Source organism: Bacillus sp. AG4(2022) (assembly GCF_031844465.1).
Lineage (GTDB): Bacteria > Bacillota > Bacilli > Bacillales > Cytobacillaceae > Bacillus_AB > Bacillus_AB infantis.
Map to the genome: position 1 here is coordinate 55,860 of NZ_JAUZVH010000007.1, position 55,562 is coordinate 111,421.

General features: G+C 44.3%; 59 protein-coding genes, 2 pseudogenes and 1 riboswitch (2 of these 62 cut by a window edge). Of the genes and pseudogenes, 17 read left to right on the forward strand and 44 right to left on the reverse strand.

Translation table 11 applies throughout. The annotated features are described in order from the left end of the window. Together Q9R36_RS18530 and Q9R36_RS18535 are read left to right on the forward strand one after the other, a co-directional pair. Nucleotides 1–39, forward strand: the final stretch of a protein-coding gene (locus Q9R36_RS18530) for a permease (RefSeq protein WP_311225689.1). It extends 957 nt beyond the left edge of the window; the window shows 39 of its 996 coding nt (coding positions 958–996); its start codon lies beyond the left edge, outside the window; its stop codon occupies nucleotides 37–39. A gap of 14 nt (nucleotides 40–53) precedes the next feature. Next, the gene (locus Q9R36_RS18535; RefSeq protein ID WP_311225690.1) at nucleotides 54–1,046 is read left to right on the forward strand and encodes a TIGR03943 family putative permease subunit; all 993 of its coding nucleotides are present in this window, start codon (nucleotides 54–56) and stop codon (nucleotides 1,044–1,046) included. Nucleotides 1,047–1,072: 26 nt separating this feature from the next. Here the strand turns inward: Q9R36_RS18535 and Q9R36_RS18540 are convergent. Both Q9R36_RS18540 and Q9R36_RS18545 read right to left on the reverse strand, forming a co-directional pair. Next, a pseudogene (locus Q9R36_RS18540) lies at nucleotides 1,073–1,592 on the reverse strand (DinB family protein). 153 nt (nucleotides 1,593–1,745) lie between these two features. After that, nucleotides 1,746–2,324 (reverse strand): O-methyltransferase, encoded by a 579-nt coding sequence (locus tag Q9R36_RS18545; RefSeq protein ID WP_165352596.1) that lies wholly within the window; start codon nucleotides 2,322–2,324, stop codon nucleotides 1,746–1,748. A 139-nt stretch (nucleotides 2,325–2,463) separates the two neighbouring features. On the opposite strand from Q9R36_RS18545, the gene Q9R36_RS18550 reads away from it, so the two are divergent. Next, the gene (locus tag Q9R36_RS18550) at nucleotides 2,464–2,637 is read left to right on the forward strand and encodes a DUF4083 domain-containing protein (protein ID WP_240684106.1); all 174 of its coding nucleotides are present in this window, start codon (nucleotides 2,464–2,466) and stop codon (nucleotides 2,635–2,637) included. A gap of 36 nt (nucleotides 2,638–2,673) precedes the next feature. Here Q9R36_RS18550 and Q9R36_RS18555 read toward each other — a convergent pair whose 3' ends face one another. Then, on the reverse strand, nucleotides 2,674–3,243 hold the full coding sequence (locus tag Q9R36_RS18555; protein ID WP_311225691.1) for a DUF6434 domain-containing protein: 570 nt from the start codon (nucleotides 3,241–3,243) through the stop codon (nucleotides 2,674–2,676). A 151-nt stretch (nucleotides 3,244–3,394) separates the two neighbouring features. On the opposite strand from Q9R36_RS18555, the gene Q9R36_RS18560 reads away from it, so the two are divergent. After that, entirely contained in the window at nucleotides 3,395–3,898 is a 504-nt protein-coding gene (locus Q9R36_RS18560; protein WP_129612655.1) for a DUF2243 domain-containing protein, read from the forward strand. Then, nucleotides 3,885–4,685: a cytochrome c oxidase assembly protein gene (locus tag Q9R36_RS18565; protein WP_240684104.1), complete on the forward strand. Its 801-nt coding sequence runs from the start codon at nucleotides 3,885–3,887 to the stop codon at nucleotides 4,683–4,685. The genes Q9R36_RS18560 and Q9R36_RS18565 overlap by 14 nt, the downstream gene beginning before the upstream one ends. Before the next feature lie 57 nt (nucleotides 4,686–4,742). Here the strand turns inward: Q9R36_RS18565 and Q9R36_RS18570 are convergent, their stop codons facing one another. From Q9R36_RS18570 to Q9R36_RS18585, 4 genes are all read right to left on the reverse strand, one after another. Next, on the reverse strand, nucleotides 4,743–5,591 hold the full coding sequence (locus Q9R36_RS18570) for an STAS domain-containing protein (RefSeq protein ID WP_262382955.1): 849 nt from the start codon (nucleotides 5,589–5,591) through the stop codon (nucleotides 4,743–4,745). Nucleotides 5,592–5,820: 229 nt separating this feature from the next. After that, nucleotides 5,821–6,654, reverse strand: a complete 834-nt coding sequence (locus Q9R36_RS18575) for an STAS domain-containing protein (RefSeq protein ID WP_009793355.1) — start codon at nucleotides 6,652–6,654, stop codon at nucleotides 5,821–5,823. A gap of 104 nt (nucleotides 6,655–6,758) precedes the next feature. Then, the gene (locus tag Q9R36_RS18580; protein ID WP_311225692.1) at nucleotides 6,759–7,670 is read right to left on the reverse strand and encodes an aminoglycoside phosphotransferase family protein; all 912 of its coding nucleotides are present in this window, start codon (nucleotides 7,668–7,670) and stop codon (nucleotides 6,759–6,761) included. Continuing rightward, a complete protein-coding gene (locus tag Q9R36_RS18585; RefSeq protein WP_311225693.1) occupies nucleotides 7,670–8,566 on the reverse strand; it encodes an alpha/beta fold hydrolase in 897 nt (298 codons plus the stop codon). The genes Q9R36_RS18580 and Q9R36_RS18585 overlap by 1 nt, the downstream gene beginning before the upstream one ends. Before the next feature lie 363 nt (nucleotides 8,567–8,929). Between Q9R36_RS18585 and Q9R36_RS18590 the strand changes: the two genes are divergently transcribed. From Q9R36_RS18590 to Q9R36_RS18605, 4 genes are all read left to right on the forward strand, one after another. After that, nucleotides 8,930–10,180, forward strand: coding sequence for an MFS transporter (locus tag Q9R36_RS18590; protein WP_022543980.1), 1,251 nt, complete (start codon nucleotides 8,930–8,932; stop codon nucleotides 10,178–10,180). 139 nt (nucleotides 10,181–10,319) lie between these two features. Further along, nucleotides 10,320–10,832 carry a DUF3231 family protein gene (locus Q9R36_RS18595; RefSeq protein WP_094767687.1) on the forward strand — a complete coding sequence of 171 codons (513 nt, stop codon included), beginning with the start codon at nucleotides 10,320–10,322 and terminating at the stop codon, nucleotides 10,830–10,832. A 617-nt stretch (nucleotides 10,833–11,449) separates the two neighbouring features. Beyond that, entirely contained in the window at nucleotides 11,450–12,199 is a 750-nt protein-coding gene (locus tag Q9R36_RS18600) for a class I SAM-dependent methyltransferase (RefSeq protein ID WP_129612651.1), read from the forward strand. Between the two features lie 97 nt (nucleotides 12,200–12,296). After that, a complete protein-coding gene (locus tag Q9R36_RS18605) occupies nucleotides 12,297–12,458 on the forward strand; it encodes a hypothetical protein (RefSeq protein WP_165352594.1) in 162 nt (53 codons plus the stop codon). 159 nt (nucleotides 12,459–12,617) lie between these two features. Here the strand turns inward: Q9R36_RS18605 and Q9R36_RS18610 are convergent, their stop codons facing one another. Then, entirely contained in the window at nucleotides 12,618–13,061 is a 444-nt protein-coding gene (locus Q9R36_RS18610) for a CBS domain-containing protein (protein ID WP_009793348.1), read from the reverse strand. 255 nt (nucleotides 13,062–13,316) lie between these two features. After that, nucleotides 13,317–13,455: riboswitch (cyclic di-AMP (ydaO/yuaA leader) on the reverse strand. A gap of 358 nt (nucleotides 13,456–13,813) precedes the next feature. Here Q9R36_RS18610 and Q9R36_RS18615 point away from each other — a divergent pair. Then, nucleotides 13,814–13,999: a hypothetical protein gene (locus Q9R36_RS18615; protein WP_035402415.1), complete on the forward strand. Its 186-nt coding sequence runs from the start codon at nucleotides 13,814–13,816 to the stop codon at nucleotides 13,997–13,999. A 165-nt stretch (nucleotides 14,000–14,164) separates the two neighbouring features. Here the strand turns inward: Q9R36_RS18615 and Q9R36_RS18620 are convergent, their stop codons facing one another. After that, on the reverse strand, nucleotides 14,165–14,941 hold the full coding sequence (locus Q9R36_RS18620; protein ID WP_129612650.1) for a LysM peptidoglycan-binding domain-containing protein: 777 nt from the start codon (nucleotides 14,939–14,941) through the stop codon (nucleotides 14,165–14,167). A gap of 400 nt (nucleotides 14,942–15,341) precedes the next feature. On the opposite strand from Q9R36_RS18620, the gene Q9R36_RS18625 reads away from it, so the two are divergent. Continuing rightward, nucleotides 15,342–15,533: a hypothetical protein gene (locus tag Q9R36_RS18625; RefSeq protein ID WP_022543984.1), complete on the forward strand. Its 192-nt coding sequence runs from the start codon at nucleotides 15,342–15,344 to the stop codon at nucleotides 15,531–15,533. A gap of 33 nt (nucleotides 15,534–15,566) precedes the next feature. On the opposite strand, the gene Q9R36_RS18630 is transcribed toward Q9R36_RS18625, so the two are convergent. Both Q9R36_RS18630 and Q9R36_RS18635 read right to left on the reverse strand, forming a co-directional pair. Further along, nucleotides 15,567–16,043 carry a hypothetical protein gene (locus Q9R36_RS18630; protein ID WP_311225694.1) on the reverse strand — a complete coding sequence of 159 codons (477 nt, stop codon included), beginning with the start codon at nucleotides 16,041–16,043 and terminating at the stop codon, nucleotides 15,567–15,569. 25 nt (nucleotides 16,044–16,068) lie between these two features. Continuing rightward, nucleotides 16,069–16,530 (reverse strand): hypothetical protein, encoded by a 462-nt coding sequence (locus Q9R36_RS18635; protein ID WP_129612649.1) that lies wholly within the window; start codon nucleotides 16,528–16,530, stop codon nucleotides 16,069–16,071. A 325-nt stretch (nucleotides 16,531–16,855) separates the two neighbouring features. Between Q9R36_RS18635 and spoIIP the strand changes: the two genes are divergently transcribed. Further along, a complete protein-coding gene (spoIIP, locus tag Q9R36_RS18640; RefSeq protein ID WP_050767291.1) occupies nucleotides 16,856–17,989 on the forward strand; it encodes a stage II sporulation protein P in 1,134 nt (377 codons plus the stop codon). A 49-nt stretch (nucleotides 17,990–18,038) separates the two neighbouring features. Here spoIIP and Q9R36_RS18645 read toward each other — a convergent pair whose 3' ends face one another. The 5 genes from Q9R36_RS18645 to Q9R36_RS18665 form a co-directional block, all read right to left on the reverse strand. Continuing rightward, on the reverse strand, nucleotides 18,039–18,899 hold the full coding sequence (locus tag Q9R36_RS18645; RefSeq protein WP_009793339.1) for a DMT family transporter: 861 nt from the start codon (nucleotides 18,897–18,899) through the stop codon (nucleotides 18,039–18,041). A 133-nt stretch (nucleotides 18,900–19,032) separates the two neighbouring features. Beyond that, nucleotides 19,033–20,913 (reverse strand): FtsX-like permease family protein, encoded by a 1,881-nt coding sequence (locus tag Q9R36_RS18650; RefSeq protein WP_311225695.1) that lies wholly within the window; start codon nucleotides 20,911–20,913, stop codon nucleotides 19,033–19,035. Next, nucleotides 20,888–21,652 (reverse strand): ABC transporter ATP-binding protein, encoded by a 765-nt coding sequence (locus Q9R36_RS18655; protein ID WP_035402406.1) that lies wholly within the window; start codon nucleotides 21,650–21,652, stop codon nucleotides 20,888–20,890. Before Q9R36_RS18655 ends, Q9R36_RS18650 begins: the two co-directional genes overlap by 26 nt. A 60-nt stretch (nucleotides 21,653–21,712) precedes the next feature. Continuing rightward, a complete protein-coding gene (locus Q9R36_RS18660; protein WP_396137126.1) occupies nucleotides 21,713–22,690 on the reverse strand; it encodes a sensor histidine kinase in 978 nt (325 codons plus the stop codon). Between the two features lie 57 nt (nucleotides 22,691–22,747). Beyond that, a complete protein-coding gene (locus Q9R36_RS18665) occupies nucleotides 22,748–23,446 on the reverse strand; it encodes a response regulator transcription factor (RefSeq protein ID WP_009793335.1) in 699 nt (232 codons plus the stop codon). A 220-nt stretch (nucleotides 23,447–23,666) separates the two neighbouring features. Here Q9R36_RS18665 and Q9R36_RS18670 point away from each other — a divergent pair, with 220 nt between their 5' ends. Then, nucleotides 23,667–24,143: a small multi-drug export protein gene (locus Q9R36_RS18670; RefSeq protein ID WP_311225778.1), complete on the forward strand. Its 477-nt coding sequence runs from the start codon at nucleotides 23,667–23,669 to the stop codon at nucleotides 24,141–24,143. Between the two features lie 7 nt (nucleotides 24,144–24,150). On the opposite strand, the gene Q9R36_RS18675 is transcribed toward Q9R36_RS18670, so the two are convergent. From Q9R36_RS18675 to msrA, 3 genes are all read right to left on the reverse strand, one after another. Next, the gene (locus Q9R36_RS18675) at nucleotides 24,151–25,266 is read right to left on the reverse strand and encodes a DUF1835 domain-containing protein (protein ID WP_311225697.1); all 1,116 of its coding nucleotides are present in this window, start codon (nucleotides 25,264–25,266) and stop codon (nucleotides 24,151–24,153) included. Then, a complete protein-coding gene (locus Q9R36_RS18680) occupies nucleotides 25,267–25,809 on the reverse strand; it encodes a GNAT family N-acetyltransferase (protein WP_311225698.1) in 543 nt (180 codons plus the stop codon). It lies immediately after the preceding gene. 264 nt (nucleotides 25,810–26,073) lie between these two features. Next, on the reverse strand, nucleotides 26,074–26,604 hold the full coding sequence (msrA, locus tag Q9R36_RS18685) for a peptide-methionine (S)-S-oxide reductase MsrA (RefSeq protein ID WP_009793331.1): 531 nt from the start codon (nucleotides 26,602–26,604) through the stop codon (nucleotides 26,074–26,076). A 265-nt stretch (nucleotides 26,605–26,869) separates the two neighbouring features. Here msrA and Q9R36_RS18690 point away from each other — a divergent pair. Beyond that, nucleotides 26,870–27,034, forward strand: a pseudogene (locus tag Q9R36_RS18690) (hypothetical protein); the annotation flags it as partial. 53 nt (nucleotides 27,035–27,087) lie between these two features. Here the strand turns inward: Q9R36_RS18690 and Q9R36_RS18695 are convergent. From Q9R36_RS18695 to Q9R36_RS18750, 12 genes are all read right to left on the reverse strand, one after another. Continuing rightward, on the reverse strand, nucleotides 27,088–28,380 hold the full coding sequence (locus Q9R36_RS18695; protein ID WP_311225699.1) for a histidine--tRNA ligase: 1,293 nt from the start codon (nucleotides 28,378–28,380) through the stop codon (nucleotides 27,088–27,090). A gap of 255 nt (nucleotides 28,381–28,635) precedes the next feature. Next, nucleotides 28,636–29,484 (reverse strand): halocarboxylic acid dehydrogenase DehI family protein, encoded by an 849-nt coding sequence (locus Q9R36_RS18700; RefSeq protein WP_224950626.1) that lies wholly within the window; start codon nucleotides 29,482–29,484, stop codon nucleotides 28,636–28,638. 167 nt (nucleotides 29,485–29,651) lie between these two features. Beyond that, entirely contained in the window at nucleotides 29,652–30,590 is a 939-nt protein-coding gene (locus tag Q9R36_RS18705) for a catalase family peroxidase (protein ID WP_009793327.1), read from the reverse strand. 79 nt (nucleotides 30,591–30,669) lie between these two features. After that, nucleotides 30,670–31,404: a membrane protein gene (locus tag Q9R36_RS18710; RefSeq protein WP_009793326.1), complete on the reverse strand. Its 735-nt coding sequence runs from the start codon at nucleotides 31,402–31,404 to the stop codon at nucleotides 30,670–30,672. A gap of 352 nt (nucleotides 31,405–31,756) precedes the next feature. Further along, complete coding sequence (locus Q9R36_RS18715) at nucleotides 31,757–32,608, reverse strand: effector binding domain-containing protein (protein ID WP_311225700.1); 852 nt, start codon at nucleotides 32,606–32,608, stop codon at nucleotides 31,757–31,759. 160 nt (nucleotides 32,609–32,768) lie between these two features. Continuing rightward, complete coding sequence (locus tag Q9R36_RS18720; protein ID WP_129612639.1) at nucleotides 32,769–33,881, reverse strand: ABC transporter substrate-binding protein; 1,113 nt, start codon at nucleotides 33,879–33,881, stop codon at nucleotides 32,769–32,771. Further along, the gene (locus tag Q9R36_RS18725; protein WP_009793323.1) at nucleotides 33,882–34,361 is read right to left on the reverse strand and encodes an ABC transporter substrate-binding protein; all 480 of its coding nucleotides are present in this window, start codon (nucleotides 34,359–34,361) and stop codon (nucleotides 33,882–33,884) included. A 124-nt stretch (nucleotides 34,362–34,485) separates the two neighbouring features. Beyond that, on the reverse strand, nucleotides 34,486–35,001 hold the full coding sequence (locus Q9R36_RS18730) for an RNA polymerase sigma factor (RefSeq protein ID WP_311225701.1): 516 nt from the start codon (nucleotides 34,999–35,001) through the stop codon (nucleotides 34,486–34,488). Nucleotides 35,002–35,012: 11 nt separating this feature from the next. Continuing rightward, nucleotides 35,013–37,223: a sensor histidine kinase gene (locus Q9R36_RS18735; protein ID WP_483861650.1), complete on the reverse strand. Its 2,211-nt coding sequence runs from the start codon at nucleotides 37,221–37,223 to the stop codon at nucleotides 35,013–35,015. A gap of 4 nt (nucleotides 37,224–37,227) precedes the next feature. Then, nucleotides 37,228–37,920 (reverse strand): response regulator transcription factor, encoded by a 693-nt coding sequence (locus Q9R36_RS18740; protein WP_148949303.1) that lies wholly within the window; start codon nucleotides 37,918–37,920, stop codon nucleotides 37,228–37,230. Nucleotides 37,921–38,499: 579 nt separating this feature from the next. Further along, entirely contained in the window at nucleotides 38,500–39,129 is a 630-nt protein-coding gene (locus tag Q9R36_RS18745) for a DUF2812 domain-containing protein (protein WP_009793318.1), read from the reverse strand. A gap of 12 nt (nucleotides 39,130–39,141) precedes the next feature. After that, entirely contained in the window at nucleotides 39,142–39,456 is a 315-nt protein-coding gene (locus Q9R36_RS18750) for a PadR family transcriptional regulator (RefSeq protein WP_022543992.1), read from the reverse strand. Between the two features lie 157 nt (nucleotides 39,457–39,613). Between Q9R36_RS18750 and Q9R36_RS18755 the strand changes: the two genes are divergently transcribed. Beyond that, a complete protein-coding gene (locus tag Q9R36_RS18755; RefSeq protein ID WP_311225703.1) occupies nucleotides 39,614–40,387 on the forward strand; it encodes a class I SAM-dependent methyltransferase in 774 nt (257 codons plus the stop codon). A 56-nt stretch (nucleotides 40,388–40,443) separates the two neighbouring features. Here the strand turns inward: Q9R36_RS18755 and Q9R36_RS18760 are convergent, their stop codons facing one another. From Q9R36_RS18760 to Q9R36_RS18775, 4 genes are read right to left on the reverse strand one after another with little or no spacing between them, the layout of a single operon-like run. Next, nucleotides 40,444–42,144: a M56 family metallopeptidase gene (locus tag Q9R36_RS18760; RefSeq protein ID WP_311225704.1), complete on the reverse strand. Its 1,701-nt coding sequence runs from the start codon at nucleotides 42,142–42,144 to the stop codon at nucleotides 40,444–40,446. A 12-nt stretch (nucleotides 42,145–42,156) separates the two neighbouring features. Beyond that, entirely contained in the window at nucleotides 42,157–43,218 is a 1,062-nt protein-coding gene (locus Q9R36_RS18765; RefSeq protein ID WP_311225705.1) for a LolA family protein, read from the reverse strand. Further along, nucleotides 43,208–44,683, reverse strand: a complete 1,476-nt coding sequence (locus Q9R36_RS18770) for a HAMP domain-containing sensor histidine kinase (RefSeq protein ID WP_129612634.1) — start codon at nucleotides 44,681–44,683, stop codon at nucleotides 43,208–43,210. Before Q9R36_RS18770 ends, Q9R36_RS18765 begins: the two co-directional genes overlap by 11 nt. Next, on the reverse strand, nucleotides 44,673–45,389 hold the full coding sequence (locus Q9R36_RS18775; protein ID WP_129612633.1) for a response regulator transcription factor: 717 nt from the start codon (nucleotides 45,387–45,389) through the stop codon (nucleotides 44,673–44,675). Before Q9R36_RS18775 ends, Q9R36_RS18770 begins: the two co-directional genes overlap by 11 nt. 850 nt (nucleotides 45,390–46,239) lie before the next feature. On the opposite strand from Q9R36_RS18775, the gene Q9R36_RS18780 reads away from it, so the two are divergent. Beyond that, nucleotides 46,240–46,575, forward strand: coding sequence for a hypothetical protein (locus tag Q9R36_RS18780; protein ID WP_009793310.1), 336 nt, complete (start codon nucleotides 46,240–46,242; stop codon nucleotides 46,573–46,575). Between the two features lie 37 nt (nucleotides 46,576–46,612). Here the strand turns inward: Q9R36_RS18780 and Q9R36_RS18785 are convergent, their stop codons facing one another. From Q9R36_RS18785 to Q9R36_RS18800, 4 genes are all read right to left on the reverse strand, one after another. Further along, entirely contained in the window at nucleotides 46,613–48,301 is a 1,689-nt protein-coding gene (locus Q9R36_RS18785) for a methyl-accepting chemotaxis protein (protein WP_129612630.1), read from the reverse strand. 156 nt (nucleotides 48,302–48,457) lie between these two features. Then, the gene (locus Q9R36_RS18790) at nucleotides 48,458–49,468 is read right to left on the reverse strand and encodes an SDR family oxidoreductase (RefSeq protein ID WP_129612629.1); all 1,011 of its coding nucleotides are present in this window, start codon (nucleotides 49,466–49,468) and stop codon (nucleotides 48,458–48,460) included. Between the two features lie 13 nt (nucleotides 49,469–49,481). Next, complete coding sequence (locus tag Q9R36_RS18795) at nucleotides 49,482–50,366, reverse strand: GNAT family N-acetyltransferase (RefSeq protein WP_311225706.1); 885 nt, start codon at nucleotides 50,364–50,366, stop codon at nucleotides 49,482–49,484. After that, nucleotides 50,366–51,199 carry an alpha/beta fold hydrolase gene (locus Q9R36_RS18800; RefSeq protein ID WP_022543995.1) on the reverse strand — a complete coding sequence of 278 codons (834 nt, stop codon included), beginning with the start codon at nucleotides 51,197–51,199 and terminating at the stop codon, nucleotides 50,366–50,368. The genes Q9R36_RS18795 and Q9R36_RS18800 overlap by 1 nt, the downstream gene beginning before the upstream one ends. Nucleotides 51,200–51,340: 141 nt before the next feature. On the opposite strand from Q9R36_RS18800, the gene Q9R36_RS18805 reads away from it, so the two are divergent. Then, nucleotides 51,341–51,685 (forward strand): YlbF/YmcA family competence regulator, encoded by a 345-nt coding sequence (locus Q9R36_RS18805; protein WP_009793305.1) that lies wholly within the window; start codon nucleotides 51,341–51,343, stop codon nucleotides 51,683–51,685. A 97-nt stretch (nucleotides 51,686–51,782) separates the two neighbouring features. Here the strand turns inward: Q9R36_RS18805 and Q9R36_RS18810 are convergent, their stop codons facing one another. The 5 genes from Q9R36_RS18810 to Q9R36_RS18830 form a co-directional block, all read right to left on the reverse strand. Then, nucleotides 51,783–52,028, reverse strand: a complete 246-nt coding sequence (locus Q9R36_RS18810) for a hypothetical protein (protein ID WP_248138765.1) — start codon at nucleotides 52,026–52,028, stop codon at nucleotides 51,783–51,785. A gap of 40 nt (nucleotides 52,029–52,068) precedes the next feature. Next, entirely contained in the window at nucleotides 52,069–52,542 is a 474-nt protein-coding gene (locus Q9R36_RS18815; protein ID WP_311225707.1) for a hypothetical protein, read from the reverse strand. Nucleotides 52,543–53,175: 633 nt separating this feature from the next. Beyond that, nucleotides 53,176–53,490 carry a hypothetical protein gene (locus Q9R36_RS18820; protein WP_311225708.1) on the reverse strand — a complete coding sequence of 105 codons (315 nt, stop codon included), beginning with the start codon at nucleotides 53,488–53,490 and terminating at the stop codon, nucleotides 53,176–53,178. Between the two features lie 23 nt (nucleotides 53,491–53,513). Further along, on the reverse strand, nucleotides 53,514–54,662 hold the full coding sequence (locus Q9R36_RS18825) for a hypothetical protein (RefSeq protein WP_311225709.1): 1,149 nt from the start codon (nucleotides 54,660–54,662) through the stop codon (nucleotides 53,514–53,516). A gap of 260 nt (nucleotides 54,663–54,922) precedes the next feature. Continuing rightward, nucleotides 54,923–55,562, reverse strand: partial view of a DUF4179 domain-containing protein gene (locus tag Q9R36_RS18830; RefSeq protein ID WP_311225710.1) — the end only. It continues 965 nt past the right edge of the window; only the last 640 of its 1,605 coding nucleotides appear in the window; its start codon lies beyond the right edge, outside the window; the stop codon is at nucleotides 54,923–54,925.

Genomic DNA, 55,562 nt, shown 5'->3' on the forward strand with positions numbered 1-55,562 from the left:
GTCTTTGCAACTTTGCTCATTGTACAGGGATTATGGTAAAGGAGGGAGAATAAATGGTCATACACTATCAGCAGGGCTTGAGGGCATTGATACTGCTTATCTTTTCTGCATTGATTTTCAAGCTGCATTATACAGGAGAGATCAGCAAATATATCAATCCCAAATATGAGAGCCTCAGCCAAATTGCATCTGTTATTTTTCTGGTCCTGTTTTTTATTCAAATCACACGTATACGGGGACAAAAGGAAAAAAAGCATCATCATCATCATCATGGTGAAATGGGATGCTGCCATCATGATGATGGAGGCCATGACTGCGGGCATCATCATGATCATGGCACCTCCCCTTTTACAGCAAGAAAGCTGCTATCCTATACGATCATCATCTTCCCCTTGATCACGGGCTTCCTCCTCCCGCCCAAGGTGCTGGACGCATCAATTGCGGATAAAAAAGGGGGAATGGCCATTTTATCGCATGGAAAGCAGAAGGCTGACCAGAGTAAAGCGGCAACAGAGGAGAATCAGACTGACCAGAATGAAGCAGCAAAGGACCAGCTTGAGGTTAAACAGGGTGACACTATAGACGAAAATAAACCTGATCCAAATCTGGAAGATCAGCCTGTTATGACAAATGACGAATACACCGCATACAAAAAAAGACTGGCAAAAAGCAATAGCATTCTTTTGAACGACGATGTATATGCCGCCTATTATGAGAGCATGCATGAAGATCTGGACAGCTATCTGGGGAAGGAAATAGAGCTGATGGGATTTGTCTATAAGGAAGAAGGCTTTAACGAGGACCAGCTTGTCATCTCCCGTTTCCTTGTTTCCCATTGCGTGGCAGATGCAAGCATCGTCGGCTTTTTATCACAATTTCAAGAAGCTTCAGGGCTGGAAGCTGACAGCTGGGTGAAAGCAAAAGGAATAATTGAGATGGCTGAATATAATGGTACAATGCTGCCGCTCCTTAAAGTGACAGAATGGGAATTGATCAGTGAGCCTGATCAGCCATATATTTATCCGATAACAATCAAGGTTATATAAGAGGGCGGACTATGATCCGCCCTTTTTCATGCCTGCCCGTCCGCAAGCCTTTTTATAAGCTTAATCTGACCTCTATGGCTGACTTCATCCTCGATGACGTGAAACCACATCCAATAGTGATTATACCAGCCCATTTTCCCAGTGATGATCCTTAAGGAGCCAGGCTTCATCTGCGTCCTTGAGTTTTTCCAATGTGTTTCTCCGGACTTCATCAAGTTCAGCCAAGTAAAATGCCAGATCATTGCCTCTATACTTTTCTCTGGCCTGGTTTCCCAGTTCCAATGCGGTTTCCCATTTTCCTCTTTCATCCTCATTTAAGTCCCTTTGCTCAAATGTTATGATGGTGTGGACAAATTCGATCGCAGCCATGTGCATCAGCAGGGCACCGATTGAATTAGAGGCCTCTTCGATCAAAAAATCGAGCCGGAATTGATCCAGGCCCTGGATTTCACTAAGTGTTACAGACCTGGAATGTTCAAGCATACTCACCACATCAGCAACTCTGCTGCGGTATCCTGCAGCAGGCTTTATCCGGTAATCAATCAATAGAACTCCCCCTTAAACATCGACTATTATCATCCTATCAGTCAAGCAGAAAATGATAGACTGACTATTGAAGAATTTACAAGGTATACTTAAATGGACCATATGATCCACTAGTACTGCACGGCATATTAAAAACGGATTCCTCGAGTGAATCTATCCTTTTTTAACCGCAATGATTGCTGCGGATTTGGATGTGAGTAAAATTTCGGCTGAAGCCATTAAAGGATGATGAAACCAGAATTCCCGCACTGTATCAGGCTTTCCCTTCCATTCCTCAGGAAAATGCTCTTCAGGCGTGAAATCATCCATGAACAGCACCCCATTTTGATCCAGCATTTTTATCAGATCTTCACCTTCTTTTTGTTTGGCTGAAGCAGCATCAGCAAAAATTAATTTGAATGGCCCGTGCACCGCTGCCTCCTTCCAGTCGCCATGAAGAAAAATTGCCTGTTTATGATGAATGCCGCCTCTGACTTTTTCTATCCTCTCAAATGAATTGTCTATTGATACCAATTCAGCTTCAGGTGACAATCCCGAAAGAATCCAGGCGCTTCCAACACCAAGCCCTGTTCCGATTTCCAGAATTCTTCCTTGGCCTGCCTGAGCAGCCATAACAGACAGAAGCCTCCCAGCTTCATCTGTGCATGATTGTTCAAAGCCTTCATTGAACGCTGCCTCTTTTCTTTGCCGTACTATGTCCGGAATACCACGATCTGTATATTCGTTTATCATGAAGTAATCCCCTTTTACAATTGTCATTACCTTACCAATCAAATTTTTAGTGCTGCCCTAAATCTTTCGTTTGTAAATTATATCCCAAAAATAAACAGGATAAATGCTATACTGGAAAAAAAGAAAGGTTGTGGAAAGAATGTTTAACAGTGGAGATCTTATATTCCAGATTCTTATGTTAGCCGTAATGGCTGGAATGGTTTTTGCTGTCTATTTCCTGGTCCGCTGGATGGTTATAGGAAAACCCGAATCCAAAATGGAGCAGAAACTGGACAGAATCATCGAGCTGCTTGAGGAGGACAAAAAAAGCTAGCCTCCCCTGCCGGCCGGCCCGGAAATATGGAGGAATCTATTTCGGGGACTTATATTCATTGCTTCCTGGCCTGCTTTTAATAAGCATCCACGCTGCAATAGCCTCAGCTCTGCTTTTCCCCTGGTTTTTTTGGTCTGCATAATAATCACGGATAAACCGGTTGTATTCGAACTGCCGGCCAATCTCACGCTTATAGGAAGGATCCTTTTTCCGGCTTTCTTCCTCGTGCCACGCTGATACAGCATCATTATAGGTCTTTCCGGGATTATGCTTAAAATAATCTTGTATGTAAGTAGAAAAGTGAAAATGTGAACCTATGACACTCTTGAAAAAAGCACGGACTTCCTGTGAGCAAGTATGATTTTCAGAAATGGCAGTATCAAGGCTTAATGGGGCTTTGGCTGCACGGAGCTTTGGCCTTCTTTTTATTATTGGACCTTTCTTCTCCCCTGTAGTCAGATATATCCCAATCCTTTCCGACAGCTCCGCCTTTCCGCCTGACGTACTCATCCCTTCTTTCCTGCAGAAAGCCTGAAGCTCTGTTTTCAGCCAATAATATTCACTGAATTCTTTATAGCTTATTTTACTGGTAAGTTCCGGCCTCATTTAACCCTCCACTATTTTTATTTACATTACCATTATAGAACAAACGTTCCTTTGAAACAAGGTTTAAGGAAAATAATTCCTCTGCTTAAATATGCGTTATTATGGGTAGATTGGTGAGAAAAGGACTTTCTAAAGGATAGGAGGCTGGCTGATGGCAAGAATGGACAAAACCCTTTCCCAGATCCAGGCCAAGTTTGCTGGCAGGAATCTGGGTTCTGGTGCATTGTTTGGCGTTGGTCTGGCAGCTTTCTTGGATGAAGCTGTTTTTCACCAGCTTTTACACTGGCACCATTTTTATGACCTTTCCACCACAGCCGCAGGACTGGTTTCTGACGGACTTTTTCATGCTTTCAGCTGGTTTGCTACGGTTGCAGCTTTATTTATGCTTGCAGACCTTCGCCGGCGGGCAGCCTGGTGGCGGAAGAGATGGATGAGCGGCGTCATGCTGGGTTCAGGCGGCTTTAATTTTTATGACGGGACTATCCAGCATAAGTTAATGAGAATTCATCAAATTCGCTATGAGGTTGAGATATTGCCTTATGATCTGGCTTGGAATGCTATTGCGCTCTTTTTCATTCTTTTGGGAACCATGCTTTTCCTGAAGACGAACAAACAGCTGCGAAGGGCAGGTGCTGCACCAGATGCACGGCAATAGCCATCTCCACCATGAAACAGTGGGTGGTGCTGGATTAGTCGCTGCCCAAAGTGCCCTTATTATGTTTTTTGTATCCCTGCTTCTCATGTACCTTGCAGTCCAATTTTTCGGGAAACGCGATTGGCCTTTATACAGGACAGTTCTCTGGGCTGCCGGAATCCTTTGCTGTATAGCGGCGGCAGGTCCAATAGCTTCCTGGTCCCACAATCAATTTTCGATGCACATGATGGGCCACCTGCTCCTCGGGATGCTCGGCCCCCTGCTGATGGTCCTTTCCGCACCTGTCACGTTATTTTTAAGGATGCTGCCTGCCCGATATGCGAGAAAGGGGGCCAGATTGCTAAAATCGCGCTTATTTAGGTTCGTTTCCCATCCGGCAATTGCGGCAATCTTAAATATTGGAGGGCTTTGGCTTTTATATATAACCGATTTGTTTACAAGGATGCATGCACAGCCTCTGCTTTACCTGCTGGTCCATTTGCATGTTTTTCTGGCAGGATATCTGTTTACGGCTTCGTTTGTCTCAATTGAACCCACTTCGCATAGAAAGAGCTTTATGCCGAGGGCAGCCATCCTGATTACAGCCCTGGCCGGCCATGGCATATTATCAAAATATCTATACGCCCATCCGCCGGCAGGTGTATCAGTTGATCAGGCTCAGAGCGGCGCAGTCCTCATGTATTATGGCGGCGATTTGATAGACCTGTTCATCATTATTTTTTTCTGCCTTGAATGGTATAAAGCGAGGCGCCCGAGGGAAGCCGGAATTGGCACCGCACCATCTTAGCATCGAGGCGCCGCAGAAAGAAAAGAGCACTGCCAGCTGGGCAGTGCTCTTCTCTTTCTATAGAACGTTTTGTTTATTCAGACGCGTCAGCGCCTTTTTCAGGCTGCCAAGGAAGACAAGCCCGTCCACCTCAAGTCCCAGATTAACCATAGTCTGTGCTATTTCAGGGCGGATGCCGGTAAAGATCACCTTGATGCCAAGAAGCTTGAGTGCATCAGTTACTTTAAAGAGCTCATTGGCCACCATTGTGTCCACGATCATCACACCTGATACATCCAGAATCAAATGTGAAATACCCAGTTCCCTAGACTTTTCAAGTGTTTCTTCCATTAGAAGCTGTGCCCTGTCAGTATCAATATCTCCAATCAACGGGAGGATGGCCACAGAGTCTGTAATCGGGACAACCGGTACAGAAAGCTCAAGGAACGCCTTTTTGGAATTATTCAATGTTTCTGAATATGATCTCACATATGCCAGGCTGAAGGCATGGACCGCCGTATCCAGCAGTGGATCGATTGTTTCTATAATTTCAAAAACGGTTTCTGCTGCCAGTTCATTTTTGAGAACTTCTCTTTTGATTACTTTCCATATGTATTTCCTGTATAAAGCCGTATCCATGAGGGCCTCATCAAGCGACACACCTTGAACACACAGATTTTTCCCTGTTTCGGCTCCCCAGTTTTCAAAAACTCCTGATACTTCTTCCCCTTTGGATGACTTGATAAGACTGTCTCCAAACATGCTGATAAAAGCAGCTCTTAAATTCAAAATCTCTGTTTCATATTTGCTGATTTCTTCTCTTTCTATATCTGTCAGATCAGCAAATCGCTCTGTTTGGACCTGTTTGGCAATCTGCATTTTTTCATGGTTAATTCTTTCCCCTATATGTGCAAGTTCTCTTGTCATAAGCTCCCCCAACATGAATATACAAAGAATCTTTTTGTTTTTTTTATATTATTATACCGGCACTATTCCAAATTTCCTAGCTTTTCAATCATTTATTCTGCTTTTTACCAATATACATTTAACCGTTTTTTGGGCAGATTAAACGCTTTTTGAAAAATTAATATTCTCCCGGATATCTGAGATTATATAGAAAAGGAAGCTGCAGAATGACAGCTTCCAGAGGGTGAATTTATTTAAGTGAATTGATGGCTCTCTCCAGGGTGGAAGTAACACTGATCCTGTCGAATGAGATTCCCAGCTGCACTGCCGTCTGGGCAATTTCTGGCCGGATGCCTGATAAAGTGCTCTTCACGCCAATCAGTGTAAGCGTCTCTATCAGCTGAAAAATCTGATGGGCAACCATAGTGTCAATCATGACCACCCCCGACAGGTCGATGAACAGATGGTTAACCTTTTTCTCATTGCATTCGAGCAGCGTGTGCTCAAGGATGAACTTGGCTCTTGCCGTATCGATATCGCCTACAAGCGGCAGCAAAGCTGCATTATTATTAAGCGAAATGACCGGCGAGCTGAGTTCATTGATCATTTCCTGGCTGGCCTTGAGTCTGGCCTCAGAAAATTTATGGTTTTCCTGTGTGAACCAGGTCATCACCTTGCTGAACGCCTTGATGATCAATCTGTTCCAGGTGTTGATCTGCTCCTGAGTATACTTGCCTTCATTTTCCCCGGTAAATTTTCCAACCAAATCAAGATACTGTTCCTGGGTGTTAAAGAACTCTCTTAAAATAAAGTGGACTGGAGTGCTCAAGTGCTCTTCATCCTGGGCTATAGAAAGGATCCACTGCTCAAATTCATGGAAAAACTGATCTTCATCCATGATAAAAATTTTGCAAAAATGCTCGTGGAAATCATGATTTTGCTGCTTGATTGTACGAATAACATTTGGATTGGTCGAGCTGTATACTCCTTTTGGATCACTTTTGTCCAAAGAAGCATACCAGTCTTCTGTTAGCTGCCATGTTTTATCTACTAAGTATTCATGTAAATCTTCATTTCTATGCATAGCTTCCCCTGAGACCTCTCTATTTAAGATATTTTTCCTTTACTATTGTAGCATTTCTGCTTACAAGGGTCATCTTTTAAACTGCATTGGAAAGTTAATTCCTTTCAGGCATTCCTGCTTTTGTTGAGCATCTCTTTAAATGCCCAAATACTGTTAAAAAAAGAGGGTTCGCAGCGGCCATTTTCTTCCCAGCTCCATGAAGCCGAGAGGATCGAATGGGCATATCCCCAGCTGATCAGCTTATCCCTTTCCAGGCCGGCTTTCTCAGCGAATAGGTTAATCCTTTTTGAGATGATAGATTCAGCATTTGTTTCAGGCAGCCGGTTGAGAAGGTACTGTATAACATCATATTCCTTTTCCCCGATCAGCCCTTTTGGATCGATGATGATCCAGCCATTTTTCCCGCCATTCAGGATATTATAGTGATGCAAATCTCCATGAAGAAGGAAATTGTCTGCTGTATTCCTTATGTTCTCAGCAAATATGCTGTTTGCTTCATTCAGCATTGAAGCTGTTATTGGTCCCAGCCCTTCCGGATTTTCACGGAGAATCCGCTGAAGACTTTGATGCCGCTCCTCCATCCCAGGCAAATCAGACGAATCCTGTGCAGGAACCCAAAGGTTCTTCATCAGATTTGCGGCAATCCCAGCGGCTTCTTCGTCGTCTACAACTCCAGCGAGTGTTGAACCTGGGGACACCTTTTCAAGGAGGAGAATGCCTTTTTCCACGTCAGCTTCAAATATTTTCACGACGCCCGGCCCTTTAAGCTGCTCCAGGGCATACGCCTCTCCTTTTGATTCCCCGCTGGGTACGGAGAGTTTCAGAACTGCCTCTGTTCCATTTGCCATGATAACGGGCGCCGCAAAATTATAGGAAAGCTTATAATACTCCCCTATTTTAAGCTTCCACCGCCGCTCGCATTCTTCTATTAAATCATCAAAGTTAGAAAGCCATTGTATGCCTTTCTCTTTATGTACATTTATAATGGTTCTTTTAAACGCTTCTGGCAAGTCCATTAAGAAGATAGCCTCCCTGATTTGAAGCTTTTATAAAAAGATTTGACGGCGTCTGCAGCCTGGAAGGGAAACTGCAGCCAAACATACGCATGCAGTGAGTCGGGGATATAGGTAATGTAATGTTCCCGGATAAGGGAAGAAAAATGCTGGATGCTTTTTTCCGCCAGTCTGTTTTCAGACTCCTCCTGGCTAGGCAGAAAAAGAACAGGACAGCTGATTTTACAGTAATAGTCTTCCAGCCTGATATCCCAGCATGACGAAATAAAGCCGGCTAGGACATTCTTTGTAAAGCGATTCGCGAAGTGTCCGTTTACTTTTTGTTCCATCGTGCTTCTTATAAATGTTTCTGTATGTCTGTTCCAGATTTTAGCTTCCTTGAATTCTCCTTTCATTGACGAAAGATACTCTTCAGCTGACGAGTAAACAAGCTCTTTTTCATTATAAATGCTTGCCAGGAGCTCTGTTCTTTCTATCTCTGCCTCTTCTTTTGTTTCTTCCAGCAAGCTGTATTCACCCCAGCGATCATATAAACCGCCTTCGCAAACAAGCGACTGGACCATTTCGGGATGGGAGGCTGCGATGCTGAGCCCCACTTCTGCCCCCATGGAGCTTCCAATGATATGGCAGCATTCAATGCCTAATTCATTTAAAAGCAGGATGATATCATCAGCCATTTCTTCAATATGGTAGCCGCTTTCAGGTTTTTCCGATTTACCATGTCCCCTCATATCCGGTGCAATCACACTATAGTCTGCAGAAAAATGCGGTAATATTCCATGCCATGCCTGCCATGTTCCTCCGCTGAAATGCAGGCACAGAATGACTGGTTTTTCAGAAAGACTATGAGCCACATTCAAACTTATACCATTTGGCAATTGAACTCTTCCTTCCTTCATGACAGTCCCCTTTCCCGTTCTATTCTCGAATTAGGGTAAATCCCCATTCAACCTTAATGATTATTTTAAACTTTCTGTAATCAATTTCAAATCAATAACCTCTGCTGAATATGTCGATTTATTATTCAATCCCTCCTCTTGCCTTCCCCTCTAGATTCCGGTAATATATGTATATTAATTTACCGGAAGGGTGACAAAAGGGCGATGAACAACTAATTCTTTTTAGAAAATGTTCGTAATTCATTTATACGATTCTTTTCTGGATAGGATTGGTGCATCCCTTTTGTTACAGTAAGCAGAATCCCTCTGCTCTGCTTTACACCCAAGGAGCCTCCTGACCAGAAAAAGCCAGGAGGTTTTTTTATGACAGAAAATATGCTTGCAGAAAAAGCAGGCTTCGGAGCGCTGTTTCAAAATCGCGTTATCAGAACCATCCTGCTGTCCGTCTTTTTCCTGCAAATCGGGATCTGGGTCCGTAATTACTCAATCCTTCTTTATGTAATTGAAAAAACAAATGAAAACCCGGTAGCCGTGTCTCTTATATCAGTCGCCGAATTTGCGCCGATCTTCCTGTTTTCTTTTATCGGAGGGACATTTGCAGACAGGTGGAGGCCGAAAAGGACTATGGTATGGTGCGATTTATTAAGTGCTTTGTCCATATTTGCGGTGCTGCTGACCTTGCTCTTCGGAAGCTGGAAAGTGATCTTCTTTGCGACGCTTGTTTCTTCGATCTTATCCCAATTTTCCCAGCCTGCCGGCATGAAGCTTTTCAAGCTGCATGTACCGGCAGAATTGGTTCAGATGGGAATGTCTATTTACCAGACTGTATTTGCGCTTTTCATGATTCTTGGACCGATTATCGGAACCTTTGTCTATCAGCGTTTCGGAATCATGACAGCCATTGCTGTTATGGGTATAGCTTTTATCCTCTCTGCCCTCATTCTGCTTATGCTGCCAGCTGACAGGGAATTGGATGAAACATCTGAAAGAAAATCACTGTTCCAGGAAATGAAGGATGGCTTCCGCTATGTCTGGAGCAGCAAGCCGCTTACCCTGCTCGGAGGCTGCTTTGCGGCTGCCGGCCTTGCTATCGGCCTTACCCAGCCGCTGGGCGTCTTTCTCATAACTGACAGGCTTGGCCTGCCAAAAGAGGAGCTGCAATGGCTGATGACTGCATTTGGAGCCGGCATGATACTTGGCGGAGGCATTACTATAGCTCTTTCCAAGAAGGCTCAGCCCCAGCTGCTTCTTGCGCTTGGAATGGCAGCCAGTGCACTCGGCTTTATAGGAATGGGGCTGTCCACCGCTTTCTGGCTCACACTTGCTGCACAATTTTTCTCCGGACTGTTTATGCCGTGCATCCATATCGGCATTAATACGATGATTCTTCAAAATACAGAAGAAAACTTTATCGGCAGGGTCAATGGCATCCTGAATCCCCTCTTTATGGGAGCAACCGTCATTACCATGTCGATGTCCGGCTGGCTGCTCAGCAAGCTTTCCATCGTACTGATTTATGAAGCTTCAGCTGTGCTTTTGGCGGTTGGAATTCTTATCCTCCTGCCAATCATGGGCAGAAGCTCCGTTAAATCCGGGGTGAGCGAAAAGATTTAATATCAGCTTGAGGCGATTTAGCCTCAAGTTTTTTTTCTTTTTAAAAAGATGAAATGAATTCCAGGCAGATTGGCAATACTACCCTTGTGCTTAACAGAAAGGCGGCACTCTGATGAGAGATAACTTAAGGAGGTTTATGATGGGAATTTTAAGCGGCAACCCGAAGGAAGAACCGCTGCATTATGGCGAAGTATTTAGTATCTGGTCCTCCCAGCTTGCAGGAAATGCAATGATTGCAGGTTATCAGACCATGATGAACCATGCAGGTGACGATGATCTTAAGAAGCTGTTGACTGAAGCGATTGAACTCGGCAAAGAAAATCGCAGGCAGGTAGAGGAATTGCTGAAAGAAAATGGAGTAGGCCTGCCGCCGGCACTGCCTGAACGGCCGGATGCCTGCCTGGATGACATCCCGGTTGGCGCAAGGGTTTCCGATATGGAGATAGCGGGAACACTTTCTGCTGATATTGCAGCAGGTCTTGTTGCCTGCAGCCAGGTTATAGGTATGTCAATCCGTGAAGATGTAGCTATGATGTTTGGACAGTTCCACATACAAAAAGCCCAGCTTGGCGCCAAGGTTTTGCGCCTGAATAAAGAAAAGGGCTGGCTGATCCCTCCTCCCCTGCATCTGTCTAAAGGGAAGGACTGCTAACTGCTAATCCAGTTCAGCTGTCCAGATTATGAGCTTTACTTTACTAATAAAATCAGTCTTGAGCCGTATAAAAATACAGCCGGGGCTGATTTTTGATTTCTGCAGAATTTCTTACACTAATAATAGAAAATGAGTGATAAGGAAAACTCTGATATGGCCGATAGTTAAAATACGCTTGTTTGCTCTGAATTGTATTTCCAGGGGTTATGCTTGATCGCGCTCTGGCTGCTGTTTTAATCATTGTTTCTGAGATGGAAATATTGTTTTTAGAGCTTCTTTAATAAACATCTGTTTTAGCATGATCAGCTGAGTGTCATTCAGGCGTTTCTTCCTTATTGCCGCCTTCACAAAAGCGAATACTTCCTTTTCTCCTGACTAGTCAGTCCGGCTGGCAGTCTTCTTGACATGGCATTATCCCAGGTTGCTTTCCTGGTTACATCTGCTGCTTTCCATTACTCGCCATCTCTATGACACTGCTGAAAATCTTGCTTAAACAAAGCGAATAGACTAATTTTCCCTTAGATTTAAAGGAGAATATTGGAAGTGCACCGAATATTGATAGAGGTTCCTCAGGTCAGCATGAGAGCCTTTTTATAATTGGATAAAGGATGATACTTATGAAAACAGAAATTCTAGAGAAAAACAAAGAAAGCTGGAACCTTTCAGCAGAGCGCTTTTTTGGCCGAAATCCGCTCCCTGAGTATGGTCCCCTGGCCCCTGTGGAAGATGAACTGAACCTGCTTGGCGACCCTGCCGGGAAAAAGGTGCTGGATATCGGCTGCGGCAGCGGGCATTCTCTTCTCTATATGGACGGGCGGGGTGCGGCCGAGCTTTGGGGCATTGATTTGTCGCCGAAGCAGATTCATACGGCACAGCAGGTGCTCGGCGGTGCTGCAGCGCCAGTAAGACTTTTTGAATCCCCTATGGAGAATGATCCGGGGCTCCCTGATCAATATTTTGATATTGTCTATTCCATCTATGCTCTCGGCTGGACAACGAGCCTCGAGGAAACGCTGGGTAATATCCACAGGTTTTTAAAGCCTGGCGGCACTTTCATTTTCAGCTGGGAACATCCATTTTTCAGCAGAATCAGGAGCAAAGATTCTTCCATTATTATCGATAAGCCTTATCACGAAGAAGGCATTTATAACCATGAGGGATGGAATACGCCTGCTTTTATGCAGCAGTATAAGGTAAGCACCTATATCAATGCGCTGGTCAGCCAAGGCTTTATAATCGAGAGAGTCATAGAAGAAGCATGTCTATCAGAGGAAGACAGGAAAAGGCACAGCAACCGCTGGTATTCCTATGAAAAAGCCCAATATCTTCCGACAACTATCATTATTAAGAGCACAAAAGCTATTTAAAGGATAAGAGCCGGGTACGCCCATAAATCTTACTGCTTCATATGCATCATCTTCACCGCTGCTTTGTATAGTCTTTTGTAACTATATGGGATTAGGAATGATTAATGCGGAAACCGGCATGAATTATGGCAGATATGGAAAGATTATTGCCGAAACAGGCCCGATTATAGGCATATCAGGAATGATTGTGAAGGTATCCGGAATGATCGTCCTTAATTTTGATGTAATCTCTTTAAAAGTCGGGCGAAGCAGCTTCTAGATGTAATGCTCACCCTTCATTTTAAAGTCTTCCCCCTAAAATTGATGCCATTTTCCAACGGAACAATGCAATCCCTGTATCAATCCTCCCCTAACCCCTGCTGCGCCAAAAAGTCCATACAAAATTGTATGGACTTTTTTTCTAAATAAAAGCGGCTGCTTATGTTGTCTTGCTCTGCTCCCCGGGAACAGACAAGTCCCTTTCTTTGAAGCTGCCTGCCAGATAATCGATAATTTCCCTTCTTCGGATCAATCCTATGAATACGCCGCTGTCGTCAGTAACAGGGACAAAATTCTGATTTAGTGATGAATTAATGATTTCTTCCATCTCACTGCTAACTAGCACTGGCTCATATGATCTATGAAGCGGCACATCCTTCAGCATCACTCCCTGGATCTCATTAAAGTCGACCCTGCCCATGCTTTTGAGCTTCCATAACAAGTCTCCTTCTGACAAGGAACCTACATACTTTCCTTCTTTATTTAATATCGGAAAGGTTGTATAACGGTGATACTCCATTTTTTCCATGGCTTGCCTCATTGTCCAATGGTCGTAGACAAAAACCAGTTCATTTTTAGGCAATAAAAAAAACGCGATATTCATTACAGCTGATTCTCCTTCTTCTTATCAGTGAACACCTGCAGCATTCAATCCGGCTTAATGGTTCCCTTGGGATTATTGGGCACAAACTGTCCCTTGGCAATGAAAATGCCTAAACAGCCACATTCCCTTTCTTCCCTGAAAACAGCCGCTCTAAAACGTACGCAGATAATATACAGCACAAAAAGACCTATCCTGGCTCCAGGCAGCTTCTGCAAATTTGGATGCAAGGGTGCTGCTCATTAGGCGGTCTAAAATGACCTCACTCGCTTTAGCCGACGAAGTTAGCTGACGGGCAGGATGGCGAAAGATCATTCTCATCCCTCCTGCTTCCTGCAGGATTAGCCCCAAAAATTGGTTCCTCCGCTCTCAATATGAGATTAAGCCGATTCATTTTTCAGGTGTTGAAATAATTTTACTTCCAACTTTCCGTATAAGCAAATTTCTGCATATCCCTTTTTTTATCTGACTTTCAGCATTCTGCAAAAAAATGAGTGAATCCTCTATTCTACAAAGACATCAACATGTTTTCAACCCGTTTATTTCTTTTTTTATTTCTTTTTTATTTTCCGTTGACAGCCATTAAGTTCGTGAGTAAGATAAGGCAGAACAGGATTTATTATTGGAAATCATGACTTAAAAATCCGGTTTCTCCTCCTCTGTTTTTGTATAAAACAAGAGGATCTGAGAATAGGAGAAACCATGATGGAATGCATGCATTATACCTTTTAAACACCACAGCAACGGGAGGATTTATGGGAAACACTTGCCGATATGTCATTAATGCAGTTGGAAAAGGCGGAGAAACCTACTATACGCAATGCAAAGATAAAAAAGAAATGGAAGAATGGATTTCTGAGCATCAGGACCGGATAGTGATGGAGGAAATCAAGGTGAAGGACAAAAATAAGCATCCGCTGCTGAAGCTGTTTTCAAAATAAAGCATAACACCCTATAGACTTGTACTGATAGAGAGCTTGCTGAAGCTCTCTATTTTCTACCTAGCCATTCTACTTTCATTTAAGCAAACATTGCCGAAGAAGTCTGGAAATAATCATGGGGAATGGCAAGGGAGGGGACCGCTGGATCCCCTCCCTTTTTCATTTTCAGTTTGCTTTCACGCTTCCGAGAATCGAGATCATTGTCCCGTAAACCTCTTCTGATTCCTCCTGGTTCACATAATGAATGGTGAATCGAAGCAGCTTCCCGTCTACATTTTTGACAATGATGTTTGCCTGGTCAGTTTTGTTATGTGCGTGCAGCACCATCATACTGTCTCTATAAAATGGAAGCTGTACTGGTTTCATTTCTTCAGGCTTGCCAATCGTCCTAAGATATTCCAGAGAATTTTTCTTTACTTCATCCATTGCTGATTTTCCGTCAAGAACTTCCACCCTGGCAAAATACCGGCTATTCTTCCCATATTCCAAAAGGAAGCGGCGCGGCTCTTCTGCATGAAATGTGTAACCTTTCTTGGGGGAAACGGACAATTTCACCTTTTCAGCATCATATGAAGCAATACTGCCTTTATTGACTGACAGATTCTGCCCTATTAGGATCAGGTCGCTCCTCAGTCCGTTTATTTTCTTGAGTTCAGCGACACTGAGACCGTATTTTTGTCCGAGTCTCCAGAGTGTGTCTCCTTTCTTCACTGTAATCTTTCCGGGAACCTCCAATCTGCTGCCTGCATAGATCAAATCGCCCTTTAATTTATTGAGATGCTTCAGCTGTCCGACTGTACTGCCATATTGCCTGGCAATGCTATAGAGAGTGTCCCCTTTTTTGATCGTATAAAACTCTTCAGCAGATGCAGTGCCCTGGCTGAATGTCAGAATGCCAAGGATGACAAGCGCTGAAGCAGCCAGTTTTTTTACTTTTTTCATTTTAGAATCCCCCTTCTGTCAATCTTGTTGTATTTTGCCTTCACAACAGATTAGACGGGGAGAACAAAGAACCGTTTCAGGGGGACAAGCCCATTTTGGTTAAAGCATGATATCTTTTTATACGGCTTATATTTTAAGTACGGAATGTATTTTCCAATATTGACGCAGGTTATTATCAAACCGCAGAACTTATATCGACTATTCCAGTTCCCTGGTTTCTTTTCAGAAGGATGGCAAATATTTCATTTAGGACTGAGTTCTTTTTCAATAAGATGTTTTTTTGCAGAAGAAAGATTAGAGAGTAATTGCCGGGGTAAAAGTATCTTAGCTTCTCATTTATTAAGTGCTTTTCGCCAGACTTCCTTTGTATAAAGGAGGATTGGCGGGAGGTGATTAATTTTTGAGAAAGGCGTACAGCATAAAAGATCTGATAGCTTATCTGGATATGAAAGATTATCCGCTGTCTGAGGAGGCCATTCTGGATCTCATACAAAAACGGAAACTCCCCCATCAAAGACCTTTTGGCAGCATGATCGTTTTTGATCTGGATCATATAGACTGGTGGGTAGACCATCAGCGCAGCAATGGTTAGCTGTCAGCAGGCCCCGCTCTCTAAGAGCGGGGCTCAGTTCTGTTCACTGGGATCGGAACTTCGCAGCTTTTCATAGAGCACTTGGAAGCCATATAAAAGGACTGCTCTGAACTGCTGAAGCAGGATGAATTGCTGCTTAGTCATTTTTTTGAGAGAAGCAATTCCTGCCCACTCCAAAAACCGGACGCCTGGGAATGCATATAAAATATGAAGGACAAAATTGACGATCATATATAAACCAAACTTCCCGTACATATACTTCAATACCAGAAAGGACAAAACGAAATAAGGTCCGATAACAAATGGTACATCTCCTCTTATCTTAGGATGGATACTGGATTGGAAAACCCACCACTTGCGTTTTGCTGCAGGTATATTCATGATCGCTGCAATGGTACATACGAATATAGATGCCGGAAGAAATCTTTTAAAAGACCTCTTTCCTATCAGGGGAATACTAGCCCAGGAAAGAAGCATCATCACAGCCAAAAGCAGTCTTTGCCGTTTCATATAAGCACCTCTTTTATGGAACAAACTATTTTGCGCCTTCCAGTTTACGTACCCATTTATAATACTGAATCAATAAAAAGAACAAAATTGGATCAGCAATGGCAGCATGCCACAGCTTCCACCACCCGTAGTGAAAATATCCCCACGGCTCAGGTAGCAAAGTGCAATATTCGTAAAGAAGAATGGCTATCACCCAGAAAACTACATAAAATATCCTTGTCAGTCTATCAGATCTAAAAGGATAGCGGCTGAGAAAGAGGACATTCACCGGGGGAAGCAGCAGTGTGTGTGCCAGCAGTCCGCCAATATCAGGATCCAGGCTGAAATACCAGTATCCATGGAGCTTAAATTCTATGATAACGTCAAAGGTTTGCTGAAATGCAATCGTAAATGCCCATATATGCAGCTTCTGATTGCCAGTCAGGGTTTTGCCGAACTTTACAGCTGCGATATTAAAAATGATAATTGAAATGATTAGTCCTGCCATATCTTTTCCCTACTTTTCAATCAGCAGGATTCTGCTTTTTTTTATTATAGCATTGTTAAACTTTGTTGTTGATTTTGGGCTCATTTCAGCTGTACTGAAATGCGTGTAAAACAGACTTTCACACGAATGAGCCCAAAATCAACAAGGTACACTAACATAGCCTTTATTATAAAATCTCCTCATTGGCGGCAGGTTATTCATGTGATGTTCAGATAGAGCCTTTCACATTCTGCAGGCTCTTTCCCCGTAAAACTTTACAAATCATTGTCCCCTCATATCGCATACTCTCGTAAAAATGAGCATATGGTGAATTGAGGTGAATTTCATGATAAAAGTTGTAACAGTAAACGTTAAACATTACAAAGATCTCATCTACCTACTAATCGCGGCCGCCGTTTTCCTCTTTTCTATCATTATCTACACTCAATTCAGCTCAAAGTCACTGGAGCGCGTCATGAGAAATATTGAAATCAATGAACTGCTGACTTATTTTATCAGCTCGGCCAATCATTCCTTCGCTCCTGACAGCGATCCTTTCACATTTGAAAATGTGACAGATGCCTTATTTTCCCTTGCCACTAATGTAAAGCCTACGGATGCCCGTACCTTTCTCGGTACAGAGCTTCCCGGCCTTGTTTATTTTGATACAGAAATAGTGGTTGCCGGGGAAGGAACAGATCTTTCCACCCTTCCATTTGAATCAGCACCTCCAGCAGAAGTACTCATGAATGAGCGTGAAGTTGCAGAAGAAAAGCTGCAGCAGCCTGTGGCGGACAAGCCGGCACAACCGGCCAAAAAGCCTGAAAAAACAGATGTGCTGATATATCATTCACATAATATGGAGGCCTTCCTTCCGCTGCTGAAAAATACAAAAGACGCCAATAAAGCCGTAACTTCAGATGAACGGGCCAATGTGGTCGGACTGGGCAGCAAACTTTCAGATGCACTCCTGCAAAAAGGGATCGGAGCATCCCAGGATAAGACCAATATTAATAAAGAATTGCTTAAGAGAGAGTGGACCTACTCTTCTTCCTATAAAGTATCCAATGAAGTTGTCCACGCTTCTGCAGAAGCAAATCCAAATTTGAAATATTTCATAGACATCCACCGCGATTCTGCCCGGAAGGATAAAACGACTGCGACGATCAACGGCAAAACCTATGCACGTCTGTATTTCATCGTCGGCAAGGAAAATAAAAATTACCAGGCCAATCTGGAATATACAAAAAAACTGAATGCGAAGGTTGAAGAAAAATACCCGGGCCTCAGCCGTGGAGTATTCTTAAAGACAAAGCTTGAAGGAAACGGGGTATATAACCAGGATATATCCAACAGAGCCATTCTGGTAGAGCTTGGCGGGGTCGATAATAATCTGGAGGAACTCCACAGAACAGTTGATGCTTTATCTGAAGCTTTTGCAGATATCTATTGGGACGAGAACGGCGGCAGCAAGGAGTAATCCGCCGCGAACAGAGAAAAGCCGCACTTCTGAGGTGCGGCTCTCTTTGTTAGGTACTGCTCTTTTTGAAAGTCCAGTTGACAAGAAAAATCCCGAGAAAAATAAGTGCTCCTCCGGCATAGACATACCAATGGACAGCTTCCCCCAGCAGAAGCCATCCGGACAGCACGCCAAAGAATGGGGCAAGGAAAAGGAAGGCACTCGTTTTCCCCGGATCTCCTTTGCTTAATAAATAAAACCAGACAGCGAATTGGACAATAGATGCCATCAAAGCGAGCCATACAACAATGAAGATTGAAAGCGGAGTGATGTGCAGCTCAATCTTTTCCATGGTCAAGCTCATAAGCAGCAGGACGATTCCTCCGAAAAGAAGCTGATACGCTGTTAAAACCCAGGTATTGAATTGCCCTCCCCACCTTTTAATAAGCAAGGTCGCGATTGCCCATGAAAAAGCTGCCCCAAGACCGAGCAGGGTGCCTGATTCCAGCCGAAATTGAAAGCCAAGTGTCAGGATCACACCCAGAAATCCAGCAATGACGCCTATCCATTGAATCTTTGTATATTTTAGGCCGAAAATGATCGTGCCCAGAACAACAACAATCAGCGGATTACTGAACGTAAGTATGGATGATTCCCCGGCAGTGATGGTCCTTAAGCTGAGAAAAATACACCCCATCACCCCTGCTGTCTGAAACAGGCCGATCGAGAACACCTTCAGCCAGTCTGGCAATGCACTTGGCCGCGGCTTCCGCTGTACAATGACTGCCATCAGCACCCCGGCAATGGTAAAACGAAGCCCTGTCAGCATAAGGGGGGAAATATAATCAAGTCCGATTTTACCTATAGCAAAGGACGATCCCATAAGAGAGGTTGTCAAAAGTACCAGCAGCATATAAGTGAGGCGGTTCATATCAGCATCCCCCTGTTAGTATTAACTCTATGTACACTTATCTATTTTACAGGCAGACAGGCAGACAGCGTCAACAAATCCGTTTGCCGCCGGCGTAAAATAAGCAGGACCCTGATTTCTGGTCCTGCTGCATTTAGCGGAGTGCCTTCTTGATATTTTTCAAGTATGCCGAACGGATGAATACATAATAAACCAGCTGAATCAGTAAAAAGCTTCCCAGCACAAGGGCTGACTCCTTGAAGAGCGAGGTGCCGAACATATTCTGCATGCTGGTAAGAGCTACAGCACCGTGGACAGCGGCAACGCCTGACGGTACAAAAAACAGGAGCCCGATCTGCACTGAAACCACTTTTGACAGTTCATCATCCGTTAGTCCAATCTTTGCAATGCGGGAAAATTTCTTTTTATCCTCATCAAGATCGCTAAAGAGCCTGAAGTAAAGAAAGCTCCCGGCGGCAACAAAAAACACTGCTCCGATAAATAGGCCGACAAATAGGATGGCCCCATACCCTTGAACAATCTTATCCATTTCATGAGCTAGCGGAAAAAAGCTGTATTCTTTTCCAAGTCTGCTGATCGGAAGCTCTTTCGCCAGTTCTTCCCCGATATCTGATGTGCTTTTCCAATCTTCTGCATCAAAAATATAAAAATGCTGTGTTTTGGCAGAACTTCGCAGCGCGGCAAACTTATTGTCTGATACAACATAAAAGCTTTCATATGAAGGGAACGCAAATGATTGTGTATTTCCAGCTATGGATATGGGCTCCCCGCTTTCTTTAAGGGTCAGATTTGTTTGTTTTTCTTTTTCAGCAGATGTTTTCATAGGTATTATTTTGATTGCTTTGTCTCCTTTAGGATCTACTGCTTTCCCGCCTGCCGCTCTTGCTATCGGGTTATATTCAGAACTTTTCACAAACATCGCCTGACTGTCGCCGACAGTCTGGTAAAGCCCTTTTGCTCTAAGTTCGCGATAGGAGATCCCCTCTTCATTAAGCCTAGTCCGGATGAGCTCAACCTGGGATGCTTCCCTCTCGTTTCCTGCATAGCTGCTGTAGTCAAAAGCAAACGGATTCTCCTCCTGGACTGCCTTGGTCATAACTGTCCTGAAGCCGACCAGTGCACCAATGGCTGAAAATGCCACAGTAGATACAATCGAAACAATGAAGAAGGTACGGGCGTTATCCTTCATCCTGTAAGCTAAATCAGAGAAAAGAAGCAGATTCGTCTTTTTGAACAGGATTGATGGATTCTTTTTTAAGCGGCCGATGATATACACGCTGAGCTGTGTAAAGAGAAAATAAGTCCCGATGATGACAACAGTGCTGACCGGCACCAATGCCACGCTTACATAAACCCCCTTCACCCTGAGCGCAGTAATATACCCTGCGGCAAGAAGCAAGGCAGATAGCAGGGCAAGCAGGCTGGAAGCGCGCGGTTCAGGCTTTGGAGCAGCGCTTCTTTTAATAAAAGCTGTCAGCTGATTCCCCCTGAACATGGAAACTGTGAAAAATGAAATAACTGCGAACAGCAGGACAAAAGCACCCGCTGTAAGGCCCAGCGCTTCAACAGGCATATAAAAAGGCAGGGACTTTTTTAAACCGAGTACATTTTCAGCTGCGAGCAGGATTGCCTTGGCAAGCACCATGCCAGTTCCGATTCCTGTCAGAATTGAAACCAGTCCGATCATCATGTTTTCCACGAAGATCATCTTTCTGAGCTGCATACCTGTCATTCCATGCATAACCAGCAATCCGAGCTCCTTTTTTCTCGATTTCAGGAATGCACTCATGCTGAAAAGGACAAAAAAGAAGGAAAACACATATATAACTGCTTCGGCAAAATGCAACCCGGTTGAAACATGCCCGCCGATCCCTTCTGTTTTAAGGCCCGGATGGAAGGCAAAAACCGCATAGACGAAAAATACCATGACCGAAAAGGCGCTGCTCAGCAGATAAGCAGCATACAGCCGTTTATTGCGGTGCACATTCTTAAACGCGAATTGACGAAAGGTCATGTGCATTCCCTCCCAGTATTGAAAGCATATCAATGATTTTCTGGAAAAAGGCCTGGCGGCTGTCTCCCTGGCGGATTTCATTATAGAGCCTGCCATCCTTGATAAAGATAACCCGGTCACAATAACTGGCAGCCAGGGCATCATGGGTGACAAGCAGCATGGTGGTACCGTCATTCCTGTTTATGTCTGACATAGTTTCCATCACATCGCGTGAAGCCTTTGAATCCAGATTCCCTGTCGGTTCGTCTGCCAGCAGGAGCTTCGGGGTATGAATGATGGCCCTTGCAATCGCCGCTCTTTGTGCCTGTCCGCCCGAAATTTCATAGGTCCTTTTGTTCATGATCGGCCGGATGCCAAGCTTGTCTGCGACCTTTTCTGCTTTCTCTTCCATTTCCCTGACGCGTACCCCTTCCAATGTAAGAGGAAGCATCATATTTTCTTTCACAGTCAGCGTCTCAAGCAGATTAAAATCCTGAAAAACAAAACCAAGCTCTCTCCGGCGGAATTTCGCAAGATCCCTTTTCTTCAGCTTGTTCGGATCTTTTCCTTCTATCAGGATTTCGCCTGATGTTGGAGAATCAATCGTGGATATCATATTCAGCAGTGTAGTCTTTCCGCTGCCTGAAGGGCCCATGATCCCAGCGAACTCCCCTTTGCTGATTTCCAGGCTGAGTTCTGACAGTGCCCGGTAAGAAACCTTTCCTGTATATACTTTACTTAGCCGATTTATCTGAAGCATCTTCATTTAATTTCTCCTCTCCTTCTTCTGATGCTTTAATAGTAAAGGAGAGAGATTGCTTCAGCTATCGAAGTTCCTTTCACGAGGCTTACAATCTTGTAAGATGCTGTTCGGCTCATTGAACAGGAAGCGAACAGCAGTGCCCTTTCCTTCTTCGGACTCCAGCTCCAGCTGAAATTGAAGCTTCATGCTGATTTCTGAAACCAGATACAGTCCCATTCCTGTAGACTCCGGGAAACGGCGCCCGTTTTCGCCGGTAAAGAAAGGCTGGAAGACACGCTCGATATCACTGGCCGGTATTCCATGCCCGCGGTCCTTCACTTCAAGGATGACAGTTTCTCCTTCCTGCCAGAAGGAGATGGTCACCTGTTGATTTGTACCTTTTGAATATTTGATGCTATTTATCAGAATCTGGGAGACTGCGAACTCGAGCCATTTTTTGTCAGAATGGACAATAAGATCAGCTCCAGCTGCAATTTCAGGATAAACTTCATTCCGGATGAACAAGCGCTTGTTCTCCTGCACCAGTTTCACAGCCAGCTCCCTTAGCCTGACAGGCTCTGCATGGAAATCATGCTCAAAAGATTTAAGCCTTGCATTGTACAGTACTGTTTCCAGACCTTTTTGAATTCTGTCCGTCTCTTCCCTGATGTTTTCACGGCTTACTTCGTCCTCACCCTGCAGCAGCAGTTCTATGACAGATAGAGGGGTCTTCATTTGATGCACCCACTGATTCATAAAGATAAGATGTTCGTTTTTATCTCTTTCCCATTGCGCCAGCTTGTTCTCATAAAGCTGGTATTGATTCAGCAAAAGCTGATCAAGAGCTTCTGCCATCGGATAGAAGCCTGTCGCAGAAATCGATTCATCGAGAGCCGCAAACGGATTAGTGAGCCGTGCATAATATCCCTTCATTCCTGCATAACGGAAAACCAGATAACCGCCGAGCAGGCAAAGCCCCAAAAAAACAGTATATAAGCTTACCTTTATGTCCCGGAATCCTGCCATACGATAGATAATAAGCACAGAAAAGAGCATGACAATATGGAGAAAGATGACCCCTGAATGATCCTTAAAAAAGAGCTTAAACACCAATCAGCTCCTTTTCCAGGTATTTTGAAGCAGATAGCCTGCTCCCCTGACGGTCTCAACCGCTCCGGTTATAGATATTTCCCTGAGCTTTTTTCTTACTCTGTTCATATTGACATTCAATGTGTTTTCATCCACATAAGCCTGATCATCCCACAGCTTTTCGAGCAGCGCTTCCCTGCTGGCAAAGCGGGGATATCTTTTCATCAGAATTTCCAGGACCGCACACTCATTCTTTGTGACCGAAGCCTGCTTTTCCTCAAAAACAAGCAGGAGTCTTTCAGGATAAAGGATAAGTCCCTCAGCTTCAATCTGCCGTTCCTTCACATTCAATGCATATTCCCCATATGCCCTCCTAAGATGGCTCTTGATTTTAGCCAGGACGACCTCATAATGAAATGGCTTGGTTATGTAATCATCGCCTCCATGCTCTAATGCCATAATCTGGTCCATCTCACCCGCACGGGCTGAAATGAATATGATCGGGCAGGTGGTCAACTGCCTGAGCTGGCGTGTCCAGTAAAAACCGTCATAGCTCGGCAGATTGATATCCATCAGGACCATCGCAGGCTGCTCTCTTTCAAAGCATTTAACTACCTCATCGAATTCCGTGCATACGGCCGCTTCATAGCCATACTTCATGAGATGCGACTTCAGCAGATCTGCTATTTTCACATCATCTTCCACAAGCAATATTTTGTGCATATCCTCTCTCCTGTTTACAATAAGTTTGATTTAATTTTAACAGCATGATGTTTTCTTCTGAATATAGCCGCAGACACACTTTCAGCCCTCATTTTATATGCTGGAAGAAGATATATCTGCGTTTTAAATAAACATTAAACCCGATCTTACCCAATATTAAACTGGCTCTCTTATAATAGTAATAAATAGTTTGAGCAATATTGAAGAAAGGAGAAGAATGATGATTGAATGGGCTCAATCTGCCAGTGCTTTCTGGCAGTATGTCGTTATTTTTATTTTCTCAGCTGCCCCCTGGATGGACATTTCCATTGTGGTTCCGCTTGGAGTACTTTGGGGGCTGTCACCCTTTTGGACAGGAGTCCTGGCATTTGCCGGAAATCTTCTGCTGCTCATTTTGCTTGCCATCTTTTTTGAGCAATTTTTTCAGTGGAGGAATAGAAGGCGGGAGAAAAAAGGCGCAACCGGCCCCACAAAAAGAGATAAACGTTCACAGCAGCTTTGGGAAAAATACGGTATCCCGGGCCTCGCCCTTCTCGCACCGCTATTGGTGGGGACTGATATTGCTGCCGTAGCCGCTTTTTCCCTCGGGGCTTCCCGTTCCCGGGTTCTTGCCTGGATGAACGTCAGCCTTGCTATGTGGACAATCGTGTTTGCGGCTGCTTCCGCCTATGGGGTCAGTTTGCTGAATTATATCTAAAAATTCATTATATTTCGTGCCGCAGCTTTACACGGTAGTGCAGCATAGATTTCGGTACACCTCTTAGTTCAAAGATGCCATTGTAAGTCAGCTCCCTGATCCGATACTCAAGGTAGAATAAATTATTGTCCTGCAAGTTTTTATCAGTGACAGCTCCAACTAGGGTACCCGCTTTCACAAAGCCATCTTCACTATCAGCTTCTATTTCTTTTATCGTTTCCACGATTAAGCTGTCAAAATGGTCCTCTTGAACGGAGACAATGTTTCCGTTCTCCCATATGCGCAAAACAGAGTGTGTTCGGGCAAGTTCTTCCCACTCACTCAATAGCTTTTTACGGTCCTTTTCGCTCAGAGGGGAAGTTCCTTTGCCCCTTTCAAAAATAAGCGGGAGATTGTCAGGCTCTATTTGACTTGTATAATGGGCAGGCCCTTCATTCTTTAAGCCCATTTCTAAAAAAAGGCCAGTGGAATTAATAACGAATATATCACTATTCATTTCTTTCAGCAGAGTCATCATATAGCGGAGATTTGTCTGCTCATCCGCATTTTCGCCTGCCCATATATAGATGGGCACTTCTTCAGGGATATCAGCTATTTCCAGGAGCATATTGTCAATTTTCTGATCCAGTTCAAAGTCTTCTATTTGGTAGTTGATATGGTCAAACATCCAGTCAGCACGATGTTTTTTCCCCTCTTCAGTATCCAGTTTCCATAGAGGCCCAATGCCAAGATGTTCTATCTGGCTGATTACTTTCTCCCGCTGAGGCAGCATAACCCTTATGCTGCCGGCAGCGGATTCTGATGGTGCAATATGGACTGCGGTATATGATGGGCTTCTCCGGGTTCCTGTTTCTTTTTTATGCTTCTGAATCGCCCTGTTGATTATTTTGATCATTTTATAGTGATTTTCAAGACTCATGAAATAACCACGGCCTTCCAGAGGCTGATGGTTTTCATGATAGAAATCAGAGAAATCCTCCCCTGGTGCCATCTCATAAGTCTGCTTCTCCAGTTCACGGAAACTATTGGAATCCAGAAATTCTGTCCTATTTATTTTGTAGACAAAAACAACATTCGGCTCAGCATAGAAATAAACAAAAGGAAATCGGATTCTTGTAGACATTCAGTCACTCTCCATTCCTGCAGCAGTATGGTGAAGATGCCATTCTTCCCCAAGAATCGCATAATAATATTCATCCCGCCATCCTTCTCCATGCGGAATGCACTTTTTGAAAAACCCTTCTCTCCTCATCCCGATTCTTTCCATTACTTTATAGGATGCAATATTTTCCGGCTGGCAGGTAGCAATGATTCTGTGGAGATTCTTTTGTTCGAACCCGTGCTTTAAAACAGCAGATGCTGCTTCAGATGCTAATCCCCTGTTCTGGAAATGTGGGTTCATTACCCAGCCGATTTCATAGGTATGTGTTCCAAAATAGGGATGAAAAACGATATGGCCGGCGAGCTGACTGTTTTCTTTAACAATGACTGGGTAGTTTCTGGCTTCAATCATATTTTCCTTTACAAACTTCATGGCAGCTTCTTGATTTAAAACACCTTCCGGCATATACTCCATGACTTGTGCATCAGAGGTATAAGTATAAAATTCCCGCCAGTCCTCCTCTTGAAAATCCCTGATGATCAGCCGTTCTGTTTCTATATACATTGATTATGCTCCTTTGTATTCAGATCAACTGACAATATTCGGCATTTTATAGAGGAATTCCTGCTGAGCTAATTTGTTTTCTTTATTTGAAGATGCAAACTGTTTTTCAGTGAAAGGACTTTAATATCAGACTAGAGATGCAGCTTACCCTTTGAGTTATGGCAGCAATATTTCCCGCGCTTCGGTATGTTCTCCATCCTCTCAGAAGATAGTGTCATAAATAAAAAAAGCCCCGCATGCAAAATTGCGGGGCCTTACTGAGCTTTACTTTTCCCAATGTTCTTTAATGAACTCATCACGCCCTGATTTTTCTCTGTCTTCCTTGTAATGGGCGGAATTTTTCTTATAATAGTCCTGATGATAATCTTCAGCCGGGTAAAAGGTTTCAGCAGGCAGCACCTTTGTGACAATCGGCTTGCTGAACTTTCCGCTTTCCGCAAGCTTATTGCGGGCGGCGATTGCTTTGTCCCTCTGAGTTTCATTATGATAGAAAACAGCAGTCCGATACTGGTCCCCGCGGTCATGGAACTGGCCGCCTTCATCGGTAGGATCTATTTGCTGCCAGAACAGCTCAAGCAGGTTTTCATATGGAAACACCTCAGGATCAAATTCGATCTGGACGACCTCATAATGGCCGCTGTCCCCTTTTTTCACATCTTCATATGTGGGATTAGCAGCATGCCCGCCGGTATAGCCGGAAATGATGCTATGTATTCCGTCAAATTGATCGAAAGGCTTGACCATGCACCAGAAGCAGCCTCCAGCAAAAGTTGCCAATTCTTTTCTCTCTGTCATTCACAAATCACCTTTTCTATTAAATATGAGAAGCTTTTCTACCAGTTTACCACCTCCACTGGCTTTTGGATATTCTCATGTTCAGTATAAGAAATTTTCACTGGGCAAATGTCCATTTTCAAAATTCCCCGCCATAATTGCGGGCAACTGCCCTCCTTCTGCATAGCATACAGAGAAAAAGAGACTGGAGGCTATGCAAATGAATCCTTATATGGCAATTCCTGAATATGCATATCAGCAGCATGATGAAAGGTTCCTTCCCCTTCTGGCAGTTGGTGCAGCTACCGGCGGGTTCGGTTTTGGCCGCCCTGGATGGGGCTATGGCGGGTATGGCTTTGGCTACGGCCGTCCCGGATGGGGCTATGGCAGGCCAGGCTGGGGATATGGACGTCCTGGATGGGGCTATGGTTTCGGACGCCCCGGCTTTTGGTATTAATTAAAATAGGAGAAGCATGCAAAGCAGATGTTTGCATGCTTCTTTTTTCAGACATACTTCTTAAAATCATATTTCTCGAATGCTTCTTCCCCTGTTTCCATATCCTTTACTTTATACTGGTTATTAGAGACTTCTTCTTCTCCCAGCAGAATTACTTTCCTGATGTTTTCCTTGTTAGCCCTTTCAAGAGCCTTGCTTATTTTGCGGCTGCCCAGCTCCAACTCTACTCTCCACCCTTTTTCGCGCAGATACTGTGCAAGAGCAAGGGATTCTTTTGGCGTATTGATTGGAATGATAAAATAATCTGCCGTACTTTCCCGTTCAGTCCAGGAAAGGCTTTGGCTGACTGCGGTGAAAATGGCATCCAACCCAAACGAGATTCCAACAGTCGCAACTTTTTTTCCGCTCCCTATGAAGCCGCCGATTGCGTTATCATATCTGCCACCGCTCCCTATGCTTGAGGCAAGCGATCTGTCCGTGAGGAATATTTCATAGATCGTGCCTGTGTATATGTCCAGGCCTCTTGCTAAAAAAGGATTAAAAACCGCTTTCCGGCTGGAATTCAAATAGTTTAGATAACCTTCCAGCTCCTTCAATTCCTGCAATCCTTCTTTTAAGTGGACGTTTTTATCCTCCATTTCCTCATAGTAGGCAAGTTTTCCAATGTTCTTGTCAGAAATAAAGCCCGCAATTCTTTGAATCGCTTCGTACCCGATTCCCTTTGCTGCCAGTTCTTCAGAAACCTTCTGCCAGCCTGCTTTTTCCAGCTTATCGAGCACAAGGATTGCCTCATTGCGCTTCTCTTCCAGCACCCCGAATTCCTGCAGCATGCCGGAGAGCAGCTTGCGGTTATTATATTGAATTGTAATATCGAGGCCAATCCTCTGAAAGGCATCCAGTGCCATTACCATCAGCTCGGCTTCAGCAAGCTGGGAATCTGCCCCTGCTATATCAACATCACACTGTGTGAACTCGCGGAGACGCCCTGTCTTTATCGGGCCATCTCGGAAAACTCTGCCGATTTCATACCGCTTGAAAGGAAGCCGTATTCCAGGATTCATGGCAGCTGCTTTTGCAAATGGGATAGTCAAATCATACCTTAAAGCCAAATCTCTGCCGCCGCGGTCAGACAGCGTATACATCTCCTCAAGAATCTCTGCTCCCCCGCCATACTTAGAAGCGAGAAGTTCAGTATAGTTCAGAATCGGGGTTTCCAGCGGTTTGCATCCGTATTGAATGAATACATCCTCCAGTTCTCTTTGAATCCTCCGTCTTACAATCTCTTCTTCAGGCAAATAATCTTTAGTGCCTTTTACATTTTGATAATTCATCTTTTTCATCAGCGATTCCTCCAGATTAATTTTTAGAGATCATCCTCATCCTTTTAGAAATACAAAAAAACCGCACTCTTTTAAGTGGACACTTAAAATAATGCGGTTCATGATTAATAGCCTTCCTATTTGCGATTTTTTAAAAATCGATAGCAAGGCTAGTTTTTATGATGATGGTTTTGTGAAAATGGACAACAGCTTCTATCCGGCTGCATAAGGATCACCTCTAATTTCCATATAATGTAGCATAGAGGAATAAAAATATCAACCGGATTTTAATGGCGGATATAAAAAACGGCGGATGCACTCACCTTCTATGATAAGATCTGCAAGAAAATCAGAAAAAAGGGCAATCACTGCCATTATGCCGGCAGCATCCTTATGTGAGTACATGCCCGCCAGATCTTCAGGCGTGATAATAACAGGATAAGGAAAGTTTGTATGGACGAGCTGCCTGGCATGCTCCTTAATGCTCCTGGACCTCAGTGAAAACTCATCAGAAGATACATACTCTTTCATCCCAGACCAGACCGGCTGCAGAAATTCAGGATATAAAGCAAGTGCGCGGTAATCACTTGCAATATCATAGCTGTGCTTCACAGTCATAATATCCCAGAGTAACTCCTTTTGCCTGCTGTCAGCTTCCGGAAAATCGATCAGCCGGATGGATGGCAGTCCCGGTAAAATTCCCGGCTCTATCAATCCACCTGACAAGGCCACGCCCTTTATCGGCCTGTACCCCAAACTTTCCTGCCAGGCCAATGCAATCAAAAGAAGCTTGGGATTAACATAGTTGAAAGTAAATACTATTTTTTCAACTTTTTTCAGACGCTCCATACCCATAATACTCGCCCAGTCGTACCGTTCAGGCACGAAAGAAAGGGACGGTTCTCTCAAACTTGCTGCAGCCCTTTCTGCACTCATGGTGAGCATGCTGGAACGCACCTGCTGCCACCCTGTATAAAGAAATTTTTCGTATTGTGCCAGCGCCCGGAAGATAAAATTGATAATGGGCACCTTTAAAACTTGCTTTATATCACCATACAGCACCTTAAGTGAAGCTGAAGCGCTTTCCTCAAAAATTTCCGGAATGCCGAATTGTATTTTTTTCAATGTAGCCACCGTTTCCTTTTTCATTAAACATATGCTTAGAGAAACGGAATATGTAAGAACAGAAAACACTTCTTCCCAAGGCTTTAAAAGGGTGTGGATCACAGGATGCTGGCTGAAGAGGTCGGCAGACATAAGCAAAAAATAGAGCTGCCTTTACAGCAGCCCGTTTAAAGCCCTTCCTTCTTCTCGCTTTCACGCCTTTTCCTCGATTCATGGTAGGCTTCATGCCGGAAATGGAGGATAGGATCTTCGCTGCATTCAATGCCTTCAGGTAGAATGGTTGGATCAAAAAACTCTTCATTTGAATCTTCGAGCCTGCGGTTGACCGTCAGCTCCCCAACCGCAATCTTTTGCCTGTCTCCCGGCCATAGCACTGTAGGATCATCTGTCGGGTCATCTTTTTCTCCCAGCTGCACAGATAATGTAAAGCGGACTGGACCTTTTGCCAGCCTCTCATCCAGCTCTGTTTCGAGGTATGTTTCCCCAAGATGGCCGGCTGCTTCTTTTTTTGTATACATGCTGACCCCTTCTTCCGGCTCCCAGATGAATTTAACTGCCTGCCGTCCTCCCTCCCCGGTGGTGAGGTAAAAGGCATGGATAGAATAGTAAGGAGCTGCCGCATAGCTTGCAGGCAGTCTCACCTCCTGGATCAATTCAATGAACGCCTTGCTTTCAGGAAAGTCTTTAGCAATGCCTGCTAATGATTTAGGATCAGGCTTCCCCTTTCGGATAGAGGCGAACAGCTCGATGATTTTGGTGAAGGATTCAGGCGTTTTCGCAAAGAACAGCGGAACTGTCGTGCATACAAGGTTTGTAACGTCTTCGTCAGGCAGCTGGAATTGAACTGCCATTCCTTTAGGAGGAGTCAGGGCATCACTGTGTCCAGGATTTGTTGAGCTGTTGGAAAAACGGACGATAGCCGGCACCTCGCCACCCTGCAGATGAGGGGCAGACGTTAAATAGGCGGCTTTTCCGTTTGGCTTAAAAGTTCCTTTATAGGAGCTTCCCCGTGCATGCGCCCTTTTGCGGCCAGGGAACTTCCCGGCTGCTCCTTCAATACTGTCTATGGCACGTCCGGCAAGATTAGTATTTTCAATGCCATCCATTGGTTGGCCCCCTTTTCTCTTATTGATTACTCTATTCTTCCCCTGACCCGGCTACCAGAAACAAATGGGTGTGTGTTTTTTAAATGACCATAAGGAGTACTGAATAGCCGGCAAGGCCGATGCAGAAGGCCGCAAAGCTGCTTTCCCGCTCTTCGGGAAGCTCTTCCTTCAGCACATTCAGAACAACTCCTCCGGCCAGGAAAGCGACAAGGATTGAAATGATCAGGTCATGGACTTCCATAAAAGCTCCGATCACCCAGCCGAGCATAATTGCTGCAGTCAGGAGCTTGCGGCCGTATTTGTCATAAACTTCCCGGTGATCCCGCCTTAGCCCCCTGTCATTGGTGATGAAGTGAATGCTTAAAGCTATAAAATAAAAAAACATGCCCCAAGGGCTTTCAAATTCCTCGCGGATGAGGAGATAGCCGATGATGCTGTTGTAAATAAAAAAAGATCCGATGTGAATCCAGAACACGCCTGCCGAAGTCTGATTTTCCGTCTTGTCTTTCTTCTTCTTTTTAGAAACCTTCACAATCCGTTCAAGGCCATAGAATATCGCCAGCCCGATCATGGCAATCAGATAAATATGATTCTCAATATATTTTCCAGCATCCGTCCCGATCGAATCCTCCAGGCTCTCCTGATAGCCATTCAATTCCGGGAGCAGGTGCAGGAACACATAAGCAACGGCAATGCCGCCGGCTATGGAAAGGATTCTGCTCCTTGGGGTTTCTTCAATAAAATTCATATATTTTGAGGAGAAATGGATGAGCGCAAAACCGATGGCAAAAACCATGCTGAGCCAAAAGAGCATAAGATCATTCCTTTTTGAGTTTGGTGTCTGTTTCGGGACGGCAGGTTTGCTTGGATCGGCGCCGCTGCTGAAAATGTGAATTGGTAGAATATTTTTTGAAATGGTAGATTATCTGCTGAAAACGGTAGATTATCCTGCGAAATGATTGTATTATTTGCTGAATTGATTGAATTAACCGCCGAATAAATTAAAAAGCCAGCTGCACCTATAAAAAATCCCAATAAGATACTAGATTTATCACAAACCACAAGCTTCCCGAAACCTAATATTCCATAACCTGACTCCAGACAGCCTAAACACCCTTCTTTACGCAAAAAAGAGCAGCTTTCTGCCGCCCTTTCACTTCATCTGCTTATTTTACCGGTATCCAGAGCTCAGAATAGCAGTACGGGCTGTAAGGGTCATCGTCATTGTAGACTTCCAGCTCTGGTGTCCCAGCATGCTCGTACTGGTTGGAAGGGAACCACTCTGAGAAGATTTGCTTCCAGGTATTCTGCATAGCATCAGGCATCTCACCATGCACCTCGAAAACAGCCCATTTGGAGGCAGGAATGATCAGCTCTTCTAATCCTTCCGGCTTCCCGCCTTTGCACTCTGCCGCAATCCAATAGTCCATCTTCGGCTCTCCGGTCTCACCCCTTTTATCGACACAAATTCCAAGAACATGTTCATTCAGCGTAAAAAGGATTTTATTGATGCCGTCTTCATGCACCTGCTTCCACATTTTTGGAATGCCTTTGAAATTCTCACCGTTTTCCATGGAAAATTCCTTTCTGATCCCTGCCGCTGTAAAGCTTTCTTTTTCAATGATTTTGTACTTCATTGGTTCCGCTCCCTTCAAGGTTACCTGTATGACCAGGCGATTATAGGCGTTCAGCTGTCCAGCCTTTTTCCGCGCATCTGTTGGTGTCAGCCCATGCTGGCGGCGGAAGGCTTTCGCGAAAGCCTCGGGAGTGTCATAGCCATATTTCAGGGCGATATCGATGACCTTTTCATCTGATGTTGTAAGCTCCTGCGCTGCTAGCGTCAGCCTCCTCTTCCGCAGATATTCTCCAATCGACATATCTGTCAGTACCGAAAATGTCCGCTGAAAATGGAAGGAGGAAGCATTTGCCTCCAAGGCAATATCCTCAATTGAAATATCATCCAGAAGGTGTTCCTCCATATAATCGATCGCTTTCTGAAGCCCCTCAGCCCATCCCATATCGCTCACTCCTTGCTTTTATAGTAGCAGTGGAATCTCGCCTGCTCCTGTCAATTCCTGCTCTCTGCTGACAGAGACTATGTTCCGTCTTATATAATTCGCGGCCGCCCTTCCAGTACCTTTTTTTCAAAAAAAAGAAACCCTAAGGTTCCAACATAGTCTATCTTCTTGACCAATGTCCTGCATCCACCGATGTTTCTGCCAGTTCAAAGGTTGTTGCATAGGGCTTGAAATCAACATGCTTGTTGACAGCATAAAGTTTATCCGGAACACAAAGAAACAAAAGCAGGGCATGATGATGGACGAAACGGTCAACATCCCTTGCAGCCTCCAGCAACCTGGACCTGTCGGTTTCTGCTGACATTTTAGCATATATCTCCTCAAACTCATTGAGAACAGGTCCGGTACGCAGCGATCCGTCACGGCCGAGTAGCTCCCGGTGAAAATAAGCAGGTGTTCCTTCGTAAAACAGCGCGGACGCTTCACCAATAAAAATGTCCCATGGAGGATTGAACTTCTTTTCTGCAATCAGGCGCCTCCAATATACTTCCTGTTCGGCAGGAAGTATTGAATATTCCACCTGGATGCCCAGACCATTCTGTATTTGTGCTGCCGTGGCCTTCAATAGCTTTTGGTGTTTCTGGAAAGATGCCATACGGAGCACCCGGCCGCTGGGATAGGCACCTTCAGCCAGAAGAGAACGCGCCTGCCCGGGATCAAAAGGGAATGGTTTGAGCTCCGGAGGAAAATCTTGTGCAAAAGAAGGTGTCAAGGCTGGCGGTGCCTCCGCAAACCCGTTATATGCGTTTTCAATCAGCAATTCACGGTCCAAGGCTAGATTAATGGCGAGGCGGAGGGACAGACTGTCAAAATTTACGTTCTTACGATATCTGTTGAAAATCCCTGCGACCGCTTCGTTTCCATTAGAAATGACAAGCCTGGCATACTTGGAAGCCACTGTTCCTTCCGCCTCATCGGGAGAAAGTTCAGTCACAATATCCACCTGACCTTCTGTGTTTTTGCACAGCTCCAGTGCCTGCTCTTTCGTCAGGTCGTTCCGAAAAACGGCTTTATCCAGCTTTGGTCCCCGGCCGCGATTATGATAAGCTTTATTTGCATCCAAGATAACATAGCGGGTCCTTTCCTCCATTACTGTCAGCCAAGCAGCCGCAAAAGGGGCATTCTCAATTAACGCTGGTATATTTTGAATCGAAGAATATCCTTCTGATAAAACAAATGGTCCGGTACCCCACGGGCCGGGTGCATCCAGCACTCACCAGTGTCCTTCTCCGCTGCCAAGCTTAAGGTAGCCAAAGCCGAGAGTATCCCAGAACCTCCTGTTTGCCAGATGGGCTGCACGCAGCTTTGCCGGAGCCAGTCCATCCGGATCGGCAAATTTCAGGAGGACCGTATACTCATCTTTTACTTCCAGTGTGAAAGGAATAAAGTTCAGGAAGGTTCCCGGAGGGTGTGGAGCTTGCCATCTGGACAGCTCGTGTAAGCTCTCCTGTACAGTTAGTGCCGATAACTTCTCTCCATTCTGAAACTTCACTCCTTCCTTAATCCTGAGTTCAAGCACATTCTCACTGTGCCAGTGATAATCCGCCAGATTCGGGACAACCTTCCCTTCCTTGTCAGCCCGGACCGCCTCCTCCATAGTATTGAATAAAATATACAGCCAATTTTGGGGAGAGGAATCTGCCACATAAATCATCCCGGCTGCTTCCTTTTTGCCTGTTTGCAAGCTTTTCATCGTTGCACCTCTTTGCTCCTAAAGTATCATTCTGGGTATAGAATATGCTTTCCTGGCGTATTTGCCCCAATTCCTAATACGCAAAAAAGGAGCCTTTTCGTGGCCCCTTTAGTTCTTATGTCTTCTATATATTCACCGCTCCCATAAATAAAGGCTTCAATCTTTTCCTCGCCCTGTACAATCTAGTTTTTACTGTACATGGCTTCAGGTTAAGCATCTCTGCAATCTCTTTTTCCTTCAGTCCCTTGCTTGCTTTGAGGTGCAGGATATCTCTGTAGCCATCCCCTAGAGTATTAATCGCCCGATTGATCTGCGCCTCCATCAGCTGGGCCTCTACCATGCTGTCAACCGCTTCGCTATTAACATTCCCCAGAGCTTCGATTGCCTCTAATTCCATAGGCTGGCAGCTTTTCTTCCGTTCCCTGCGTACAAAATCAATTGCTGTTCTGGCTGCAGTAACAGACAGCCATGCTCCCAGCTTCTCCTTGTCTATAATGGTGTGTGCCTTATTAAGTGCCTTAATGAATGTTTCCTGGACAGCATCTTCGGCTAAATAAGAGTCTCTTGTAATAGAATAGCTGATATGAAAGAGCCTTTTTTTATGAGTTTCATATGAATTTGCTATTTCTGCCCCAGTCATTTTTCCACCCCTTACTCCTCCAATGGCAGTATAAGAATCACCTTGAAAAGATCGCCGTCAGTCCCGATTTCAAGCTCTCCTTCATGTAAATCAATGATCGATTTGGCAATGGCCAGCCCCAGGCCTGATCCATCAGTATGGCGTGATTCATCTCCCCGTTTAAATCTTTCCGACAGCTCTTCTGCGTTATCATTAAGCTCATATTTGGAGACATTCTTGAAAGTGATTTCCGCTTTTCGGCCCGTCTCCCGGATAGAGATATACACACGGCTGTTTTCCAGTGAATACTTCAGGATATTGCCGATCAGATTATCAAAGACCCGCCAGATTTTTTGTCCATCAACCATAGCATCCAGCGGTTTGTCAGGTTTTGTGACCCGGAAATTCAGGCTTGATCCCTGAATCATTTCATCATATTCTCCTAGGGACTGCTGAAGAAGCTGAACAAGGTCTGCTTTCGTTTTGGCAAGCTCGATATTTCCGCTTGCCATTTTGCTTACTTCAAACAGATCCTCAATCAAAACCTTCAGTCTTTGGGATTTGCGGTCTATGATTTCAAGGTACGCCTTCCTCTCATCCGCCTCGATGCCTTCCTGCTTCAATAGCTCTGTATAAGTGATAATCGACGTCAAAGGAGTCCGGAGATCATGGCTCACATTCGTGATCAGCTCTGTTTTCAGGCGCTCGCTCTTGGCTTCCTGCTTCTGTGAAGTCCGCACCGCTTCCTTCAATAGATTGACATTGGCAGCATGGTCAGCCAGGACAGATCTCCCCGCAACTTCCAGATCCGGACCCAGATTTCCTGAAGACAATTCCTCCGTATATCGGACGATGCGGTTAAAATAGCCGATCTTTCTTACAAAGCTCATTGCAATCCGCGTGCCCAGACCAAAGAGAATGATAAGATACACAATGATAAATATTGGATCTATAAGAATGATGATGGAAAGGGCTCCCATAGCAAACACGAGGATGAACATGATGAGCATTTTGGTGCTTGTGCTCCATTGTAAAAAGGCATCTTCCAAAGCTCTTTTGGATTGTGTATAAGCACTTTTGAGAACACTTCCTCCTTCATGGAGAAGACTCTTTTTCCATTCATTTTGGAATCGGTTTCCGTCCCTCACTACAGCTAAAATATAGAAAAACTGCACCAATGCCAATCCCCACAAGACTGTTCCAGCTATAATAAATGCAATCAGCTCCAGCCTGTCATACGGGACTTCTATCCAGTTTCTGACGCAGTCTATAATGACAGGCATACAAAGTGATGCACCCAGGGCAGAAAGCAGGAAAAAGAGAATTCTGGTATCGATCGGCAGCTTATTATAAAAAGGCACCCATTTTCCCATTTCGGTTTTTAATGCCGCAGATCTGCGCGTGACCATTATCCAGAGAAGGAAAGCAGCCATACCAGCGGCAGCCATAATTCCAAGTACCAATTGATTTAGCTTATAAGCTTGGCTTTCATAATAAAATGAATTTGAAGGCCCTATACTGGAGGCAACAGCAATTTTCCCTTCATAATCGCCAATGGCATTCAGAAGGGGATCAATCATTTCAGTTTCATGGGGCAGAGTATAGAAAAATGAATCTGGCCCCACGTAAAAATTTGTTGCAAACTGCACTTCATCTCCACGGAAATACTCTTCTGCTGTCTCACCGCTTTTTAAATCAACATTTGTAACTACCTTTCCATTCTGGTCATTTTTAAAATAATACAGAAAGTTCTTTTTAACCGTTTGATATTCTTCCCGGTACTGTTCCCTTTGTTTGAAAAGCGCTTCAAGCTTTTCTTCCTTTTCCTTGACCACCTTAGGCCTGACATGGTCATCACTTTGAAAATTCTTTGTAATGTCAGCGATTTTTTCATCTCTTTCCTTGATAAAACCTTCTTCTGCTTCAATATTTCCGGAATCGGCCGCACCCATAATGACAGCTTCGTACTGTGCATTGATATTATCTATCTGTGCCGGCAGGGAACCGTATCTCGTCCGATGTTCCTCAATTTCAGCGTCTGATACCGTTATGGCCTCTTTGGCTTCCGCTAAGTTAAGATCATGCAGCTCAAACATGCTTAAATATCCGGCTGCTTCATTAACTGAATACATGAAAGAATCTGAATGAAAAAAATCACGATGAGAATAATTGCTTGCTAAAAGAAAAGCTGAAAGCACCCCATTGATGAAAATGGTGAACAAAAGTGCCCATACGCCAATCATCAGCCTACCTTTCCATCTTGTATCCAACTCCCCAAACCACCTTTAAATATCTTGGATTTTTTGCATCGATCTCTATCTTTTCACGTATTTTCCTGATATGTACGGCAACCGTATTTTCTGCATTATAGCCCGGTTCCTTCCAGACCAGTTCATAGATTTCCTGGATGGAAAATACCCGGCCGGCATTAAGCATGAGCAGCTCTACTATTTTATATTCTATCGGTGTAAGCTTGACAGGCTCGCCATTAACCTTGACTTCCTTTGTTTCCTTTTCAAGCGTCAGGCCATTCAGATCCACGACTTTTCTGATGCCTTCAAACGTCCCGAATGACACATATCTTCTCAGCTGTGACTTAACCCTTGCGACCAGTTCCATAGGATTGAAAGGCTTGGTTACATAGTCATCAGCCCCGACCTGCAGCCCCAGGATTTTGTCGGTATCCTCGCTTTTCGCGCTCAGGATGATAATCGGGATATTCTTTTTCTCCCTGATTTTATAAGTTGCTGAAATGCCGTCCAGATTCGGCATCATCACATCCAGGACGATCAGATGGATCTGGTGTTCATTGAGCATCTCGAGCGCTTCAATGCCATCGCCCGCCTTCAGCACCGTAATTCCTTCGTTTTTTAAATAAATTTCAATCGCGTCCCGGATCTCTTTTTCATCATCTACCACAAGTACATTATAATTTTCCATTCCCCTATTCCTACCTTCTTAGCAGCTGCTTATGTATCTATCATAAAGAGCAAATCTTAATATTCCTTTTATAAATATCTTAAGATTTTCTTAATATTGGATGTTGCTCCCACTATTGTATACTAGAAACCTAGCGGTGAAAGCAGCGAATAGAAAAAAGCCGCCGGGAGGCAGCTTAAGTGAAAGATAACGTATATAAGGTGAAAGCAAGTTCCTCCAGTGACTAATTGATCATGATTTCCGTTTATGGTGAAAATGGGCCCCTTTCGCTGGGCTGCTGTATATCTTTGAAATAAAATTTAGGCTGGCCTTTAAAGCTAAAAAAAGCTTCACATGTTTTTGGGAAGTGATTCTGTTCCGACCACTATTTTTCTGTTTACACGAAATAGCGGTTCCAGCTACTCCGGCTAGGACCACTATTTTTCTATTTACAGCAAATAGTGGTTCCAGCCCCTCCGCTTGTAATCACTATCCCTCTTTCTTATAAAATTCTCCTTACATTTCCTCCTCCCGGCCTCGCTACCCTGCCTTCCGCAAGCGGTCTCAGCACTTCCATAATGACTTGGACAACGCTTCTCCTTAATACTTCAAGGTTCCCGAATCCTTCGTTTCCCGGTACAGGCGCTCCGCTTTTGCACTGAATACGAGATATAAGATGAGCATGGCCGGAAGAACCAGCCAGGAAGCTCCTCTCATCAGTGCGAAGGGGGTCTCGAATAGAAACGCTGACCAGAAGCGGGCGCCTTCTTTTTCCCATAATCCCGGTGTAAAATAAAGCTCTTTGATATTCAGCAAAGCCATCGGTTCTATCGCGTCTGTAACGATCAGAGCGGTCAGGATAGGCAGGAAAGTCCAAAACAAAGTGAGATACATCTTTGACATGCGCTTGTACCGCCCAGCTTTTGAATCGGCATCTGAGAAGATATCTGCTTCAGCTTCAGATGAAGCTTGTATAAAGTACTGAGATCCTGAGGTTTTAGTTCCAGATATATGCTCCCATCCGCTGTCCCTAAAGAGCATCAGGTAATCATCGAAGTCGCCCTGCGAGGAAAATTGCCTGAAATCTATTTTATAATTAGCTCTTACTGGTTTTGCTTTGCGGAACCGGTATCCAAATGTCTTGGACTCAAGCAGAAATCCTTTGCCTGCCATCTTATTAAGCCAAAGCGCTTCTTTATCAAAATCAAAGAACCATTTGAACTTCCTCATTCTGTTCTCCTCCTATTCTTTTAACGCTTCCTCCGTGATCCTGGTCATGTGCTGCATTCTTTGATAATCCAGGAGCAGCATTTCCTTTCCTTTTTCGCTGATGACGAATACCTTCCGCCTGCTGTCATCGCTTTTAACAGGCTGAATGAATTTCAGCTTCTGCAGATTTTCCAATGCTCCATACAATGTACCTGCAGCCATCCTGACTTCCCCGCCGCTCAGCTCTTCTACCTTCTGAAGGATAATGTAGCCGTGTGCCGGTTCGAGCAATGATAATAAAATATAATAAACCGTTTCTGTAAGCGGGAGATGCTTATCTCTTTTCATATTGCCCTCCTCTTTAATCAGTTCAACTGTATAGTTTTATTTTATACAGTTGAACTGAATAATTCAACTGTATACTTACCTATTTTTCCATAAAACAGGAAAACCACCACAACCTGCAGAAAACATACTTAGTGACTGACAGAAAGGAGGAAACAAATTGACAAAACTCACTTCTATTCAGGGCTGGCTGGCACCACATTCAATCGAATGGTATGAACAGCTCGGCAAATTGGAAGGAAAATATCTGTATCCTTGGGATTCATTCATTAATGAGCCGAATGGAGAATCTATATTTGACAGCGAGGCTGAAGAATTGTCGGTCAATCAGAAAGTTCTTGACGTGGGGTGCGGGGAAGGCCGTTTTACCATGCACTTTGCCTCATTTGCCAAGGAAATTGTGGGGGTTGATGCATCAGAGGCGTTCATCATGGAAGGGCATCGACAGCGGATGCCTAATGTATCTTTTATCAATGCAAATACAAAAAGCGGCCTGCCATTTGCCAATAAGGAGTTTGATTTTGCCTATATTAGAAAAGGACCCACTTCTGCTTACCCTCTTTTAAAGAGAGCGGTGAAAGACGGCGGGCATATCCTGGGCCTTCATCCGGGCGACAGTCAGGGCCGGGAATTGCCTGGGTTGTTTCCGGTTCTATTTGAAGAAAAAACGGGTACTCCCATTCTAAAAGGACTGGAGAATCGTGCAGAGAATTCCAATTTTACGAATGCGACAATTGAAGAGGTGACCAGTATTGAATATCTCAAGTCCCCGCAGGACGTCATAAACCTGGCCTGTTTCGGACAGCTGCCATCTATAACAACATTCGTTAAGGAAAAATACGGCTCTGAAATCACCAGGATTTTCAATCAGTATGCAGCTTCCAGAGGATTGGCCATTACTCATTCCAGATATATCGTCCGGGCAGCTGTTTAAAGCAAGGAAAAAAATGACCTGTTCTCTCCCTAAAGAAAGCACAGGTCATTCATAGCTTATCTTGTAAAAGACTCCCTCATCCTGTCTGCGGCCCATCTCTTGATCATCCCTTTAGGGGAAGAGCTGTTTTTCAAGGTTTGCACACGCCAATACATAGGCGGATGGGGCATGAACTGAAATTCAATGAGGCGCCATATAAGCTTGTCGCGTTTAAGCGAGGAGATGACTCTCCTTTTTTCATCTTTTGCTGCACGGTATTCGGCTGACTGATTGACTTCATGATCCTGCCTTTCTGCCAGATCTGCAAGCCCGCCAGCCATTTGGCTATATCCTCCCTCAAGAAGCTGTGCCCCGAGCTGGTCTGCTCTTACTTCCATCCACTGGGAAATAAAAGATTGATAGATAGGCAGAAACATCATAAGGAGCCAGACGCCAATAAAAACCGGAACAGGATATTCAGTAATATCAGGAACCCTGTCTAAAAGAAGCCATGCCCATAATGCCAGCATCAAAAAATAGGCAATCCTCCAGATTTGCGACCAGAGTACATCCCGCTTCTTAACATGTATGGCTTCGTGGGCAAGAATGCTTTCTATGCTTGATGGGGGCAGAGATAATGTAGCTGTTGTTATTGTTACCATCCCTCGTCCAATATTCATGCCAGTGGCAAGGCCATTATATTGCGGAGAGTCAGTTTCATAAACCTTTACTCCCGCTATTCCTGCCTTAGTAAAAATTCTCTCAGCCATCTGCCTGATTTCCGCATCTTCTATTTCCTTTGCATCCATAGCTGCTTTTAAAACTCTGTCAGACAGATACAAATTGATGAGCCAATACAAGAACGCTGAGGCTGCAATTACCCAGGAGTTCGCTTCTAAGAAGTAGAGGATAAGAATGATTGATGTATACGCTGATATTCCTTTTACTGTGACTGCATAATAAAGCTTTCCCGCCAGCCGCTTCAGGTTTTTCCAGTGATAAAGAGGCAGAACAGCTGGAGCTTCTTTTCCTGTTTGACATTCCGGACAGCGTCTGATGATTTCTTTCAGCCTGACAGTATCGGCTACATTGAGGAAGATCGTTTCATTTGCTGCCCCTATCCGCTGAACTTGCCCCAGGCTCGTTGTAAAATCGCTGTTTGAAGTAAAAAGAGTCAGCAGGGGGTGAAGCCTCAGAATATCTGCCGCTTCTTCTTCCCTGTATTCCTTCAAAGCATAAAGAGGCAGCTCCCGGCAATCGAGCTTGGAAACAATGAATATCATATTTTTTTCTTCAGAAAAATAGATTCTTAATGTAATAAAGACAATTACACGTTTTCCCAGTTCTGCCCCGGCAGCTATTAGGCCGAAAAGGAGAAACACCTTAAGCGGACTGGCCTCAGGGCCGTATATAAGAAATAATATGGCTCCCAGAAAGACGGCCAGGCTGATCAGAATATCAGTCCAGATTCTTGCGGCATTCCTGCTGACCATCCATTCTTCAGCCTCAATCCGGCCCAGCTCCTCTTTCAGCTCCCGGTACTTTCTATAGCCGAATCCGGCCAGAAAAAGGGAGAAATAGGCACTGGAAAGAAGGGAAATCAGCAAAAGGCTATCCAGAAATCCATTTTTATAGATCAGCCAGCCGATTGAAGCAGCAGCCAGCAGGATTTCTGCGGCAGCTGCCCATTTTCGGTGTTTGCCGGTCAGCAGGCCGATTCCGGCAATCGCAGATCCCAAAAATATCGGGACCAGCATTTCAGTTATACTTGGCAGCATGATTCTCCTCCTTTAGCTGACAGGCTCCATGCCTTCGAGTTCCTGAATGACTTCCTCTTTGCTCAAATCAGGATGTTCAATCATCAGCACATAGCGGAGTCCCTCCTCATCCCAGCTGATCATGCGGAGTTCTTTTTCATAAAAACCAGCAATATTCCTTACAGTGACTTCTTCGCCGTCAAGCTCCATGCCCTCTCCTTCAGGAACCGGGAATGTTGAGATGCTGAAGCTTGGGATAGCGTCTTTGGAATAATAGGCCGTCACCTCGGTCCGTGCCAACTCTCCCCCAAGCTCTGTCCATTCAATTCTCTCCAAGCTTTCTTCCAGGATCAGGATAGGTATGCCAAGCTTTCCTGCAGCCTCTTCAGCCGTGCCCTCAGTGGTTTCCATACTGGAATCAATCGATACGATCTCAACATTTTCGGGCAGATCTGCCTTAAATTCATCAGCTGCAAAATCCGGGGAAAAATCAACACTTTCATAGATCACTTCTGATCGATTATCCCCTGAATTGGAAACCGACTTAATCGGAAACCATGTCTTTTTGTCAACCCAGAATTCCATATCGCCAAGCAGGTTTTCCTTTGACTTGGCATTTATTTTCAAATGATAAACATCCCTTCCGCTCATCTCTTCTTCCCCGGCCACTTCATATGAATGCGTACCGCTGAGATTTTCAAGCATTCCGGTAATCTGCTCTTTTTGCGTCATTGCGGTTGGAAGCTCAAGCCCACTGATGTCCATTGCTTGTGCCGTCTTGCTTCCTTCCTCATAGCTGATGAGCTGTTTGCCGTCATTGATGGCAATGAACCGTTTTCCATCTTCTCCGCTGTTCTCCATGATTATTTTCCTTTTTCCGTCTTTATCTGCATATTCTTCAAAAGACGCATCCTCGGTGAGTTCACCATCACTATAAATCTTGTAAGATCCTTTTCCAAAATAAGCTGCAGGTTCTTTTCCGGACTCCAGTACATTGGAAACGATCTCATCTGAAGAAACATTGATGCTTCCGCTGCAGCCTGATAGAATCATGACCGCTGCACCTGCTGCTGTTATCATCTTTTTAAATCTCATTCTTGGTTTCCTTCCTTTCTCTAATCCAGCAGGCAAAAAGGGTTCCATCACCTTCACTGGACCATACACTGATTTTTCCTTCATGCTGCTCCATCAGCATTTTGCTGATGCTCAGCCCGATACCGGAGCTCCCTCCACGAGCCCTTGAATCTTCACCCTGGACAAATGGGAGAAAGATAGTCTTCTGCAGCTGTTCCGGGATATAGCTTCCTTCATTTTGTACCAGAAGTACTGCTCCACCTTTTCTCCACTTTTCCAGTTCATTTCTAAATGGAGAGTAAACAGCTTCAGGCAGTGATTCATTTGCAGAGACAGCAGCTGCCAGGATGGTGCTGCCTTCACCGGTATGCCGGATGGCGTTTGCCATTAGATTATCAGCTATCCTAAGCATTTGGCTTGCATTTAGGCTGTATATCCCGCTGACCTTTGTTTCCACTTGCAGACTGATTCCTTTTTTTAGGCAGGGCTCTTCATATCCGGCCAATAGATATTCAAAAAACTCTTCACCTTCCACCTCTGCCAGTTCAATTTTTTTCTGGCCGGTCTGCAGGGATGCATAAAGGGCGAGATCATCGATCAGCTGCTTCATGTAGCCGAGCTTCTCCAGCAGTATTTCTTTATATTCACTGCTTTCCTCTGCACTTAATGGCCGGCTGCCAGTCAATGCTTCTGCATAAGCCTGGATAACAGTGAGCGGCGTTTTCATATCATGTGACAATGCTGCTAAAATAAATTCCTTTTCCTTCTGCTGCTGTACGATTTCCTCCTGGGACTTCTCCAGCTGAGTTTTCATCTGATAAAAGCCTTCGTAAAGTGCACCAATTTCATCTCCTGCAGTCTGTTCTTTTTCTATTGGCATTCCGCCGGCAAAACGCTCCATCTGGTTTTCAAGCCGCTGCAGGGGCCGATTCAGCTTTCGGTTTATCACGAGCGCTGCTGCCGCATACACTGCCAGCAGGAAGACGGCTAATGATGCCCCATAAAGGAGGGTGCGGTTTTCAACGCCTTTCATCCAGGTCTGCCGGGCAAAGGTGACCTCATAAATCCCTATCAAGTTGCCATCCGCAAATACCGGTTTTTTCACCACATAAGATCTCATGTTTTTTTCCATTTCATGGAGCCCTTTATACAGATCTTCCGGCCTCCTCTGCTGGAGCCTGTTCACTGACAGGTCTTCAAGGGAGGAAAAAAGAGAGACTCCATCCGGGCGGTAAAGAGAAATTTTGAGCTTATCGCTGGATAGCTGTTTGATCTGTTCGTACCGGCTGGCCGGCTGGATCTGATAAAGATCATTGTTATCCAGTTTGGGGCTGAGCTCCTGCATTGTTTGCTGCACTTCCATGTATTCAGTAATATCTCTTTGTTTGTCCCACTCAGATATGCTCGAGTACAGCAGAAAAAGAAACAGCAGAGGAAGCAGCATCACGGCGAGATAACTGATTCTGAGCCAGGTTTTAATTTTCATCCTTATCTTCTCCAATGAAACGGTAGCCGGAACCCCAAACCGTCTGTATAAAAACAGCTGACCTGGAAGTATCCTTCAGCTTGCTGCGCAGGCTTTTGATATGCACGGTTACCGTATTGCTTGCAGAAATATCCTCCTGTTTCCAGATCATTTCAAGCAGAGCTTCTTTCGAAAAAGTTTCAAAAGGATTTTTAGCCAGGAGATGCAGCAGCTCATATTCCTTTGCAGTCAGATTCAGCAATTGACCGTCCAAGTGAACCGCTTTTTGAGAAAAGTCGATTGAAAGGCCATTATGATAGACATTCACCTTGCTGGTATCATTTACTCCCTGATATCTTCTGTACCTGCGTAAATGGGAGGTAATTCTGGCACTCAGCTCTTCAAGGCTGAACGGCTTTGTGATATAATCATCCGCTCCCAGGTTAAAGCCTTTCACCTTGCTTTCATCTTCTGACCTTGCACTGATGATCAGCATTGGAATTTCATGCGTCTTCCGGATGGTCCGCAGCAGCGTGAAACCGTCCAGCTCAGGAAGCATTAGATCGACAAGCACAAGATCAAAGGCCTCTGCAGCAAATTCCTCCAGCCCCTCTTTTCCGGTAGATGCCCATGCCACACTGAAACCATCCTTCCGTAAATAATCACTAATGATTTTGGCAATCTGCCCATCATCCTCCACGAGCAGCAGTCTTGCTTGCTTTGCCATATGTCCCTCCCCTTCCAGTCCATTATAAAAAATGATACATGTATCTAAGAAAACTTTATAAACACTTCATAATTTCAAAAAAAATAAAACTGCCAGGCCCGTTCCCAGCAGTTCAATTTCAAACCATCATTTACCTTTTATTCTAATTATTATATTGATATATTACAACACTATTAATTCTGTTTAAAAAGGGATTCGCCCCTTTTTGCAGAAAGTAGTATATAAAGGAGTGGTTCAGTGAAACCGGGAGAATTATATATTATGAAAGGTAGCGGCGGAAATTATAGTCTCGTCAGATTGGCCAAGGGAATTTATATGGGGAGCAAGAAAATGAAAAATCTTATAACAGAAGATTATTATGTTGATTTTCAATGCCTTTCTCCTGTGGAACAAAAAAACCAGGTTCAATCTCTTGAGGCGGACATATTTTTTAATAATGGCATCCATGTGTCTCCAATAGCAGCATGCGGAGAATGCGGTCAGAAGGTAATAGCCTCTGAATCTGATATTTGTACACGCTGCGGCACGATTTTCTGCCATACACATTCATGCAGCTGTTAATTGACGGCAGATGGGCCCACCCAATGGGACCATCTTTTTTTCGGTAAAAAAATATTTTCCTGGACTTGACCGGTCAGCCAGCTTCTCCACACAATTCCCCTGCATTTTTCTCCAGATACCGTAGCGTTTCAGCTACATCTGCCAAATACCGCCAAGCACTGCCATAAATAGACATAAATGCTTATCGATTGTGGCGGAATTACCTGTTAGTATTAGAGTAAGAATTCAATAGGGGATCCTTCAGACTTTTCTTAGTCCCATCCCATCTTGCTGGATAGGAGGAATTAGGATGACCACAAAAAAAGAAATCCGGAATATGCTTCTGAATCTTATGTATTACAGGGATTGTGACATAACCCATATCTTTACGGAGCGGAATTTGCGTATGGAGGTCAGTTTTCTAAAAGAAAGCTACTGTTATTCTCTGATGGTTTCCGTGCCTGTTGAGTCTGTATTCAATCAGCGGACCTTGAGTTTTCAATCAATCGATTATGCAGCTGGTGCCATTGAACAGATCCTTTTTAATAATGACAACCCGAGCCCCTTTATTTTCGACCCTTCATCCGATGACCTGCCCATTACTCCTGCCGCCGAACCTATTTCCATCACGATTAAAGGATGTTAAGAAAAAAAGCACCGCTGACGCGATGCCAATTGCTTTACTAATTCAATCTGAACCTGCTTACTGATTCATTAAGCTCTTCTGCCATTTTCGCGAGCGATGCAGCTGATTCTGACATTTCATCCATGGATGCAAGCTGTTCTTCGGTTGAAGCAGAAACCTCCTGGGTGCTCGAAGCCGACTCCTCGGCTGCAGCAGCTATATCATCGATCGCCCGTACAATATGTTCGGCTCCTGCTGCAAGCTGCTGCACGGCGGCTGAAACCTCTTCGATCTGTGCTGTGACCCCTGATACAGAGTCCCCAATCTCTTTAAAACTCCCGCCTGCTTCCTCAACTGCAGATATTCCCCTTTCGACTTCCTTGCCTGCATCGGCCATCGAAGAAATGGCTTTTCCGGTATCCCGCTGAATGGCGGCAATAATACCGGATATTTGCTGCGCAGAATCTGCTGACTGCTCGGCAAGCTTCCTGACTTCGTCGGCGACTACTGCAAATCCTTTTCCGGCCTCACCAGCCCGCGCTGCTTCAATTGCTGCATTCAATGCAAGCAAATTGGTCTGATCCGCTATCCCGGTAATAGCCTCTATAATATGCGTAATATCATGTGACCGCTGTCCAAGCTTTTTAATAACCTCTTCCAGCCCTGCAAAGGTTTCATGAATAGAACTCATTTGTTCGATTGCAGAACCGATCGCCTTGCCGCCCTCTGCTGACAGGCTGACTGCACCAGCGGCAGTCTCGGAAACAGCAGCCGCATTATCTGCGATTTGCTTTACACCGGCAGACATGCGCCCTACTGTAATAGAAGCCTGCTCTACCGATTGCACCTGTTTATCAGAACCTGACGCCACGTTATTCATGGCAGCGGCAATCTGTCTTCCTGCAGCCCCTGACTGCTCTGCCCCTGCTGTCAGCTGTTCGGCCGAAGCTGCCACCTGTTCGGCATTTTCAGCAGTATCTTGGATAACTTTCCTCAAATTATGTGCCATCAGATTAAAAGAATCTGCCAATAGGCCGATTTCATCTTTGTTCCGGACGTTCAGCTTCCGGACTGCCAGGTTTCCGCCTGCAATTTCCTTTGCTTCAGCCGCAAGAAGCTTAACAGGCCTGGTAATGGTTCTTCCTGTCAGGATAGCGGCCAGGATGCCTATAAGGATGGCCGCAAATCCGATTAAGGAGACGGCAAGCATAATCCCTGCGGAATCCTTAGACACAGCAGACTGCCCATCTGCCATCAGTTCTTCCTGGTATAGGGACAGCTCTTTAACTTTTTTGTTAAAATTCTCCACGATCTGCTGTTTGGATACAAGTATCTCCAGCTGTTCCGTTTCTCCCTGCTGCTTTAGTTGAAAAACAGACTGGGAAAAAAGATAATATTGCAGTTCAAGTTTATTTAGGTCCTTAAATAATTCCTTCGATTTTTCCCGTTTGATTGTGGATTGAAGCTCCTTGCTTAATTTTAAATAGGCAGAGTGACCTTCCTCAAACTGCTTCAAATACTTCTCTTCGCCAAGTGCCAGGTAGCTGCCCTGATTGCTCTGCTGTTCTGCAATATTAATGTTAAGCTCTTTGATTTTCACTAGCTTTGCAGCCCGGTCATCTATCAGCTCTGAATATTGGCTGTCGATTGATTTAATTTGCGTAATACTGATCACCGACATCGCTGCCAGCAGTATAAGCACGCCAGAAAACCCCGCAAACAGCTTTCTCCCGATTGTCATTCTCATTAAGCTCCCTCTCTCTCTGTTGTCAGCTCGTTCATATGACTTATCGGCAGATTTTGCAGGTTTTTCAGTTAATGTGCTGAATTCGAACTATTCAGTTATTGAAGTAAATTCTAAGCCTGTTTTTCAACAGTGCGGACCTCTGCATTCCCTGCATTATTAGATTCTTTTTTCAAATTCCCTGATGATCTCATCTTCTTTATCATAATTAAAATTTTCCGCAGCTTGTTCTGCAGGCGAATTGTTAAGCTCCCATTCAATTGTCTTTTGAAGCCCTTCCCCGAATGAAATGCGTTCTTTATAGCCCAGTTCATTTCTTATCTTATCGGATGAAAGATCAATACTCTGCCTGGCATTTATGCCTAAGGGAAGCTGCCCTTCCTCCACCTCCACTACTGAGCCTTGCCAGCCCACCGCTTCTGCAATCCTGCTGACCCATTCTCTTTCCGAAAAATTATTTTCTGCGACATTATAAATTTTTCCGGCAGCCTTGGGGTTTTCGATAGCCGCTGCAATGGCATGGGCGACATTCTCAACATATCCCCTGCAGGTCTTCCACCGGCTGTGAACTTCATCTAATAATATATACGGCCTCTTATCTGCCATTCTCTTAATATATTGATAAAGTCTGTGCTGTCTGTCACCTGGCCCATACACCATTGGAAGCCTCAGGACTGTGCCTTTCAGCTTTTCGCTTTTCATATAGACTTTTTCTACGGGAATTTTGTCATAATGATAATAAAAGTGTTCCTCACTTACATTTTCTCTATAGGGATAAAGCTTTTCCCTCAATGGAGAATCTTCTTTGGATGGTGCAGGAACCGGTTCTCCCGGCTCCGTTCCGAGCAGCCGGCCAAAACTCCGGTACACATCTGCACTGCTGATGGCCACAAGCCGGTCTGCTGTTCCCTCAAAAATTCCCCTCACAGTCTCAGCATGCTTTTCAGTAAACGGAATCATATCAAGGACTATATCTGGACGGAAGCCTCTTAGCTCATCTTTATGATGAGTGATATCATTGATATCTCCCTTAAAGCGGATTATATCCTCCGGCATGGATACTTCAGTCTGCCCTCTGTTAAAAACTGCAACACTATGGCCTTTTTGATTAAGCTCTTCTATCACATACGGCCCCATAAATTTTGTACCGCCAATGATTAATACCTTCATTTGATGGCCCCCATTATGATAACTCTTTTATCATATAAACCTGCTTTACGGCAGGAGTAAATCCTATACCTGACAAAAGTTCATACGTTTCTCTGTTGTCCTTAACAGGAAAGTTAGGTATGACTCTTCGAATTTCATCACTGAAGTCCCCAAAAATTTCAGTCAGCAGAAAGGTGATGATTTCCTGCCAATCTTTTCTTCCTGGGTCAGCTTGAATTTGGAACAAAGTGGTTGCAGCATGCCTTCCTTCAGCTGTGAAACCTTTACGGAAGACAGCATAGCCAGCTGCACTTCCGTTATCCAATGCAATCAGAGCCTCGCCATCCTTTGCATTCTGCCAGGAAGTCTGCCATGGGGCAGTTCCTTTGTAGAAGCTCAGCGAGGAAGCCTCCTGGGGATAAACATACTCTGCCAGATAAGAATGCTGGTTATTCAATCTGACAGGATTTTGCTCCAGGCAGCCTTTCAGCTCCAAATATTCCAGACTATCAGCTTTCTGGTAGCCCAGTTTTTCATAAAGGGCAATTGCCTTGCTGTTCTCGCTGATTGCCTCAAGCGTGGCAAGCTGGACGCCTTCCTCTTTGTATATTTTAATAGATTCATCAATCAGCATCCGTCCGACCCCTTTGCTGCGCCAGGCAGCAGCAACACCTGTGCCGCCATTCCAGGCAATCTTCCTTCCCCTGAATTCCCGGATGCCGCTTTTTACAATCCCGATCGGCTTTCCTTCCGCAAAAGCGACAATAGACAAATCCGGCGACAGTCCTTCAGCTGCCATCCGTGCAACAAACTTTTCCGGTGTTGTCGATGCATCAAAGAAATATCCTTCAAACCCTATGTTCCAAGCCGTCACTGCTTCATTTATACTGCAATCCGACAAGCGCCTTATTTCAATCATTACTTTTCTCCTTTGAAGAAAGCTATTATTTTTTCCATTAATATTGCCGGCTGTTCAATCGCAGTCCAGTGCCCGCATTCAGGTATCACTTCTATTGCTGCATGGGGAATAAGGGAAAGCAGCAGCTCCTCCAGCATATCGGGGGTCAGTATATCCCTTACACCCTGTGCTGCCATAACAGGGATATCAGCCAGAGCAGCTGGATTGATGCTGGATTCGTAATTTTGCAGAATATCTTCCCCGATCTGTGAATTTACAATAGTATTGCTTTTCGTCTCAGTTTTCCTGGAAAGATTGGCACTATCAAACAAATAATATGGATCGATGATCTGAAAGATATCTGCTGCAGCTGCCTTGCCTTCTTTATAGTCCTCTGTAACTTGATGGAAGCGCTCAAGCTCTGCTTCAGAGAGCCTTTCCATCAGCAGGCGGCCAAAATTTACGTAGCCTTCTGTTTTGGCACCGACAGCGGCGGTCAAAAAAAGCCTATTCACGTTTTCCGGATACTTGGAAGCATATAACAGGGCAAGCATCGACCCCCAGGATTCACCGACAAGATTCAGTTTGTCAATTTTGAGATGCTCTCTTAACGATTCTAAAGTTTCAACTTCTTCCCCCATAGTATAAATGGCTTCTTCACGAAAAGAAGACTTGCCGCAGCCGCGCTGATCATAAAATACCAGCTTGAATTGTGAAGACAAGGGGGCAAGATGGGGGAGAAAAAAGCCATGCTCCCCGCCCGGGCCCCCATGCAAAAAAACGATTGGTTCGCCTTCCCCCATTTGCTTTACAAAAATAGATTCATTTCTTAACGTAACAAGAGCTGATCCCACTGATATTCCCCCTAAATAAACTAATTAGTCTATTTAATATTATCATTCTATTCTGAAATTTATCCAGTTATTTTTAGTTATTCGAACTTTTTTTTTCATATGTACATACGCTGTATGATCTAGGCTAATGGAGGGGAAATAATGAAAGCTTTATTAGAGCAGGGGCCTGCATTGGAAACCATTATTCGCGGAAGCAGGGAGTATCAGCTGTTGAGGAAGCTGGCAGCAGAAATCAATGCCGACCCGGCAGCAAGGCAGCTGATCGAGGATTTCCGCAGCATCCACCACTTGCTGCAGGAAAAGCAGATCCGGGGAGAAAATCTGAGTCCTGCTGATATCCAGAAACTGCAGGTGCTGGAATCCGGTCTGATGCAAAATCCTAAAACCGCTTCATATCTGCAGGCAGAAGAGCAAATCTTCAAGGCAATCCAGGAACTGAATATGATGCTGGCCAGGCCGATGGATGAGATTTATAGCGGAGTGTAGAACGGCAGCAATAAGCTTTTTAGATCAGCCCTCTTTTCATTTAAAAAAAGGAAAGCAAATTTGCTTTCCTTTTATATGAGGTCCAAGCTTTGCAAAATTATGGCCTGCCCTCCTCTTTATAGTATTGCCGCTCCTCTGTTCCAACTCCTTTGCCAGTAAAATTGGCGGCCAACTTCATTCGAAATATACCATGAGCCGAACTTACCGTCTTTTCCCCATGATCTTTATATGAAATAATGAATTTTTCTTTCCCTATTTTTTCTGCTGACGTTTCTTTTACCACCTGATATCCTTTAATCTCTCCTTCCCATTTTCCTTCTCTCTCGGGGAAGCGGTCAGTCATCGATCCTTCTCCCATTGAAGCAAACCCTAGCGCTTCCGTCTCAGAAAGGGGGCTGAGGATCTGATATCAGTAAAAGATAACCCCAAAGCAAACCGGCGCATAAAAGCGGAAGTACTATAAATAAGATGCTGCCTTCTCTCCTGAAAATCCGCCTGTCCAGTAATGCATATAAAAGAGCGGCTCCCATACCATATATTGCTGCAATCGTATTTTGAAAAAGCAGTCCGTTTGCCAATCCGAAAAGCCCGTGGAGAAAGATATAAAACCAGTCTTTCCTAAGGACAGCTACCCGTTTCTGCAAAACTTCAAGCAGAAACGAAACAAGGTTCCCGTAAAAAAAGACAATCGCTCCTGCATACAGCATAAATAAAAGCAGCCAGCCAAGAAAGGCGGTTCCAAGTCCAGAGGCAGGTTCAGAATCATTGACAGCAAAAAAAGCAAACAATATGGAGACCGCTGCTGAGACAGCAAACGAAGCAGTCAATTTTCTCTGGATGAGTTTTCTAAGCTTCATTTATTGCTTCCTCCTTATTTCAGGCGCCTTCTTGACTTTCTTTTTTGTTTGAGTGACTCATTTCTCTCCTCTTGAGGCACTCTGAACGGGTTATCCGACCGGAAGAGTGACTCATATCTTTATTTTGAATCACTCTAACCAGCTTTTCCCCCATCAGAGTGACTCATATTCTCCTCTTGAGACACTCTAACCGGCTTTTCCCACCATCAGAGTGACTCATATTCTCCTCTTGAGACACTCTAACCGGCTTTCCACACCATCAGAGTGACTCATATTCTCCTCTTGAGACACTCTAACCGGCTTTCCCCACCATCAGAGTGACTCATATTCTCCTCTTGAGACACTCTAACCGGCTTTCCCCACCATCAGAGTGACTCATATTCTCCTCTTGAAGCACTCAAACCAGCTTTTCCCCCTTCAGAGTGACTCATATTCTCCTTTTAAGTCACTCTGACTAGTTTCACACTCCATCAGGGTGACTCATGACTCCCTAATCAGGGATATTCCTTTCTTTCTAAAACCTCACTTTCCTTTCCCCGGACAACAATTTGGTAGACTTCTTTATGTGCCTCATCATTTGCTGCACTAATTAAGCTTGTGCTTCTTCAATCATCCTTGCTGCTGATGCAGCTTCTAATTAAAAGAAGTTTTTATAATATATTTAACCGGTTTGGGATGTGTATAAATGGCAATGCCTTTAAAACCTTCAAACTCCCTAACTTTATGTTGGATTTCGGAAGCGGGCATACTCCATGTGCTTACCTGCTCACCTTTTATTCCGTACGCCTTGCCGGTTTCCTGTTGAAGCGGTCCGCTTATTGAAAAAAGGAGGACAACCCCCAAAAGTAACACACCCGCTTCAAAAGTCTGCTTTCTGCTTTTCTTTTTGGACAGCATTTTATTTTGGTAGGCTTGCTGGACTTTTCTTTTCATAACAGCCATTTTCATTTTACCGCTCCTAAATACCTTCATTATTGGGTGATACTCATTAGTGTATCTAAGTTCTCTTTAGAGTATAGAAATTTAAGCAATTCATCATAAGCATCTGTCTGAAAAATAAGCTCTTTTTCGTTAAAAACAAAAATTGTAAAATCGGTCAGTTCTTTTCCGTTCTCCATTTTAATAGAGTTTTCAGCTGAAGTCTTCACAACAGTTTTAATTCCCTCTTTTTTCAAAGATTCCATTTTCTCTTTTGATTTATTTCCAATAGCAAGTATGGACAGTTTACCACTTTCATTCGACATCCAATTACTGCCATAAAAGATTTTATCCTGTTCCTCGAGAACCCTGACTTCTTCCAGAATTGGAAACCATAATTGACCGTCTTCTGGATATCTCGCATTAAATGCAAGTTTCTGGCCTGTATGATACTTTGCTCCCTTATCAATCCAAAACGGAACCCCATCTATTTTTATAAAGCCCAGTTCACGGTTGACTTCGGTTACAATACCTTCCTGGCTGGTTGCTTGAGGAAGTACATTTTCATCTATATATTTTTCCATTAACCCGATATCTTTGCTGCGGAATACTTCTCCTTCCTCGTCCAATAATATATAGGAAGGTACTTCTTTAATATTTAATTCCAATAGCTCTTCTTCTGCTCTTTGTAAATCTGTATACGCCCCTACTGTTATAAATGCAGAGGGATACTGCTTTAATAACTTCCCTCTTAACTCCAGATCTTTTTCCAGCGTGGCCTCTTTTTCTGTTACCACAATGGAATACTGGCCTTTAGACCTTGGAAAATAAGGTTTTATCTGTGGCTGTTTTTCAACTTTAATAGGAAGATAATACTCAGCCGTTCTTCCATCCTTCCAATATGCCTGTAGAACTGCTGTTTTAATTCCCTCACCTTCACTGATTAAGCCGTTTTCTCCCATTATACTCGGCAATATATCCGGGAATTTTTTTCCGTTAGGCATCAGAGTGCTTTTTCCTATAAAAACAGGGCTGTCAGTTTCATCGGGAAATTCAACCTTCATTTCCTCATTCTCGTATACATGCTGATTTTTCAGAGATTTGGTAATATCCTTCATCTCTCTCTCCACCAGTCCGTCATTCCATCGGTAAGAACCCATGATTGCCTGCACCTCTGTATCTCCAACTGTGATCACCGGCATCGGCGGCTTTTCTTCCTTATAAACCTTTTCTTTATCAAAATAAAGCATCGTCAAAATGACGATAACTGCCCCGGCTCCCCATAGAAGCGGGCGAATCCAATGAAATCTCTTTTTACTGCTTTCTTTCATGAAAATCCCCCTATCGCCACATATACAAATCAAGATACTTTACATACGTTTTGGCAAGCAGAAAGTTGCAATTTTTCCCAAAATCTCCCCAAAAGAAAAACAGGCTGCTGAAAGCCTGCTTTTCATTCTGTTTATCTAAATAACGGCACCTTCCACTCTTTATCTACTGGATAATAACGCGTGCTAGATATGAGATGCAATGTCAGTTCTTCCGGCTCTTTCTCCAGATCATAAGCTTTGAGATCCAGAGAAATTTTGAAGCGCCCATTTTTGTCTTTTTCGTTTAATATGGAACCACTATGATACAGGGGATAGACATTTCCTTCTTCATCCCTCATCACCCATGACCCAAAATCAGCGGAAGGTACTTCCTTGCCGCCCTCCATCTCAATTTCGAAATAGGATTCCTTTTGAATTGGCAGCAATGACTTACGCAGCGAGTAATCATTTTTCTTCTTTGCTTTTTTAATTGTTATATGATTGCCTTCGTATTCAAAGCTGACTGGTTTCTTCCGGAGATCATCCGGTTTAATTTTTATAGAAAAATCGGCTGGCAGGGTTTTGATTACGCCATCGAGTACAAGAGTATAACTGCTTTTATTTTTCTGCGGGATAAATGATTCATTCCAGCGTACTGCCCCAAGTTCATCCAGATCTTTGCTAGACCCTGATATCCAGCCTGTATCGCTGGGATGGCCCTGCCCCTCAGCGAAGGTATTGTGCTTATAAACGGCTTCATTTTTTTCATCCACAATATGATATTGAATCGCC

What these genes read in the sequence shown, in the direction of transcription:
- Q9R36_RS18535 (WP_311225690.1), top strand. Translation starts at nt 54, where the DNA reads ATGGTCATACACTATCAGCAGGGCTTGAGGGCATTGATACTGCTTATC.
- Q9R36_RS18545 (WP_165352596.1), bottom strand. Translation starts at nt 2,324, where the DNA reads ATGATAAACGAATATACAGATCGTGGTATTCCGGACATAGTACGGCAA.
- Q9R36_RS18550 (WP_240684106.1), top strand. Translation starts at nt 2,464, where the DNA reads ATGTTTAACAGTGGAGATCTTATATTCCAGATTCTTATGTTAGCCGTA.
- Q9R36_RS18555 (WP_311225691.1), bottom strand. Translation starts at nt 3,243, where the DNA reads ATGAGGCCGGAACTTACCAGTAAAATAAGCTATAAAGAATTCAGTGAA.
- Q9R36_RS18560 (WP_129612655.1), top strand. Translation starts at nt 3,395, where the DNA reads ATGGCAAGAATGGACAAAACCCTTTCCCAGATCCAGGCCAAGTTTGCT.
- Q9R36_RS18565 (WP_240684104.1), top strand. Translation starts at nt 3,885, where the DNA reads ATGCACGGCAATAGCCATCTCCACCATGAAACAGTGGGTGGTGCTGGA.
- Q9R36_RS18570 (WP_262382955.1), bottom strand. Translation starts at nt 5,591, where the DNA reads ATGACAAGAGAACTTGCACATATAGGGGAAAGAATTAACCATGAAAAA.
- Q9R36_RS18575 (WP_009793355.1), bottom strand. Translation starts at nt 6,654, where the DNA reads ATGCATAGAAATGAAGATTTACATGAATACTTAGTAGATAAAACATGG.
- Q9R36_RS18580 (WP_311225692.1), bottom strand. Translation starts at nt 7,670, where the DNA reads ATGGACTTGCCAGAAGCGTTTAAAAGAACCATTATAAATGTACATAAA.
- Q9R36_RS18585 (WP_311225693.1), bottom strand. Translation starts at nt 8,566, where the DNA reads ATGAAGGAAGGAAGAGTTCAATTGCCAAATGGTATAAGTTTGAATGTG.
- Q9R36_RS18590 (WP_022543980.1), top strand. Translation starts at nt 8,930, where the DNA reads ATGACAGAAAATATGCTTGCAGAAAAAGCAGGCTTCGGAGCGCTGTTT.
- Q9R36_RS18595 (WP_094767687.1), top strand. Translation starts at nt 10,320, where the DNA reads ATGGGAATTTTAAGCGGCAACCCGAAGGAAGAACCGCTGCATTATGGC.
- Q9R36_RS18600 (WP_129612651.1), top strand. Translation starts at nt 11,450, where the DNA reads ATGAAAACAGAAATTCTAGAGAAAAACAAAGAAAGCTGGAACCTTTCA.
- Q9R36_RS18605 (WP_165352594.1), top strand. Translation starts at nt 12,297, where the DNA reads ATGATTAATGCGGAAACCGGCATGAATTATGGCAGATATGGAAAGATT.
- Q9R36_RS18610 (WP_009793348.1), bottom strand. Translation starts at nt 13,061, where the DNA reads ATGAATATCGCGTTTTTTTTATTGCCTAAAAATGAACTGGTTTTTGTC.
- Q9R36_RS18615 (WP_035402415.1), top strand. Translation starts at nt 13,814, where the DNA reads ATGGGAAACACTTGCCGATATGTCATTAATGCAGTTGGAAAAGGCGGA.
- Q9R36_RS18620 (WP_129612650.1), bottom strand. Translation starts at nt 14,941, where the DNA reads ATGAAAAAAGTAAAAAAACTGGCTGCTTCAGCGCTTGTCATCCTTGGC.
- Q9R36_RS18630 (WP_311225694.1), bottom strand. Translation starts at nt 16,043, where the DNA reads ATGAAACGGCAAAGACTGCTTTTGGCTGTGATGATGCTTCTTTCCTGG.
- Q9R36_RS18635 (WP_129612649.1), bottom strand. Translation starts at nt 16,530, where the DNA reads ATGGCAGGACTAATCATTTCAATTATCATTTTTAATATCGCAGCTGTA.
- spoIIP (WP_050767291.1), top strand. Translation starts at nt 16,856, where the DNA reads ATGATAAAAGTTGTAACAGTAAACGTTAAACATTACAAAGATCTCATC.
- Q9R36_RS18645 (WP_009793339.1), bottom strand. Translation starts at nt 18,899, where the DNA reads ATGAACCGCCTCACTTATATGCTGCTGGTACTTTTGACAACCTCTCTT.
- Q9R36_RS18650 (WP_311225695.1), bottom strand. Translation starts at nt 20,913, where the DNA reads ATGACCTTTCGTCAATTCGCGTTTAAGAATGTGCACCGCAATAAACGG.
- Q9R36_RS18655 (WP_035402406.1), bottom strand. Translation starts at nt 21,652, where the DNA reads ATGCTTCAGATAAATCGGCTAAGTAAAGTATATACAGGAAAGGTTTCT.
- Q9R36_RS18660 (WP_396137126.1), bottom strand. Translation starts at nt 22,690, where the DNA reads ATGCTCTTTTCTGTGCTTATTATCTATCGTATGGCAGGATTCCGGGAC.
- Q9R36_RS18665 (WP_009793335.1), bottom strand. Translation starts at nt 23,446, where the DNA reads ATGCACAAAATATTGCTTGTGGAAGATGATGTGAAAATAGCAGATCTG.
- Q9R36_RS18670 (WP_311225778.1), top strand. Translation starts at nt 23,667, where the DNA reads ATGATTGAATGGGCTCAATCTGCCAGTGCTTTCTGGCAGTATGTCGTT.
- Q9R36_RS18675 (WP_311225697.1), bottom strand. Translation starts at nt 25,266, where the DNA reads ATGTCTACAAGAATCCGATTTCCTTTTGTTTATTTCTATGCTGAGCCG.
- Q9R36_RS18680 (WP_311225698.1), bottom strand. Translation starts at nt 25,809, where the DNA reads ATGTATATAGAAACAGAACGGCTGATCATCAGGGATTTTCAAGAGGAG.
- msrA (WP_009793331.1), bottom strand. Translation starts at nt 26,604, where the DNA reads ATGACAGAGAGAAAAGAATTGGCAACTTTTGCTGGAGGCTGCTTCTGG.
- Q9R36_RS18695 (WP_311225699.1), bottom strand. Translation starts at nt 28,380, where the DNA reads ATGAAAAAGATGAATTATCAAAATGTAAAAGGCACTAAAGATTATTTG.
- Q9R36_RS18705 (WP_009793327.1), bottom strand. Translation starts at nt 30,590, where the DNA reads ATGGATGGCATTGAAAATACTAATCTTGCCGGACGTGCCATAGACAGT.
- Q9R36_RS18710 (WP_009793326.1), bottom strand. Translation starts at nt 31,404, where the DNA reads ATGCTCTTTTGGCTCAGCATGGTTTTTGCCATCGGTTTTGCGCTCATC.
- Q9R36_RS18715 (WP_311225700.1), bottom strand. Translation starts at nt 32,608, where the DNA reads ATGGGATGGGCTGAGGGGCTTCAGAAAGCGATCGATTATATGGAGGAA.
- Q9R36_RS18725 (WP_009793323.1), bottom strand. Translation starts at nt 34,361, where the DNA reads ATGAAAAGCTTGCAAACAGGCAAAAAGGAAGCAGCCGGGATGATTTAT.
- Q9R36_RS18730 (WP_311225701.1), bottom strand. Translation starts at nt 35,001, where the DNA reads ATGACTGGGGCAGAAATAGCAAATTCATATGAAACTCATAAAAAAAGG.
- Q9R36_RS18735 (WP_483861650.1), bottom strand. Translation starts at nt 37,223, where the DNA reads ATGATTGGCGTATGGGCACTTTTGTTCACCATTTTCATCAATGGGGTG.
- Q9R36_RS18740 (WP_148949303.1), bottom strand. Translation starts at nt 37,920, where the DNA reads ATGGAAAATTATAATGTACTTGTGGTAGATGATGAAAAAGAGATCCGG.
- Q9R36_RS18745 (WP_009793318.1), bottom strand. Translation starts at nt 39,129, where the DNA reads ATGAGGAAGTTCAAATGGTTCTTTGATTTTGATAAAGAAGCGCTTTGG.
- Q9R36_RS18750 (WP_022543992.1), bottom strand. Translation starts at nt 39,456, where the DNA reads ATGAAAAGAGATAAGCATCTCCCGCTTACAGAAACGGTTTATTATATT.
- Q9R36_RS18760 (WP_311225704.1), bottom strand. Translation starts at nt 42,144, where the DNA reads ATGCTGCCAAGTATAACTGAAATGCTGGTCCCGATATTTTTGGGATCT.
- Q9R36_RS18765 (WP_311225705.1), bottom strand. Translation starts at nt 43,218, where the DNA reads ATGAGATTTAAAAAGATGATAACAGCAGCAGGTGCAGCGGTCATGATT.
- Q9R36_RS18770 (WP_129612634.1), bottom strand. Translation starts at nt 44,683, where the DNA reads ATGAAAATTAAAACCTGGCTCAGAATCAGTTATCTCGCCGTGATGCTG.
- Q9R36_RS18775 (WP_129612633.1), bottom strand. Translation starts at nt 45,389, where the DNA reads ATGGCAAAGCAAGCAAGACTGCTGCTCGTGGAGGATGATGGGCAGATT.
- Q9R36_RS18780 (WP_009793310.1), top strand. Translation starts at nt 46,240, where the DNA reads ATGACCACAAAAAAAGAAATCCGGAATATGCTTCTGAATCTTATGTAT.
- Q9R36_RS18785 (WP_129612630.1), bottom strand. Translation starts at nt 48,301, where the DNA reads ATGAGAATGACAATCGGGAGAAAGCTGTTTGCGGGGTTTTCTGGCGTG.
- Q9R36_RS18790 (WP_129612629.1), bottom strand. Translation starts at nt 49,468, where the DNA reads ATGAAGGTATTAATCATTGGCGGTACAAAATTTATGGGGCCGTATGTG.
- Q9R36_RS18795 (WP_311225706.1), bottom strand. Translation starts at nt 50,366, where the DNA reads ATGATTGAAATAAGGCGCTTGTCGGATTGCAGTATAAATGAAGCAGTG.
- Q9R36_RS18805 (WP_009793305.1), top strand. Translation starts at nt 51,341, where the DNA reads ATGAAAGCTTTATTAGAGCAGGGGCCTGCATTGGAAACCATTATTCGC.
- Q9R36_RS18810 (WP_248138765.1), bottom strand. Translation starts at nt 52,028, where the DNA reads ATGACTGACCGCTTCCCCGAGAGAGAAGGAAAATGGGAAGGAGAGATT.
- Q9R36_RS18815 (WP_311225707.1), bottom strand. Translation starts at nt 52,542, where the DNA reads ATGAAGCTTAGAAAACTCATCCAGAGAAAATTGACTGCTTCGTTTGCT.
- Q9R36_RS18820 (WP_311225708.1), bottom strand. Translation starts at nt 53,490, where the DNA reads ATGAAAATGGCTGTTATGAAAAGAAAAGTCCAGCAAGCCTACCAAAAT.
- Q9R36_RS18825 (WP_311225709.1), bottom strand. Translation starts at nt 54,662, where the DNA reads ATGCCGGTGATCACAGTTGGAGATACAGAGGTGCAGGCAATCATGGGT.